The sequence below is a fragment of the Betaproteobacteria bacterium genome, from assembly GCA_009377585.1.
GTDB lineage: Bacteria > Pseudomonadota > Gammaproteobacteria > Burkholderiales > WYBJ01 > WYBJ01.
Map to the genome: position 1 here is coordinate 1 of WHTS01000022.1, position 57,671 is coordinate 57,671.

At 65.1% G+C, this 57,671-nt stretch carries 46 protein-coding genes and 2 pseudogenes (1 of these 48 running past the window's edge); 31 read left to right on the forward strand and 17 right to left on the reverse strand.

Going from position 1 to position 57,671, the window contains the following annotated elements; translation table 11 throughout:
* The 5 genes from GEV05_09715 to GEV05_09735 form a co-directional block, all read left to right on the forward strand.
* Nucleotides 1-912 (forward strand): response regulator (locus GEV05_09715; protein MPZ43663.1); only part of this gene is annotated, 912 nt, incomplete at its 5' end.
* A gap of 140 nt (nucleotides 913-1,052) precedes the next feature.
* Nucleotides 1,053-4,574 (forward strand): response regulator, encoded by a 3,522-nt coding sequence (locus GEV05_09720; GenBank protein ID MPZ43664.1) that lies wholly within the window; start codon nucleotides 1,053-1,055, stop codon nucleotides 4,572-4,574.
* Between the two features lie 23 nt (nucleotides 4,575-4,597).
* Complete coding sequence (locus GEV05_09725) at nucleotides 4,598-5,800, forward strand: EAL domain-containing protein (protein ID MPZ43665.1); 1,203 nt, start codon at nucleotides 4,598-4,600, stop codon at nucleotides 5,798-5,800.
* Complete coding sequence (locus tag GEV05_09730) at nucleotides 5,797-7,008, forward strand: response regulator (protein ID MPZ43666.1); 1,212 nt, start codon at nucleotides 5,797-5,799, stop codon at nucleotides 7,006-7,008. Before GEV05_09725 ends, GEV05_09730 begins: the two co-directional genes overlap by 4 nt.
* A 4-nt stretch (nucleotides 7,009-7,012) precedes the next feature.
* Complete coding sequence (locus GEV05_09735) at nucleotides 7,013-8,095, forward strand: response regulator (protein ID MPZ43667.1); 1,083 nt, start codon at nucleotides 7,013-7,015, stop codon at nucleotides 8,093-8,095.
* A gap of 311 nt (nucleotides 8,096-8,406) precedes the next feature.
* On the opposite strand, the gene GEV05_09740 is transcribed toward GEV05_09735, so the two are convergent.
* The gene (locus GEV05_09740) at nucleotides 8,407-8,772 is read right to left on the reverse strand and encodes a hypothetical protein (protein ID MPZ43668.1); all 366 of its coding nucleotides are present in this window, start codon (nucleotides 8,770-8,772) and stop codon (nucleotides 8,407-8,409) included.
* A gap of 360 nt (nucleotides 8,773-9,132) precedes the next feature.
* On the opposite strand from GEV05_09740, the gene GEV05_09745 reads away from it, so the two are divergent.
* The gene (locus GEV05_09745) at nucleotides 9,133-10,614 is read left to right on the forward strand and encodes an EAL domain-containing protein (protein MPZ43669.1); all 1,482 of its coding nucleotides are present in this window, start codon (nucleotides 9,133-9,135) and stop codon (nucleotides 10,612-10,614) included.
* Between the two features lie 554 nt (nucleotides 10,615-11,168).
* On the opposite strand, the gene GEV05_09750 is transcribed toward GEV05_09745, so the two are convergent.
* The 10 genes from GEV05_09750 to GEV05_09795 form a co-directional block, all read right to left on the reverse strand.
* Complete coding sequence (locus GEV05_09750; protein ID MPZ43670.1) at nucleotides 11,169-11,534, reverse strand: hypothetical protein; 366 nt, start codon at nucleotides 11,532-11,534, stop codon at nucleotides 11,169-11,171.
* Complete coding sequence (locus GEV05_09755; GenBank protein MPZ43671.1) at nucleotides 11,405-11,953, reverse strand: hypothetical protein; 549 nt, start codon at nucleotides 11,951-11,953, stop codon at nucleotides 11,405-11,407. Before GEV05_09755 ends, GEV05_09750 begins: the two co-directional genes overlap by 130 nt.
* Before the next feature lie 1,531 nt (nucleotides 11,954-13,484).
* Nucleotides 13,485-13,802, reverse strand: coding sequence for a hypothetical protein (locus GEV05_09760; protein ID MPZ43672.1), 318 nt, complete (start codon nucleotides 13,800-13,802; stop codon nucleotides 13,485-13,487).
* Nucleotides 13,802-14,143: a hypothetical protein gene (locus tag GEV05_09765; GenBank protein MPZ43673.1), complete on the reverse strand. Its 342-nt coding sequence runs from the start codon at nucleotides 14,141-14,143 to the stop codon at nucleotides 13,802-13,804. Before GEV05_09765 ends, GEV05_09760 begins: the two co-directional genes overlap by 1 nt.
* A gap of 1,002 nt (nucleotides 14,144-15,145) precedes the next feature.
* Nucleotides 15,146-15,733, reverse strand: coding sequence for a hypothetical protein (locus tag GEV05_09770; GenBank protein ID MPZ43674.1), 588 nt, complete (start codon nucleotides 15,731-15,733; stop codon nucleotides 15,146-15,148).
* An 18-nt stretch (nucleotides 15,734-15,751) separates the two neighbouring features.
* Entirely contained in the window at nucleotides 15,752-16,129 is a 378-nt protein-coding gene (locus tag GEV05_09775) for a hypothetical protein (protein MPZ43675.1), read from the reverse strand.
* 274 nt (nucleotides 16,130-16,403) lie between these two features.
* Nucleotides 16,404-18,125, reverse strand: a complete 1,722-nt coding sequence (locus GEV05_09780; GenBank protein MPZ43676.1) for a diguanylate cyclase — start codon at nucleotides 18,123-18,125, stop codon at nucleotides 16,404-16,406.
* Between the two features lie 1,190 nt (nucleotides 18,126-19,315).
* On the reverse strand, nucleotides 19,316-19,936 hold the full coding sequence (locus GEV05_09785) for a hypothetical protein (protein MPZ43677.1): 621 nt from the start codon (nucleotides 19,934-19,936) through the stop codon (nucleotides 19,316-19,318).
* Nucleotides 19,937-20,110: 174 nt separating this feature from the next.
* Nucleotides 20,111-20,923 (reverse strand): UDP-2,3-diacylglucosamine diphosphatase, encoded by an 813-nt coding sequence (locus GEV05_09790; GenBank protein ID MPZ43678.1) that lies wholly within the window; start codon nucleotides 20,921-20,923, stop codon nucleotides 20,111-20,113.
* Complete coding sequence (locus GEV05_09795) at nucleotides 20,923-22,194, reverse strand: glycosyltransferase (protein ID MPZ43679.1); 1,272 nt, start codon at nucleotides 22,192-22,194, stop codon at nucleotides 20,923-20,925. The genes GEV05_09790 and GEV05_09795 overlap by 1 nt, the downstream gene beginning before the upstream one ends.
* 141 nt (nucleotides 22,195-22,335) lie before the next feature.
* Between GEV05_09795 and GEV05_09800 the strand changes: the two genes are divergently transcribed.
* Entirely contained in the window at nucleotides 22,336-22,944 is a 609-nt protein-coding gene (locus GEV05_09800; GenBank protein MPZ43680.1) for a hypothetical protein, read from the forward strand.
* Here the strand turns inward: GEV05_09800 and GEV05_09805 are convergent.
* Entirely contained in the window at nucleotides 22,875-24,647 is a 1,773-nt protein-coding gene (locus GEV05_09805; protein MPZ43681.1) for an aminotransferase class III-fold pyridoxal phosphate-dependent enzyme, read from the reverse strand. The two genes, GEV05_09800 and GEV05_09805, sit on opposite strands and share 70 nt — an antisense overlap.
* Nucleotides 24,648-24,692: 45 nt before the next feature.
* On the opposite strand from GEV05_09805, the gene psd reads away from it, so the two are divergent.
* On the forward strand, nucleotides 24,693-25,559 hold the full coding sequence (psd, locus tag GEV05_09810) for a phosphatidylserine decarboxylase (GenBank protein ID MPZ43682.1): 867 nt from the start codon (nucleotides 24,693-24,695) through the stop codon (nucleotides 25,557-25,559).
* Between the two features lie 116 nt (nucleotides 25,560-25,675).
* Here psd and GEV05_09815 read toward each other — a convergent pair whose 3' ends face one another.
* Nucleotides 25,676-26,044 carry a hypothetical protein gene (locus GEV05_09815; protein ID MPZ43683.1) on the reverse strand — a complete coding sequence of 123 codons (369 nt, stop codon included), beginning with the start codon at nucleotides 26,042-26,044 and terminating at the stop codon, nucleotides 25,676-25,678.
* Between the two features lie 933 nt (nucleotides 26,045-26,977).
* Here GEV05_09815 and GEV05_09820 point away from each other — a divergent pair.
* Together GEV05_09820 and GEV05_09825 are read left to right on the forward strand one after the other, a co-directional pair.
* Entirely contained in the window at nucleotides 26,978-27,871 is an 894-nt protein-coding gene (locus GEV05_09820; GenBank protein MPZ43684.1) for a PEP-CTERM sorting domain-containing protein, read from the forward strand.
* A gap of 48 nt (nucleotides 27,872-27,919) precedes the next feature.
* Nucleotides 27,920-28,591 (forward strand): PEP-CTERM sorting domain-containing protein, encoded by a 672-nt coding sequence (locus GEV05_09825; protein ID MPZ43685.1) that lies wholly within the window; start codon nucleotides 27,920-27,922, stop codon nucleotides 28,589-28,591.
* On the opposite strand, the gene GEV05_09830 is transcribed toward GEV05_09825, so the two are convergent.
* Nucleotides 28,473-28,694 carry a hypothetical protein gene (locus tag GEV05_09830; GenBank protein ID MPZ43686.1) on the reverse strand — a complete coding sequence of 74 codons (222 nt, stop codon included), beginning with the start codon at nucleotides 28,692-28,694 and terminating at the stop codon, nucleotides 28,473-28,475. The two genes, GEV05_09825 and GEV05_09830, sit on opposite strands and share 119 nt — an antisense overlap.
* A gap of 613 nt (nucleotides 28,695-29,307) precedes the next feature.
* Here GEV05_09830 and GEV05_09835 point away from each other — a divergent pair.
* The 4 genes from GEV05_09835 (at nucleotide 29,308) to GEV05_09850 (ending at nucleotide 34,218) form a co-directional block, all read left to right on the forward strand.
* Nucleotides 29,308-29,505, forward strand: a complete 198-nt coding sequence (locus tag GEV05_09835) for a hypothetical protein (protein MPZ43687.1) — start codon at nucleotides 29,308-29,310, stop codon at nucleotides 29,503-29,505.
* 113 nt (nucleotides 29,506-29,618) lie between these two features.
* Nucleotides 29,619-29,813, forward strand: coding sequence for a DUF3606 domain-containing protein (locus GEV05_09840; GenBank protein MPZ43688.1), 195 nt, complete (start codon nucleotides 29,619-29,621; stop codon nucleotides 29,811-29,813).
* A 396-nt stretch (nucleotides 29,814-30,209) separates the two neighbouring features.
* Nucleotides 30,210-32,534, forward strand: a complete 2,325-nt coding sequence (locus tag GEV05_09845; GenBank protein ID MPZ43689.1) for a response regulator — start codon at nucleotides 30,210-30,212, stop codon at nucleotides 32,532-32,534.
* 343 nt (nucleotides 32,535-32,877) lie between these two features.
* Nucleotides 32,878-34,218, forward strand: coding sequence for a glycerophosphodiester phosphodiesterase (locus GEV05_09850; protein ID MPZ43690.1), 1,341 nt, complete (start codon nucleotides 32,878-32,880; stop codon nucleotides 34,216-34,218).
* Nucleotides 34,219-34,362: 144 nt separating this feature from the next.
* Here GEV05_09850 and GEV05_09855 read toward each other — a convergent pair.
* From GEV05_09855 to GEV05_09865, 3 genes and pseudogenes are all read right to left on the reverse strand, one after another.
* Nucleotides 34,363-34,497: pseudogene (locus GEV05_09855) on the reverse strand (magnesium transporter CorA).
* A 265-nt stretch (nucleotides 34,498-34,762) separates the two neighbouring features.
* A complete protein-coding gene (locus tag GEV05_09860; protein MPZ43691.1) occupies nucleotides 34,763-35,146 on the reverse strand; it encodes a hypothetical protein in 384 nt (127 codons plus the stop codon).
* Nucleotides 35,147-35,318: 172 nt separating this feature from the next.
* Entirely contained in the window at nucleotides 35,319-35,618 is a 300-nt protein-coding gene (locus GEV05_09865; GenBank protein MPZ43692.1) for a hypothetical protein, read from the reverse strand.
* A 400-nt stretch (nucleotides 35,619-36,018) separates the two neighbouring features.
* On the opposite strand from GEV05_09865, the gene GEV05_09870 reads away from it, so the two are divergent.
* The 17 genes and pseudogenes from GEV05_09870 to GEV05_09950 all read left to right on the forward strand — a co-directional run.
* On the forward strand, nucleotides 36,019-36,312 hold the full coding sequence (locus tag GEV05_09870; protein MPZ43693.1) for a hypothetical protein: 294 nt from the start codon (nucleotides 36,019-36,021) through the stop codon (nucleotides 36,310-36,312).
* A gap of 150 nt (nucleotides 36,313-36,462) precedes the next feature.
* Nucleotides 36,463-36,888 carry a type II secretion system protein GspG gene (gene gspG, locus GEV05_09875; GenBank protein ID MPZ43694.1) on the forward strand — a complete coding sequence of 142 codons (426 nt, stop codon included), beginning with the start codon at nucleotides 36,463-36,465 and terminating at the stop codon, nucleotides 36,886-36,888.
* Nucleotides 36,782-38,071 (forward strand): type II secretion system F family protein, encoded by a 1,290-nt coding sequence (locus GEV05_09880; protein ID MPZ43695.1) that lies wholly within the window; start codon nucleotides 36,782-36,784, stop codon nucleotides 38,069-38,071. Before gspG ends, GEV05_09880 begins: the two co-directional genes overlap by 107 nt.
* Nucleotides 38,068-39,765: a type II/IV secretion system protein gene (locus GEV05_09885; protein ID MPZ43696.1), complete on the forward strand. Its 1,698-nt coding sequence runs from the start codon at nucleotides 38,068-38,070 to the stop codon at nucleotides 39,763-39,765. Before GEV05_09880 ends, GEV05_09885 begins: the two co-directional genes overlap by 4 nt.
* Nucleotides 39,746-40,543 carry a hypothetical protein gene (locus GEV05_09890; protein MPZ43697.1) on the forward strand — a complete coding sequence of 266 codons (798 nt, stop codon included), beginning with the start codon at nucleotides 39,746-39,748 and terminating at the stop codon, nucleotides 40,541-40,543. Before GEV05_09885 ends, GEV05_09890 begins: the two co-directional genes overlap by 20 nt.
* The gene (locus tag GEV05_09895) at nucleotides 40,543-41,085 is read left to right on the forward strand and encodes a hypothetical protein (protein ID MPZ43698.1); all 543 of its coding nucleotides are present in this window, start codon (nucleotides 40,543-40,545) and stop codon (nucleotides 41,083-41,085) included. The genes GEV05_09890 and GEV05_09895 overlap by 1 nt, the downstream gene beginning before the upstream one ends.
* Complete coding sequence (locus tag GEV05_09900; protein ID MPZ43699.1) at nucleotides 41,082-41,630, forward strand: hypothetical protein; 549 nt, start codon at nucleotides 41,082-41,084, stop codon at nucleotides 41,628-41,630. Before GEV05_09895 ends, GEV05_09900 begins: the two co-directional genes overlap by 4 nt.
* Nucleotides 41,627-42,175, forward strand: a complete 549-nt coding sequence (locus GEV05_09905; GenBank protein ID MPZ43700.1) for a hypothetical protein — start codon at nucleotides 41,627-41,629, stop codon at nucleotides 42,173-42,175. The genes GEV05_09900 and GEV05_09905 overlap by 4 nt, the downstream gene beginning before the upstream one ends.
* Nucleotides 42,172-44,397 carry a hypothetical protein gene (locus tag GEV05_09910; GenBank protein MPZ43701.1) on the forward strand — a complete coding sequence of 742 codons (2,226 nt, stop codon included), beginning with the start codon at nucleotides 42,172-42,174 and terminating at the stop codon, nucleotides 44,395-44,397. Before GEV05_09905 ends, GEV05_09910 begins: the two co-directional genes overlap by 4 nt.
* Nucleotides 44,394-44,870 (forward strand): prepilin-type N-terminal cleavage/methylation domain-containing protein, encoded by a 477-nt coding sequence (locus GEV05_09915; GenBank protein MPZ43702.1) that lies wholly within the window; start codon nucleotides 44,394-44,396, stop codon nucleotides 44,868-44,870. Before GEV05_09910 ends, GEV05_09915 begins: the two co-directional genes overlap by 4 nt.
* 3 nt (nucleotides 44,871-44,873) lie before the next feature.
* Complete coding sequence (locus tag GEV05_09920; protein ID MPZ43703.1) at nucleotides 44,874-45,257, forward strand: prepilin-type N-terminal cleavage/methylation domain-containing protein; 384 nt, start codon at nucleotides 44,874-44,876, stop codon at nucleotides 45,255-45,257.
* Between the two features lie 35 nt (nucleotides 45,258-45,292).
* The gene (locus tag GEV05_09925) at nucleotides 45,293-46,075 is read left to right on the forward strand and encodes a hypothetical protein (GenBank protein ID MPZ43704.1); all 783 of its coding nucleotides are present in this window, start codon (nucleotides 45,293-45,295) and stop codon (nucleotides 46,073-46,075) included.
* Between the two features lie 17 nt (nucleotides 46,076-46,092).
* Nucleotides 46,093-46,563, forward strand: a pseudogene (locus GEV05_09930) (type II secretion system protein).
* Nucleotides 46,564-47,163: 600 nt separating this feature from the next.
* Complete coding sequence (locus GEV05_09935) at nucleotides 47,164-48,027, forward strand: PEP-CTERM sorting domain-containing protein (GenBank protein ID MPZ43705.1); 864 nt, start codon at nucleotides 47,164-47,166, stop codon at nucleotides 48,025-48,027.
* Between the two features lie 49 nt (nucleotides 48,028-48,076).
* Nucleotides 48,077-49,597, forward strand: a complete 1,521-nt coding sequence (locus GEV05_09940; GenBank protein MPZ43706.1) for a hypothetical protein — start codon at nucleotides 48,077-48,079, stop codon at nucleotides 49,595-49,597.
* Nucleotides 49,598-49,783: 186 nt separating this feature from the next.
* Nucleotides 49,784-51,379: a BamA/TamA family outer membrane protein gene (locus GEV05_09945; GenBank protein MPZ43707.1), complete on the forward strand. Its 1,596-nt coding sequence runs from the start codon at nucleotides 49,784-49,786 to the stop codon at nucleotides 51,377-51,379.
* On the forward strand, nucleotides 51,379-57,671 hold the 5' portion of the coding sequence (locus GEV05_09950) for a filamentous hemagglutinin N-terminal domain-containing protein (protein ID MPZ43708.1). The gene runs 3,988 nt beyond the window's last position; only the first 6,293 of its 10,281 coding nucleotides appear in the window; its start codon is at nucleotides 51,379-51,381; the stop codon falls past the right edge of the window. Before GEV05_09945 ends, GEV05_09950 begins: the two co-directional genes overlap by 1 nt.

Sequence of the window (57,671 nt, forward strand, 5' to 3'; positions counted from 1 at the left end):
CTGCGCCCCGACGTGATCACCATGGATGTCCACATGCCGAAGATCGACGGCGTGGAGGCTACGCGCCGCATCATGCAGACCGATCCGCGCCCGATCGTGATCGTGAGCGGCAGCAGCGCGTTCGGCGAAGTGAGCCAGGCCTTTGCGGCCCTGGAGGCGGGTGCGCTCGCGGCGTTGCCCCGCCCCGAGGGTTTGGGCCACGAAGGCCACGAGCGCAGCGCCCGCGAGCTGGTGCAGACGGTCAAGGCGATGGCGGAGGTGAAGCTCGTGCGACGCTGGCCGCGACGCGAGCCCGGCGCGGCCCCGGCACTCGCGCGCGAGCCGGGGGGCGGTCCGCCGGTGGTCGCGATCGGCGCCTCGACCGGCGGGCCGCCGGCGCTCCATGAGATTCTCGCCGCCCTCCCGGCGGGCTTCCCGGCGGCGGTGCTCATCGTGCAGCACATCGCGCCCGGCTTCGTGCAGGGCTTCGCCGAGTGGCTGGCGCAATCGTGCAGCCTGCGGGTCGGGGTCGCGCGCCACGGCGAGCCGATCGCAGGCGGCCGCGTCTATATCGCGCCGGACGGGCACCAGATGGCGGTCGCCGCGGGCGGCAAGATCGTGCTCACCCCGTGTCCGGGCAACGCGGCGCTGTGCCCGTCGGTGTCGCATCTGTTCGCGTCGGTTGCGCGCGTCTACGGCCATCGCGCCGTGGCCGGGCTGCTGAGCGGCATGGGGCGCGACGGCGCCGACGAACTGAGACTGATGAAGGACTGCGGCGCCGCGACGTTCGCGCAGGACAAGGAGAGCTCCACAGTGCACGGCATGCCCGGCGAGGCGATCCGGCTCGGCGCCGCTCGCTACGTTCTGCCCCCCGAGGGCATCGCGCCGGTGCTGGTCGCCTTGATGGGTTCCGGAGCGCGCGAGCAATCGTGAACGGTGCCTAGCATGCACGCAGCAGATCGCCGCCATGTTGGCCGCTGGGCGGACGCTACAATGATGCGTTCGACCGCTCGCATGGGGGCAGGATCGGCGGCGGCACGGATGAGCGCGCGCTCGCAGCGCTGGAGGACGCCATGAGAACGCGAAACGGATCGGTCGAGATCCTGGTGGCCGAAGACAGTGCGACGCAGGCACAGCAGCTGCAGACGCTGCTCGAGGAGCACGGATTCAAGGTCGTCGTCGCGCCCGACGGAGAGGCGGCACTGGCGCGCATACGCGAGCGTGCGCCCACGATCGTCCTCAGCGACGTGATGATGCCGACTCTCACCGGCTACGAGCTCTGCAAGGCGATCAAGTCCGACGAGCGCCTGAAGCACATCCCGGTCATTCTCGTCACCTCGCTCGCCGATTCGAGCGACGTGATCCGCGGCTTGGAGTGCGGCGCGGACAACTTCGTGCGCAAGCCCTACGACGAGAAGTACCTGTTGTCGCGCATCGCTCATCTGCTCATGAACCTCGATCTGCGCAGGAGCCAGCGCATGCAGATGGCGCTGGAGGTCGAGCTGGGCGGCAGGCGACACATCATCACGGCCGAGCGCCAACAGATCCTCGACCTCCTGATCTCGACCTACGAGCAGGCCGTGAGCGTAAACGCCGCACTCACGCAGCGCGAGGCAGAGCTCGATCGCTCGAACTGGGTCCTGCGCGGACTCAACCGCATTGCCGAGGGCCTGAACGGCGCCGTGAGCGAGGTTGATGTGGTAAGCGCGGCGCTCAAAGGCGCGCTCGAGCTCCCCGGCGTGGAAGCGGGCTGGATGATTCTGGCCGCCGGAGAGGGCGAGTTTCGCCTTGCGGGCGGACGTGGTCTGCCGCCGGCGCTGAGCGGGCCAGGCGCCTTCGACGGGGAATGCGCTTGCCGGCGCAAGCTGCTCGCGGGAGAGCTGGATGGTGCGGTCAACGTCATCGCGTGTGAACACCTGGCTGCGGCCACGCGCGACAGCGGTGGCCTGCGCTGCCACGCGAGCGTGCCGTTGTGGCTCGGCAAAGGCCGTTGTCTTGGTCTGATAAATCTCGCGGGGCTGGGTGAGAAGCCGTTCAGCATGGACGAACTGGCGGTACTCCACGGTGTCGGCAACCAGGTCGCGGTCGCGCTCGAGCGCGCGCGCCTGCACGAGCATCTGGAACAATTGGTGCAGGAGCGCACGGCGAAGCTCTCCGCCGAGATCGAGCAGCGAAAACGCATCGAGCAGGAGCAGGAACAGCTCGCCGGCATCATCGCGGCCACCCCCGCTCTGGTGGCGATCGCTGCCCCCGACGGCCGCATGCGCTACTGCAACCCGGCGGGGTTGCGCATGCTCGGTTATGCGCCCGACCAGGATCCCGGCGGCATGAGCATCGCCGCGTCGCATCCCGCGTGGGCGGCGAAGCGTCTCTCCGAAGAGGCTATCCCGTACGCCATCGAACGCGGGTCCTGGAGCGGGGAAAGCGCGCTGCTTACTTGTGACGGGCGCGAGATCCCGGTGCTGCAGGCGATCGTCGCGCGGTGGAAGGCCGACGGAACGCTGCGCTCGCTGTCGATTGTCGGCCACGACATCAGCCAGCAGAAGGAAGCGGAGACCGCACTGCGGCGGCTCAACGAAGAGCTGGAGCAGCGCGTCACGCAGCGCACCGCCGATCTGGAGCAGGCGCGCCGCGACGCCGAGCAGGCTGATCGGGCCAAGTCCGCGTTTCTTGCCACGATGAGCCACGAGATCCGCACGCCGATGAACGGCGTCGTCGGCATGGCCGAGATTCTGAACTACGAGCGCCTGACCGAGCGCCAGGCCGATATCGTGCGGACGATCCGCGATTCGGCCACTGCGCTGCTCCGCATCATCGACGACATCCTGGACTTCTCCAAGATCGAGGCCGGCCGCCTGGAAATCGAGCGCGTCAAGGTACCCCTGGTCGACCTGGTCGAGGGGATCTGCGCCTCGTTCCTGCCCATCGCCGCGCGCCATGACGCCGACTTCGCGCTTTTCATCTCGCCCAGCATCCCCGAGCGCGTGCTCTCGGACGAGGTGCGCCTGCGCCAGGTGCTCTACAACCTCCTGGGCAATGCCTTCAAGTTCTCGGGCGGCCGCCCGCAGGTGCGCGGTCGCGTGTCGCTGCGCGTGGAGGTCGTGACCCAGTCGCCGCTGCGAATCGACTTCCGCATCGCCGACAACGGCATCGGCATGTCGAGCGAGCTGGTGGCGATTCTGTTCACCCCGTTCACCCAGGGTGAGCTGTCGACCACGCGTCGTTTCGGCGGCACGGGGCTCGGGCTTGCAATCTGCAGGCGCCTGGTGAGCCTCATGCACGGCGACATCGCGGTGCAGAGCGCGCCCGACGCCGGATCGGCATTCACCGTGACGCTGCCATTCGATACCCCGGCCGAACAGCCGCTGCGGCCGAAACCCGATCTTTCCGGTCTGGAGTGTCTGCTTCTGGAAAGCCCGGAGCTCGACGCGCACGACCTCGCGGTTTACCTGGAAGACGCGGGCGCCCGCGCGCGCATCCTGACCGACGCCTCGGCCGTCATGCAGGCCACGGAGGAAATTGCCGCGCCCGTGGTCGTGATCCAGTATGTCGAACGCGGCAGCGAGCCCAGTGCCGCCGCGCGCCAGGGCTTGCCGATCGCTTCCAACGCGAGCCACGTGTTGCTCAGGCGCGGACAACGCCAGCGCTGCCGCGTCGAAGCGCTCGATGTGGTCACCCTGGATCGCGACGCGCTGCGCCGGGATGCCTTCCTGCGCGCCGTCGCCATTGCGGCCCGTCGTGCCCTGCCCGACGCCGAACAGCCTCCGGCCGACGAGCGCGCGGCCGACGGCATCGAGTCGGCACCGCCCAGCATTGCCGAAGCGCGCGCGCAAGGGCGGCTCATTCTGGTGGCGGAGGACGACCTGGTCAACCAGAAAGTGATCCTGCAGCAGCTCGCGCTGCTCGGTTATGCAGCCGAGACGGTCGGCACCGGCGTCGAGGCGCTGCGGTTGTGGCGCAAAGGCGGCTACGCCCTGCTGCTCACCGATCTGCATATGCCCGATATGGACGGCTTCACGCTGGCCGAGACTATACGGCGAGAGGAGCTCGGGCGCGTACGCCTGCCGATCATCGCGCTCACCGCCAACGCCTTGCGCGGTGAAGCAAATCGAGCGATGGCGCTCGGTATCGACGAGTATCTGACCAAGCCGGTCCTGCTGCGGGTGCTGCGCGCGGCCTTGCGCCGGCGGCTCGTCCCGCAAGCGGCGACTCGCCTCGGGCCCGATGCCAGCGCTCGCAGCGACGGCAGCGAGCCCGCGCCAGCGCTGGACGTCGCGGTATTGGAGGGTCTGGTGGGAGACGACAGGGACGTGGTACGGGGATTTCTCAGCGAGTATGTCGCAGGCGCGCGGGACCAGATGGACGGCCTGCGCGCGGCTGCCGCGGCCGGGGATGCGCCGCAGGCCGCCGCCATCGCGCACAAATTGAAGTCGTCCTCCCGCTCGGTCGGGGCGCTTGCGCTCGGGGACCTGTGCGCCGAGCTCGAAAGCGCGGGCAAGGCCGGGGACAAGGCGCAGGTCATGCAGATCCTGTCCCAGCTCGGAGCCATGTTTGCGCAGGTCGAGGACGCGATCGCCCGCGAGCTGCTCGATTGAATGGGCATGGAGAGAAGCAGGCGATGAAAATTCTCGTGGTCGACGACGAAACCTTCGCGCTCAAAGTCCTGGTGCGCCAGCTGCAGAACCTCGGCTATGTCGATGTCTTGGCGTGCGAACGTGCACAGCAGGCGCTCGACGTGCTCGAAGCCGAGGCCCAGGCGGTCGGGCTGGTCTTCTGCGATCTGCAGATGCCCGAGATGGACGGGGTCGAGTTCGTGCGCCACCTGGTCCGCCTGAGCTACACCGGGGGGCTGGTGCTGGTGAGCGGCGAGGAGGAGCGTATCCTGCAATCGGCCGAGAAGCTTGCGCATGCGCATCGGCTCGACGTGCTGGGCGCGCTGCACAAGCCGGTATCGCCCGAGCACCTGCAGCAGGTGCTGGAAAGCAATCTGCTGCGATCGCCCCTGGCGCCGCGAACGCCCGCCAAGCCCTACGAGCCGGCGGCGTTGCGCCGTGCGATCGAGACCGGCGAGCTGGTCAATTTCTACCAGCCCAAGGTGTCGCTTGCCAACGGCGCGGCGAGCGGCGTGGAAGTGCTCGTACGCTGGCAGCATCCGCAGGACGGGCTGGTGTATCCCGACCAGTTCATCGCGGTGGCGGAGGAAACCGGGCTGATCGACGCGCTGTCGCGCAACGTGCTGAGCGCCGCCTTGCACCAGGCGCGCGCGTGGCGCGACATCGGACTCGATCTGCATGTGGCCGTCAACGTCTCGATGGACAATCTGCGCCCGCTCGAATTTCCCGAGGCGATCGTGGAGGAAGCCGGCAAGGCCGGAATCGCGGTGTCGCAGCTGGTGCTCGAAGTCACCGAGAGCCGTCTGATGAGCGATGTGCGCACGACGTTGGACATCCTCACGCGCTTGCGGCTGAAGCGCGTCGGCCTGGCGATCGACGACTTCGGTACCGGGCACTCTTCGCTCACGCAGTTGCGCGACATGCCGTTCGCTGAGCTCAAAATCGATCGAGGATTCGTGCACGGCGCCTATTGCGACTCGTCGCGCCGGGCGATCGTCGAGGCGAGCCTCAACATGGCGCGAGAGCTGGGGATGAAAACCGTGGCCGAAGGCGTGGAGGATCGCGCCGATTGGGATTTTCTGCGCGCAGCGGGCTGCGGCATGGCGCAGGGCTATTTCATCGCCAAGCCGATGCGCGCGGCGGAGGTGCCGGGCTGGGTAGCGAGCTGGGAATCGCGCCGCGCGGAGCTGTTCGGAAGAAGCGCGTGAGCACCGAGCCGACTATCCTGGTCGTGACCGACGTGCTGGCGGACGCGGACATGATCCGCGAGCTGCTCGAGTGCGAGTTCGGCTCCGTGGTCGCGAGCACCGATCCCGAGCGCGCGGTGGAGGATTTCGAAACCCACCGGCCGGATGTGCTGGTGCTGGCGGGCAATACCCTGGAGAAGGCCGAACGGTTCTATCTCGGGCTATTCCGGCGCAGCAGCATCATTCACGTGCTTCCGCACAAGACCGTGATCCTGTGCAACAAGGACGAGCTCGCGCGCGTCTACGAGCTTTGCAAGAAGCACTACTTCGACGACTACGTGCTGTTCTGGCCGCTTGTCCAGGATACGCACCGTCTGGCGATGGCGGTGCATCATGCGATCTGGCAGTTGACGTCCGGACAGGGCGAGACGTATCCCGAGATCCTCGCCCATGCGAGCCGCCTCGCAGGGCTCGATCGATCGCTGGAACGCTACGCCGCCAGGGGCGGGCAGTCGATCGAGGCGGCTCAGCGCGCGCTGCAACAGGCGAGAAAGCAACTCGGCGGCGCCTCGTTCGCGCCGCATCAATCCGCCGCCGGGGAGTCGACGTCGGCCAGCTCGGCGGCGTCCGGCCCTGCTTCCGGGGGCGCCGCGCGGGCTGTGCAGCCCGAGGAGCTCGACCGGCAGTTCGCACAGCTCGCAGCCGCGCTTGTGCCGGTGCGCGACTGGGCCGGCGCGCTCACGCGCGAATTCCAGCCCCAGATCGAGGCCGCAGTGGCCCTGTGTGCGCTCGCCGAGGAGGTCCGTCCGCTGGTGCTGGTGGTCGACGACGACGAGCTGCAATTGAAGCTGCTGACGAAGGTTTTGAACGATGCCGGGCTCGCCGTCCAGACGGCGGCCTCGGGCGCACAGGCGCTCGCTGCGCTGGGGCAGCGCCAGCCGAATCTCATGCTCCTGGACATCAACCTGCCCGACATCGACGGCATCGAGCTGACGCGCCGCCTCAAAGCCGCCCCCGCCTGGGCGCGCATTCCCGTGATCATGATCACCGGCCAGAGCGAGCGAGACGTGGTCGTGGAGAGCATGCGCGCGGGCGCTTCCGACTTCCTGGTCAAACCGTTCGATCACGCCGTGGTGGTCGCGAAGGCGAGCCGCTTCCTGCATGTTGCGCAGCGTGCGCCGCTGGCGAGCTCCGCTACCGGCGGCAGGCATGCGGCAATGACCGGGTGACAGCATGGACGGCGGCGACGCGGCGGGCAACAGCGGTGGTGGATTCGACCGCATCCTGGTGGTCGAGGACGACCCTTTCAGCCGCGGCCTGCTCGTGCAGCTGCTGGCGAACCAGGGCCACCGGCGCGTGGAGGTCGCGGCGGACGGGCGCCAAGCGCTCGACAGGCTGCGCCACGGCGGCGTCGATCTGGTGCTGCTCGACATCGAGATGCCGCAGCTCGATGGCATCGAGGTGCTGCGCCGCCTCAAAGACGACCCCCGACTTTCCGCGATCCCCGTCATCGTGATTTCCGGCGTGGGGGAGGTCGCGAGCATCGTCCGGTGCATCGATCTCGGCGCCGAGGACTATCTGTCCAAGCCGTTCAACCCGGTGATCCTGCGCGCGCGAATCGGCGCAAGCCTGGAGAAGCATCGCCTGCGCAAGCTCGAAGCCGCGCGCCTCGCCCAGATCCTGCAGGAGCAGCAGAAGGCCGACCGGCTGCTGAACATGATCCTGCCGGCGGCGGCGGCGCGGGAGCTTAAGACGAGCGGGGTCGTGGCTCCGCGCCGTCACGAGCGGGTGGCTGTGCTGTTTTGCGACATCGTCGGATTCACCGCGTACTGCGACAGGCACCGGGCCGAGGACGTGGTCGCGCGACTGCAATTGCTGATCGAGTGCTTCGAGCGCATCACGGAGCGTCATCGGATGGAGAAGATCAAGACCATCGGCGATTCGTTCATGGCCACCGCCGGCATGTTGTGCTTCAACCCGGATCCGCTGCGCTCGGCCGTGCGCTGCGGCCTCGACATGATCGCGGCAACTGCCGAGGTCGTGAACGACTGGCAAGTACGGGTCGGGATCGACTACGGCCCCATCGTGAGCGGTGTTCTGGGACGGCAGAAGTATCAGTTCGACGTCTGGGGCAGCGTGGTCAACATCGCTGCGCGCATGACGGAGCTCGCCTCGCCCGGCACCGTCGCCTTGTCGCGCGACACATGGACCGCTCTGGGAGGCGACTTCGCCGGACGGCTGTTGGGTCCCCGTGACGTCAAGGGCATCGGTCCGATCGAAGTCGCCGAGTGCGATGGTTGCGTACCGCAGCAGTAGTGACAGTCTCATCCATGCAACATGGCGCAGGGTTATTTCGGCGGACCTATGTCCGCCGGAGATCGGATCGAATGGAGTGCACAGTGGAAACAACGCCGGCCGGAGCTTATCCGTGTCGGCCAACTCCTGAGTGATTCTTCCGAGGCACGGGAGCGCCAGGCGCGTGGGAATGGTTGTCATACTTATCGAGCGTTCCCTATTTCATGTCACGCTCGTCCCTCACCCCCAACCCCTCTCCCGGGGGGAGAGGGGAGCGTCGCGTCCGTATTGGATGGCCTTCCGTTCCGCGACGACGGTATCGAGTGCTTCGCTTAACACCTGCCAGTTCCTGCGCCGGTCCGCGACCGAGCCGGTGCCGGCGTCGTTTGTCGAGCTCGCCGCACCGAAGGCGCCGGTGCTAGCGTTCCCGCCGCGGCGTTGCCGAGGGTCAGCGTCGCGGCGATGGTCTCGCCGCCGTCCACATCACTCACGACGATGTCGTCCAGGGCCACGTTGGCCGCGCCTTCGGTCACATCGGACGTGCCGCGCGCAGCCCCGTTGGTGGCCGTGCCGCTGGTGCCGTCCCAGGCGCGCAGGCTGAGGCTCGGCGCCGCTGCTCCAGCCTCGCCGTTCAGTGCGTCGGGCACATAACGCAGGCTCGCGCTCGCATCGAGCAGCAGCGCGCTCGCCTGGCTCACCGCACCCACGCGTGCCAGATAGCCCCGCCGTCGGTCGAGTACTGCCCGGCGCCATTGCCTGTGGTCCCCGTCAACGCGATGCCGGAGACGGCGCCCGCGTCGGCGTCAGTGTAGCCAAGAGCTGTGAGGATAGAGGCCAGAGATTCTGCTCTGCCCACATGAGCGCGCGCCCAAAGGAATATTGCTTACGTGAGGTCCGCGTGCTGCTGGAATGGTTCAAGCGCACACAACGAGCTCTCCTCTGGCGAAGTCGACCTGTCGAACCAGGACTATACTGGACGACTTCGGTGCTCAAAGGGGCGGTGTTCGGCCGTTTGCCTGATCTGGATGCAGCCGCGCTGAGGCGAGGATAGAAGGTTGATGGCCTGCCATCCGACGAATGCGCACAACGAGGCCAAGATGAAGATCAATCCATCCATCGAGCGTTTCCGGGTCGCCTTTGGGGATCTTATGCATCGGGCGACGCATCTCGATTCCGAAGCTGCCCATGATCGTGAGGGGCATGGCGAGCCAGAGGGGGGAGCGCGAACCTTGCCAAGCGGAGGTGAAAACCGCTTGGCCGATCCGCACGGCCTCTTCGACCTCCTGGCGAACAGTCTCCCTCACTTGATCTTTTACATCGACGCGCGGGAAATCTGCTGCGCACACAATGTTGCGGTTCAACGCGTGCTGGGTCTGGCGCCTGCTCAAATCACCTCCCGTCCCCTACACGAGATCCTGGGCGCGGCCTCCTACGAATGCATCAAGAGCTGGGTGGAACGTGCGCTCGCAGGCGAGGAAGTGTTTCTTCGCCAAGTGCATCGCGACCCGAAGGGAAAGATTCTTGCTTTCGACGCCCGCTATGTCCCTCATCTTGGCGCCGACCGTCAGATACTTGGTTTTTGCGCGGTGTTGACGCCCTCGGCAAGTCTGGACAGTGTGAAGCCACCTGCAGTGGAAGGGCAGGATGATCGAAACGACAGCGGCGCTTCGATCAATTCCTCGGATACCGATCGGTTCCAAGTCGTCGCCCGCGAGTCCGTTTCCCTGGACATGGCGGCACGCAACGACGCGCTGTTGCGGTTTACGGCTGCATTGCAAAGCGATGCGTTCTGCCTGTTTCAGCAGGCTATCGTGCCGATCGAGCCGTCGGCCAGTGCGCCGCGCTGCTATGAGGTTCTCATTCGGTTGAGAAACGAGGAGCAGCGCTTGGTACACCCCGCGGCGTTTTTCCGAATCGCCCAAGAAGTGGGCTTCATGCGGCAGCTCGATCGTTGGGTAGTGGAGCGGGTGCTGCGCTGGTGCAGCAAACAGTGCGCCGACGGTAAGCTTCTGCCAGCGAGTTTCCATCTCAATCTCTCCAGCGATTCCATAGGCGACGAATCCTTTCTCGCCTTTCTCCGACTGATACTGGCAAAGCACGACCTGCCGGCGGATACGCTGTGCTTCGAGATCGGCGAGGCTGACCTGGTCGGGCATCGACTCGAAGTCATGTCGTGCGCGCACGCATTGCGAATGCTGGGCTGCCGCGTAGCTCTCGATCGTTTCAGAGGGGTTTCCGGGTCGTTTTCCGCTTTGCTGGATTTGCCGATCGATTGGGTGAAAATCGACGGCAGCATCGTCGGCGCGCTGTTGACCGATAGGCAATCCCAGATGAAGGCGAGGATTGTTTCGAAGCTTGCCCAGAGCGGCCGCGTACGCACGATCGCCGAGCATGTCGAGGACGCCGAAACGCTCGAAATGCTGCGTCGAATCGGCATCGACTACGTCCAGGGCTTTGGCATCGCGATGCCGGAGCCTCTCGAGGACCTCAAGATTCGAGCCGGCGAGAACGAAGAATGTTTGCGCCCGGCTTCCGGCTGAGCCTTAACAAACGGGGCGATCAGGGGCTATTCCACTCGAACAGTGTTGCAGGACTATTACGTCCCGTTACCCCATAAGGCGTCCCATGCATTACGACGAGTTCCGCAAGTAAAGGCTCTGTCGCAGCACCCCCGATGCTCGCACTTGCGCGGTAAACGAAACGTATAGCCGGCTGGCCTCGCGCGCCCATATCATCTCGGCGTGGAGTGGATGGGGATTTTGCGGCGCAGAAGTCGCTTCAGTCGAGCTACGACCAGGTCCGGTACACGACCAGCCACGAAAGACAGGCAGATAAGTGTCTCCGCCCTCCGCGCAATCTGTCGTGCGCGTTCGTGGTCGAGCGCGCTCATTTGTATGCTGTCCAGCTTGGCGATTGTCTCGCTGCCGTCACAAAGAACTTTGGACTTCATCACAAGATCGCCTAGTGGGAAACGCTCACGCCATTACAGTCGATCTCTGTGACGACCAGGCTACCGAATGGGCGCCAAATTCTCAGCGAATGCGCAAAGCGCGTTCAGCAATAGCGAGCGAACAGATGCCGGGAAAGGGGGCTACTACGAGCCGCTCAGGCGCATCTTCAGCTTCGCCACGACTTCCGAGTGTATTTGCGAGACCCGGGATTCGCTGACACCCAGGTCGCCGCCGATGGTGCGGAGGGTGCGATGCTCATCGTAGATCGACTCCATGACGTAGCGCTCCACCGCCTCCAACGTGTCGAACGCCGCCGAAAGTATCGCGTGACGCTGCCGTTGTTGCAGGGCACGCAACGGGTCGTGAAAATGTCCGCTCGTCAGATTTTCGTCTTCTCGCACGCACCCATAGTACGGTGGATCTTCGGGGTCCTCGAGCTCGTCATCCGCCGACCGTTTGCTACCAGCACCGGCTTCGACCATGCAGGCATGAAATCTATCCATGGCCATCCAAGCTCATTCGCGACTTCCTTGGCGCGCGGCGCCCTCCCGAGCCGATGCTCGAGTCGCTTGACTGCCGCACCGATTTCGCGAACAGACGAGCGTGCTTGGCGTGAAAGCGCGTCGTCCGAGCGGAGTGAATCGAGCATTGCACCTTCGATCCGTCTGGCCGCGTAACACTCGAAAGTCGATCCGGTTCGCTCTTCGAACCGGGTGAGGGCATCGTTCAGGCCGATCATGCCCGCCTGAATCAATTCATTCCGATGGACGTTCGCGGTCAGGCGGGCGCGGAGCCTACCGGCGATCTTTTTCACAAGCGGCAAATAGGTTGCAATCTCCGCACTGCGGTTGCATCGCTGCTTTGCATATTCCATAGGAGGCTTACTCTCCTCTGCGATCTCTCGCTGGGCACACGATCCTTCGATCATACGTCAGCGCACGACAACACTCTGAATCCAGATCTAGAGAGAAACGGATTGGGTTAAGGATCCGTGACTCGCGTCTGAAGGACCTCGATCCCGAGATCTTTCAGGCGCTTGCTCGCCATCGCGGTCTGGTCGCTGTGGGATGGGATGCGATGGCCGAGTGCGAGAGCCCGAAAATTAGCGGGTGAACTCGCCTGATACCTTCGCGATGTCGTTCGGCCTTGCCGTTTACAATTTCCTCGGTCTGTCGCCGTCGAGGAATTCATGCGACTCTTCGCCATTGCGCTCGCCGCAGCATCGTTCGCGCTTCTAGCCGCCGTGCGGCTGCAGTACGGTCCGGAATGGAAGGTCGATGCCGCCGTGGAAGCCGCGATAGCGCGTGGGGACCTGAGGCACGCACGGGAACTCGCCGTCACTGCCGAGCAGTGGGCCTGGATAGTCGACGCGCGGCGCAGAAGCTCAGACACACATGATTCGCGACCAGCATCGGGGCGCTTGATGATAGTGCGAGATCGAGCCGCGGATCTTCAAAATGCATGGGGCGACCTCTGACGAACAGCCGCCCGATCGCATCACCCGCCCATCCCTCGTAGCTGTTGTTCGAAAGCAGACAGCTCGGCTGGCTGATAGCGACTCATATACCGCCACTCGGCGAACGCTTTCAGCAATGAACAAGCGTCGGGACCGAGCGATAGCAGCTCCATCTCCGTCATTCGTCCCTCACGGGTAACTACCGCGATGCAAGCCTTCTTCATCGCTTGGGCTTCGTAGCTTCCCGGATCAGTCGCCGGGCGATCGAGGATAGTCCGATCGGATCCTCCTCCGGGTTGGCGGCGACTTCGGCCAGCAAGCGGGCAAGAAGGAGCCTGGGCACGACAGATCCCTCTACATTTCGTCCGTATCCGGATGCTCCCCCCGCACCGTGGCTTGAAGCCGCATCCAGCTCACGTAACCTGTGACGGGTGCGCCATTATTGATCGTTCCGTATTGGACGACAGCCCAATACGGACGCGACGCTCCCCTCTCCCCCCGGGAGAGGGGTTGGGGGTGAGGGACGAGCGTGACATGAAATAGGGAACGCTCGATAGCTCCCGCTCCAGCATGTTGGCGATGACTCGGATTCGGGTGGATCGCTTCATAGCAATGCAGCGCAATCGTACGATAGGCGCTCATAATGCTGGGAAGCGAATACAATGACATCCGGCATTCCCTTACGAGATAACCGAACGGCTCTAACACAACGTTTCTACGGCGTGCTTCCGCTCGGGCACGCTTGCTACGCGGCAAGGAGTTGGGTTTCTACGTGAGACGAGCGCTCGATCAACGGGGCGGTAAAGTGGTTCCCAGGATTCATAGCACAACCTCGCAGTTCAGGCGAGCCCAGTATCACCCTGATCGAGCCGACCCGAAATCGGAACAAGCCAACAATCTGCGTCCGGAATTTCCCTACAACTTCTCTCACATAAATCCGCCGCGTTTGCGTTTAGCCCCTTGGATCACGACAAGTCGCTCGTCGCGATACCCGCTCAGCACATCAGCCGCCGATTCGCCGTAGCTGTCGTTCGAAAGCAAACAGCTCGGCCAGTGAATAGCGGCCCGCATTGCGGCACTCCACGAACGTCCCCAAGAGTGCGCTCGCATCTGGTCCCAACGCCAAGAGCTCCATTTCAGTCATTCGCCCCGCACGAGCGATTACGGCGATACACGCCTTCTTCAGTGTCCGGGCCTCGCAAGAGGCGAGATCCTTCCCGACGCGCTCGAGGATGGGTTGCGTCACATCGGCATATGTTCGCGCGGATTTCTCTGCCTTGGCAGCGGCAGCCGCGAGAAATCGGTCAAGCGTGAGACGCATCAGGCTTGCACCTCGTCGGTGTCCTGGTGCTCTTCTCGTACCAGGGCTTGAAGCCGAACCCAGTGTACGTATCCCATCATCACCTCGAAGAGAGCATCCGGTCCATCGGGATATTTGCTCTCGACCTGGCCGCTGTAATAGACAGCCGCACGTTCCGCGAGGACTGTCACCTGATGGAAGGCGTACTCATCCACGCCGTTGAGCTTTTCCTTCAGGTACCGAAGGCGATCGAGAAGCGTGGCATTCGCGACGGGAAGCGGATTTCCCTTGAGTTCCCGCTCCAACATATCGGCGATTTCCCGGATTAGAGCTGACCGCTTCATGTCCGATGCGCCAGGCATGCGTCAGCTCGATTATTCCCCGTCAGCGGGAGAAATGATGTCGGGGATTTCCCTACACGCGCCCGTAAGGGGGCCAGTGAAGTGCCGATGTGCCGTTGGCATGCGCGCCTCGCTTAACTTCAAGGACGGCCTACTCAGATCGAGAGCAACGCAAGCGCCAACCATCCCGCGCCGAGCCACCAGCGTAGCCGTGGCGAAGCACAGCAAAGCATATAGCCGGCCCAATTACACCGTTGTTCACCTGCTGCCGCCCGTTCACGATCGCTGGCGAGGATCCTCGTTCCGGCGAAGCGTCACAACGGCGCACGCACGATAGCGCTAATGAAGGCCAACCTTTATCCAGGCGATCGCCAATGGATCGTAGACGTATCCTACCTGCTCGCCGGTGCGCCCCGAGGTCGTATCCGGACGACGTTTCCGCCTCGGAGGTAGGACTGAGCGAGAAGCTTTGCCCGCTCGAGCGTCTGCGTGCTCAATAGCGGCTTTCCATTGACCTCAACAACGAACATCGATTCCCCTGGCGCGCTTACTACAACCCTCAGCCCTCTAAATGGGGCGTCACCGAGGCACAGAGCAAAATCTCGGCCAAAGGTTATTAACTCTGCGTCCGTCGAATCGATTTAGCGCATAAGGGCCCGGCAGTTTTCTGTCGCAGGGCGGGCGATCCCCGAACGCTGTTCGTGCGCTTCGAGACGCGTTATGAGCGCACCGCGGGGACATTGCCAGCCTTATTCCCGGTAGTACACAATTCAGTACATTGACGGCGCCGGAAGTCGAAGAAAGCCAATGCCGGCAAGGAGATGGCGCAGGAATTCACGTCTCGTTTCCCGCTCCATCGATTTCGTTGCCCGACAGGTCCAATTGTGGCCGTCGCGAGATTCGGACGGATCATGAATTGCTCAACCGGCAACTTCTGACCGGCCGCGAAGGTGACAGGCGCTTTCTCGCAAACCGCGAAAAGATTACCTCTACCGAACCTCAGCGAAGCGCGGCGTCTCGTCGTCAGTTGATCTGCATGCGGGCGTTCTCCGCCACCCGCGCCCATTTGGCGAGCTCGCCGGCTACATGCTTCGCGAAGTCATCGCGCGTGTTGCCCACCGGCTCGGAGCCGTCCTTGAGGAGCTGCGCTGCCACATCCGGGAGTTTCACGACGGCCACTATCTCGCGCTGCAGCTGGTTGACGATCGCGACCGGCGTCCCGGCCGGCGCGAAAAAACCCTGCCACGAGTCGGACTCGAAGCCCGGAACCCCGGAATCCGCTACCGTCGGAAGCTCGGGGAGCGCGGACGAGCGCCTGGCGCCGGTTACCGCGACAGCGCGCAGCCGACCTTGTCTCGCGTGAGAAATTGCCGAGAGCATGCTTGCGAAGCTTGCCTGGACCTGGCCACCGATGAGTCCTTGTATGGCCGGACCGGCGCCCTTGTAAGGAACGAGCTCGACGCCCGCCATCATGTTGAACAAGGCGCCGGCAAAATGGGGCGATGTGCCGTTTCCGGGCGAGGCATAGTTGATAGCGCCCGGCCTTGCGCGTGCCAGCCCGATCAAGTCGCTCACCGTGCGGACCGGCACACCGGGATGCACGACGAGCAGGCCGGGGGAAGCGGATGCCTAGGTGATCGGGGTGAAGTCCCTGACCGGATCGTACGGCAGCTTGCGGCGCAGGCTGGGCGCGATGGCAAACGAGCTTCCCGCCAGCAACAGCGTGTAGCCGTCCCGCGGTGCCCTTGCTGCGATCTCCGTGCCGATGATGCTTCCGGCACCGGGGCGATTGTCGACGACGAATTGCTGCCCCATTCTTTCACTGAGTTTCTGCGTCAGCAGCCGGCCAACGATGTCTGCGCTGCCGCCGGCGGACAAGGGGATAATCAAACGAACGGGCCGCTCGGGATAGCTTTGCGCGGCTAGACTTGCCGTCTGACCCGTTAGGAGCAGAGGTAGCGCGGCAATCGCCGCTTTCTGCAATGGATGCGTTGCAGGTGGATTCATGGTTCCTCCCGATGACGTTCGCTGCCTGTAGCGGCGGGCGGGCTTGTGGTTCGGATCTTGCACGAACGGGCCTTTCCTTCGGTACAGACCGCGCAGGTTCTATCTACCCGGCGTGAAGCCAGTACCGGAATCCTCGACGTATGCGCATCGATCACCAGATCCGGAGTCATGCGTACCTTCATTGGGGTGAGCCGACCTGCTTGCGCAGCCTCAATGCCAGCGGTTTGACGGTCACGAGTGCGCAATGGAAATTGCATCGACGCGCCGCACATCCTCATGCATGGGGCTCCTGCACACTGCACGACCGGTGATAGCAGTTGCGGCCCGCCGCTTTGGCAGCGTACAGGGCCCGATCGGCGTGTTCGAGCAGCTGATCCAGGCCGTCGTCCTCCGACAGCAGGTAACCGCCGATGCTGACGCTCAGGCTTTCGAGGCGTTGTCCTGCGACATCGATCCCGTGGTTCCTCACCACCGTGCAGATGCGTTCGGCAATGGCATCGAGCTGAGTCGCATCGATAGGTGTCAGCAAGAGCAGAAACTCATCGCCTCCCCAACGGGCGGCATGGTCGTACGGGCGAATATGCAAGCGCATGAGCTGCGCAATGGCTCGCAGCGCAGCGTCTCCGGCGGCATGGCCGTGAGCGTCATTGATCTGCTTGAACAAGTCCACATCCAGCCAAAGTATGCCCAGGCCTTGCCTCTCGCGGCGGGCACGCACGAGCGCCAGTTCGAGCTGGTCGTTCATGCCGCGTCGATTGAGCGCCCCGGTCAACGCATCGATTTTGGTCATTTGATCTAGCGCGGCGGTGCGTTCGCGAACCTTCTCTTCCAACTCCAGGCGCGAGACGGAAACGTTGCGGGCCATGCGGGCGAAATGCTCCATGACCTCACGCATTTCACCGCTGACGGGCTGGGGCAATTGGACGGGAGCGGTATCGCCTGCGGCCACCCGGCCGATGGCAGCGTGCAGCGCTCCCAGAGGGTTGAGCACCAGGCGATTGAGCGCGATGGTCAGGCAAACCAGGGCAGCCAGCAGCGAAGCCAGAAAGGTCCCTGCAATGCCCGCGAAACGGCTCATGGGCAGCAACTCATTCATGTCGAGCAGGGTGATTTCGTACCAGCCGATTTCCGGTAGGGCGGTTACGCCGGCAAGGTGAGGCTTGCCCGCGAAGTGCACATGGAGCATCACCGCGGATTGCTGCGCGCCGCGCAGCTCGTCCATGGCATTGCGGATGCTGATTCGATCGCCCGGCGAATCCAGCAACATGAAGAACGTCTTCCGTTCCTCCAGCGGCTTGGTCAGGGAAGCGTAGTCGATCAATGCCTTGTTGCGGTGTAACTGGATGGCGCCACTGTTGTCGACGAGCAGGCTGCTCACCCCCGGGATGTTGCCGTCGTCGAAGCTGCCGATGAAGCGGTCCAGATTCAGGCCGGTGCCGGTGATGCCCAGTATGCGCTTGCCGCTCTCGTCGCGGATCTGCACGTTGATCCACACATTGGTCACGCCGAGCGCACGATCCGGTCCGACGTTGATCTGCAGTTCGTCGCTCTGGCGCAACAAGGTATAGAACCGTTGATCCTTTTGCACGGCAGGATCCAGGGTGTAGCGGAACTCGCGTCCGGCAAACTCATTCTTGGCATTGTTATAGAAATACTGCCCCGTCGCGGCCAAGGCCACGAAGTAGCTCCGATCCTGGAAATTCTGGCGGAAGGATTCCAACTCGCGCATTGCCCGGCGGTGCAGCGCCTGGTTACCGGGATCGGCCGCCCAATCACGGATGGCCGAGCTGCGAGCCAACTGTTTGGCGAGCGCCACTTCCCGCAGAATCGGCTGCAGGGCCTTGCTCTTGTGGTAACGCACCTGCTGGTCGGCGAAGCGCCCGCCCCATTCGGCGATGACCCTTTCGATCAGTGCGCGCGCAGCCACGCCTGCGGCCAGTGCCGAGACGATGAAGATCAGGCTGGTCAGCAACAAGATACGCAGCTTCAAATTCATTGCCGGTCCGCCGCCAAGATGAGTTCGGGTGAACGGAATTCCAGTTGGGGTACCCTCATCGGGAAGGGCAAGATCGAACTGCTCGACAACGAAGACGTCGATGCAGCGCGCGCTGCTATCGGCAGCACGTCGCTGTCAGACGTCATCTCCAGCAGGGCCCGGCACGGGCCTCGAAGGAGAAATGGGTTGCGCGTGCGAACCTTTGCGGCGAGACCCGTACCGGCCTGCTCATTGATTCGCAGTCCGTCAATTCTGTACGTCGCAGTGCAAGGCCGCAAGTGGCGCGGTTTGCCCAAACGATTCGGCAATTGGACGTGCTGAGCAGGACGGCACCGAAGGTGCGCATCGGATCTGGTGTCTGAGCAGCGTCCCGGGCTTGGTCGCACCGCGCCTGCACAAAGTCAGCCGCACTCTTGCTCGGGGCGCAGCAACCGCTCGACGCAGAGTTCCATGGAAGTCTGCAAGTCATTGAGAAGAGAGGACTTGGGCTTCTCTTCTCGTCCGGTGAGTTCCACTGCAAACCACCACCAGTCAAGATTTTTTAGTGGCAATTAGAAACCCACGTCCTACGGACGCGGCCATCGTCTAACTGGCTTTGCCTATTAGAGCGTCTGCTCATGCGGGTACCGAAGGCAACCGCGGGCATCGCATGCTCGGTTACGTCGAATTCGTGCGTCCAGTAACGCACTTCGTAGTACTGCTCGTGCGGACCCGGAAACGATCGCCAGGCAACTGCGCGTGCGCGCGACGATGGGCGCGAAACCTCTAACCGTAGGCGAAACCGATAGGCGTGTGCGGTTCTACCGTGAGAATCTCCACCCCCACCCCCGCGAATCGCTGGCGACGAATCGTACGGAGCGAATGCTTGCGAGCTTGGGTATCAATCCAACCTTGTGCCGCTCGCGTAGCCTGCGCCTCAGCAACGGCCGGAGTGTCGTAGTCGGGTGAAGCGATCACCCCTTGATACACGACTTCATGGGCGCCGCCTGAAGTTGTCGCGTACACGGCGTACCTGGCCTTATAGTGGCCGGCCGGGAGTTGGCTTGCTCGCGCAATTACCGCGTAACCCTTGTATTCCACGCTGATCCCTCCTGTATCACTACCAACGAACTAGGCTGCGAGTGGTCGGCGTCCAGTCAGCCCTCAATCGCTGATGTCAGGTATTCGACCTGAAGCTTGTTGCGGAGCTATTACGGCGCCCCTCCAGAGACGCCGAGCAATTGCCGCTTGAGATTTGCATCCGCCGGATTGTGGCCGAGCCAAATCTTGAGCAGCGCCCGATACAGCTCCGGTCCCGGGACCGGTGAGCCGATCTTCCGCCCGTTCACGCTCACCTGCGCGCCGCACCCCGGAATGTAGTCGAGCGCAAGGAGGTCTCCCTTGCGGGCCTCCTGAAGGGGCAGCATGACGGCTGCAAGAGCGTCCGCGGATGACTTGAGGCGCTCGTATTCCGGCTCGCTGCTGTTATCACGCAACCCCTCGTAGAGCGCATCGACCAGCGACTGCGCGGAGATGCCCCGCATCATGGTGAGCGCGATCCGTTTCGGTCCGTCCAAGGCGAGCGCAAGCTCGGAAGAGCGCTGCGGCGCGCGAAGATAGAGTCCGATGACGTAAACGTTGACGCCGTAGCGCTTCCTCAGACCAGCGCCGTTCAGCACCAGCTCGATGCCGTCTACCTTGGCAAACGGCTCCGTTTGGACGTCGCCGATCTGCATGGCTTCTGCCGATGCCATGATCATGCAGCCGAGCCACGCGCCGATCGCTGCGTACAGCGCTCTTCGCCGGCCGCGCCCGTTGTCCTGGCTTCTCATCCCGGCGCTCCTCGGAATGGTCCCGGCTGGCTGCGCGGGAATGATCCAGGCCGGCAGATCTTCCTTGCACAGATGTGAAGACAAGGTTCTCGGCCTGCCTCGGTGGCCGAGTGGGTGCACTCACAGCGGGCAAGCTGAATCCCAGTTCAATCAGTGTCGATTTCGAGCCTGTCGTTAGCGCCCGCCGCGCGACCGACGGTCGGCCAAGCGCCCTGGAATCGAATCCAGGTAAATCAGGTTCGCAGCGCGCTCGACGTCTTTCCAGTGAATAATCTCGAGGCGTCCGTCGAGGCGCTCGACGATGCCTGTGCAGCTGTCGACCCAATCTCCGCAGTTCACATACTCGACGCCATCGACCATGCGCTGCGCGGCGCTGTGCACGTGGCCGCAGATCACGCCATCGAATCCATGCTGTTTTGCATAGCGAACGACCGAGGCCTCGAACTCGAAAATGAAGTCCACGGCAGTCTTGACCTTGGACTTGGCGTAGCCGGAGAGCGACCAATAGCCCGGAATTCTCATCGTGCGGCGGGCGCTCGAGAGCAGAGCGTTGACGCTCAACAGGGCCTCGTAGCCGACGTCGCCCAGCCTGGCGACCCAGCGGTGATAGCGCGTCACCTGATCGAACTCGTCGCCGTGAACAACGAGATAGCGCCGACCGTTGGCGGTCCTGTGCACGGCCCGTATGGCGACTTCGATACCGCCGAACGAGGTGTCGACGTACTCGCGCAGGGCTTCGTCGTGATTGCCGGGAATCAGGATCACTTTCTCGCCGTGACGCGCCCGTTTCAGGATCTTCTGAACGACCGTATTCTGCGCCGGCGACCAGACAATGCCGCGGTTCATCGCCCAGAAGTCGATGATGTCGCCCACGAGATAGACGTACTCGGCGTCGTACCGGCGCAGGAAGCTCAACAGACGCTCGGCCTGGCAGGCGCGGGTGCCAAGGTGTACGTCGGAGATAAGGACCGAGCGCACCTTCTCGATCATGTCGCGACTCCGGATTCGCGCAGGCCACGCGCGGCGGGTCCCTCCGGTCGATATTCGCGCGCTGCGAAGAGAGCATCTTCCAAGGCATCGAACACCCGCTTCCAATCGGCGGACTGCGCGACCATCCGGGCAGCCTGCCGAAGCCGGCTGATCGATTCCCAGGAGTCAGCGAGCGTGGCCGCGTGGCGCACGAACGCGGCCGCATCGCCGAACGGGGACAGCAGGCCGCTCACGTCGTGCACGATGTGCTGGCGCGCCGCGGCGTAATCGAAAGCGACGACGGCCAATCCGCTCGCCATGGCCTCCAACGTCACGTTGCCGAAGGTTTCGGTGAGGCTGGGATAGAGGAAGATGTCCGCCGAGGCATAGTGAGTGGCGAGCGCTTCGCCGCGTCGCATTCCGGCGAAGTAGTGGCCGGGATATCGTTGCGCCAGCCGGCTACGCTCGGGTCCGTCGCCGACAACGACCAGCCGCGCCCGCGGGCAGCGCGCGCGCATCGCATCGAACGCAGCAAATAGCAGATCGAGGTTCTTTTCTGGCGCGAGCCGTCCGACGTGCAGTACAACCGGAGCATCGTCCGTCACGCCCCAAGCTTCGCGCAGGCTCGCGCTGCGCCGGCGCGGATCGAACAACGCCGTGTCTATGCCGCGGCCGACCACCGTGACGCGCTCGAACCCTCTCTGCGAAAGCGACTCCGCGAGCTCGCGCGTGGGCACCATCGTGAGTGCAGCCGCGTTGTGCAGATTGCGCAGGTAACGCGCGATCACGCCGTGCAGCCATCCGGCGCCGTAATGCTTGCTGTACGCATGAAAATTGGTGTGAAACTCGCTCGCGACCGGAACCCCGACCTGCCGTGCGGCACGTGTTGCCGACCAACCGAGCGGCCCCTCGGTGGCGACCTGCACCACGTCGGGTCGCAGCGTGCGCCAGCGCTTCTTGAGGAGCCGCGTTGCGGGCAAGCCCATGCGTAAGCTGCCGTAACCCGGAATAGGCACTCCGCGCACCAGAACCTCGGCATGCGGCGCGCGAGTGCTCCCACTTCTATCGGAACGCTGCGAAGGTCGAATGACTTCGACGCTGTGGCCGCGCGCGATCATGCCGTGCACCATCACTCCCAACGTGGCGGCGACGCCGTTGATCTCCGGGGGATAGGTTTCCGTGACGACCGCGATGCGCAGCCGCTCTTGCTGACGTGTCTTCTGTTTCTCTGCCTTGTCCACGAAGCGCGAGCATGCACGCAATGGAAGACAACCTGGTGACCCATTCATGACGCTCCGATGTCAGCGCGTCTGGCCCCTTTGCATCGCGGCCGATGCTCGCAACGGCAAGGTGCCTGCCGTCCCGGATTGTCATGAGATCTTCACCTGAACCACGTAATTGGTCGCCTTGACTTCTACGAGGGCTCGACTATGAAACCCTTCCTCGAGGCGCTCCACGCGCAACGACTGGACGACCATCGTTACTATCACCATAGCCGCATCAACCAGTCGCTGCACCTGGTGAGCGCCGTCAGCTTCCTGTGCGCATACGCTCTGCTCTTTACTCACCCTGCGGAGGCGGCCCTCGTCGGTTGGCTGGTGGCGATGCTGAGCCGGCAGGCCGGGCATTTCTTCTTCGAGCCGAAAACCTACGACGTCGTCAATCAGGCGACCCACGAGTACAAGGAGGCGATCAAGGTCGGCTACAACCTGCGTCGCAAGGTGGTGTTGATGACAATCTGGGCACTATCGCCGGTGCTGCTGGCGTTCGATCCGACGCTGCTCGGCAGCGTTGCTGCACCGCGGGGGACAGAGGACTATATTCGGCGCATCGGCGAGGTCTGGCTCGTGATCGGAGCAGGTGGGTTGCTGTTTCGGATGGGGCAACTCTGCTACCTGAAAGACCTCACGACCGGCCTGGTATGGGTTGCGAAGATCGTCACCGATCCATTCCACGACATCAAGCTCTACTATAAGTCACCGCTGTACTTGCTGCGCGGCGAGCTGATCGATCCCATGGCAGCGCCGAAGCGCGGCTGAACGGGCGTCTCCACCGGTACGGGATCGGCGGCGTGCGCATGACGAGTTACTCGGCGTGCGAGCACGCCGAGCATCTCCTTCAACACGCCGCGGCGAATGGATTCGTTGGTGATGTCCGGGCCGGACCACCACCAACCATCGCGCGCCATCGCCTGCGCCGCCGCAAGGAAGCGCTCGGCGACCGCGCGGAACTGCGCATCGCTGTAGTTCAAGCTGAAGATCAAACGTCCGGTCCCGATCCAGCTCAGCGCCAAGCCTTCGACCCGCAAGTAATATTGGAACATCCAGTTGTAGCGCGAGGGCGCGGTGTAGTACACAGTCCAGATCGAAGAGAGATTGGCAACCCGCACGGGAAGCCCAGCCGTACGCAGCGCCGCGTTGAGGGCATCGGCGCGCTTATCCCAGACCTCGTCGGCATGCGCGTAGCATTCGAGGATCCGAGGACTCTCGATGCGCCGCAGGAACTCCGCCATCGCTGCGATCACGTAGGGATGGGCGTTGAACGTGCCGCGAGCGAAGCAGATATCGGCGGGACGCTCGTCGCGATAGCGCTTCATGAGCGCGGCGCGGCCGCACAGCACGCCGACCGGGAGCCCACCGCCCAAGGTCTTGCCGTAGGTAACCATATCGGCACGCACGCCGAAATACTCCTGCGCACCCCCAAGCGCAATCCTGAATCCGACGAAGACCTCGTCGAAGATCAGGACGATGTTCCGGCGGCTGCAAACCGTCCGCAGCGCATGCAGCCACGCGCCGTAGGTCGTGCGCTCGAATCCTGCGCGGCGCGTGCTGTCCACGAGCGACGAATCCGATGGCGCGTTCTGATTGGGATGCAGGGCTTGCAGCGGATTGACCAGCACGCAGGCGATGTCTGTGCGCGTTTCGAGCACACGCAGAGAAGCCTCGTGCATGTCGCGCAGCGTGTAGGTTTCGTGCGCCGGCGCCGGATTTCCGATGCCAGGCTGCACGTCGCCCCACCAGCCATGGTAGGCGCCGCAGAAGCGAACCAGGTACTTGCGCCCGGTATGGTAGCGCGCAAGCCGTACGGCCTGCATGACTGCTTCCGTGCCGGACATGTGAAACGACACCTCGTCGAGCCCCGAGATGGCGCGCAGACGGAAGACCACATAGGGGATGGCGGGAGAATACGCGCCGAGCACAGGCCCCAGGTCTCGAGCCTGCTCGACGCCGCGCTCGATGCACGCCTTGTAGAAGTCGTAGCCGAACACGTTCATGCCGTACGATCCGGTCAGATCGTAGAAGACGTTGCCGTCGAGATCGGTGAGCGTGACCCCCGACGAGGCCTCGACGAACGCGCCTGCGCCGAGGTGGCGGCGCGTGTAGCTGCTGAACTGGAACGGAACGCGGTAGGCCGCGGTGAATTGCATGTCGGAGATTGCGTTCTGCACTTCTTGCGTGAGCCGCATGGTGCGGGCGAAACGCTGCGCGTACAGGATACTCAGCCGGTCAAACGCCGCGCGCCGGGTTGCGTCAACGTCTTCGGGCGCGCCGTCTGCGCTGAAGAAGTTGCGCTCATCGTACGCGTAGTGCGGCACCACGCGAGCAAGGAGCCGCGCGATGCGAGCGTGGCCGGCAAGCGAAGGATGTTTTGCCCGCGAAAGCAGCCAGCGCCGGCGTATGGCGACAGCGAGAACCGAGACGCCCAGAAAAGCCGCGGCCAAGGCAGCGAAAGTACTCGTCATTGCGCCTCCCATGGCGAGACCCTACTCGCCGCACGTTAAACGTCCATGACGATACGCTCGCTCCTTCGACAGCTGGCTGCACAGGAGGACCTCAATTTTCTGCTCACGAACCGGATTCCGCGTCTGCTCGCTACCCGCTTCGTGGGCAGGGTGAGCAGGATCGAGCATCCGTTGGTTCGCATCCCGTCATTGTGGCTCTGGCGGCTATTCACGGACCTCGACCTGAGCGAGGCCAAGGCAACGCGCTTCCCAAGCATGCATGCGTGCTTCACGCGCGAGCTCAAGGCCGGCGCGCGACCCATCGATCCGCGTCCGGATATCATTGTCAGTCCCTGCGACGCGATCATCGGCAGTTTTGGCCAGGTCGAGGGCGAGACTCTCGTACAGGCAAAGGGATTCACCTATACGCTGAGCGATCTGTTCGGCGATGCGCAGCCGGCCGCCCCCTACCGGAACGGCGTCTACGTGACGCTTCGCCTCACCGCCGGTATGTATCACCGCTTTCACGCGCCTTCCCTGTGCCGCGTCAAGCGCGTGACCTACATCAGCGGAGACACCTGGAACGTGAATCCGATTGCGCTCGAGCGCATCGAGAAGCTCTTTTGCAAGAACGAGCGCGCGGCGATCGAGGCCGTGATGGAGCCAAGCGCACAGCCCCTCGCCCTGGTGGCCGTGGCAGCCATCCTCGTGGGCAGCATACGGCTGCATTTTCTCGATTTGTTGCTGTACCTCGGGTATCGCGGACCTCGGCATATCGACTGCGACCAGGTGCTCGACAAGGGCGCGGAGATGGGATGGTTCGAGCACGGCTCCACCATCATCGTATTCGGCGCTCAGGGCGTTCGGCCATGCGAGAGCCTGCGCGAGGGGAACCGCGTGCGGATGGGGGAGCCGTTGCTGCGGCTGTGCTAGGGGGATTTGGCAGGTGCCCATGATACACAGTGCACTCCGATGTTTTCGACCGTTAGCGCATCCGTGTCTGGTTTCTCCTCGCTTGCACCGCGGCCGCCTGCATGCAACCGATAACCTCAATGCTCCTCGGGCAGCACATGCTGCGGCACTTCAGGTGCGCGCGTCTTCCTGACTTGCGTTGCTCCTTCTAGCCCGATCGGAAGCACACCCTGCAGGTGTTGAAGCCGCTGCAACGCCGACCCAAACACGTCGACGGCCTCTTGAATCAATGACGGCGACTGGCGCTGTGCGGAGCGATCGATTGCACCGTCCAGTACGCACACGCGGTGCGAAATGTCCGGCATTCCCCGTATCGGCAATCGCTTGACCTCGGCGGAAAGCAGGCATTGCTCGGAATCGTAGTATTCGAGCGTCTCGACATACGCCGTGAGCAAAAAGGAAACCACGTGCTCCGTGTCCGCGGTACTGATCGCTTCGATGATCATCAAACTCTTTCCCTCCGTTCGCGTGACAACGAGTCCTCATTTGTGCGACGGAAAAGCGAGAAGTTCGAATGGCACGCAAAAATTCCAGAGGCAATGGCGACGGCGCAGAGCCGAACTGCCAGGCAGACAGGAACGGCATGTTGTCGCCGCAATGGCGCTCCGGCCGTGGCGTGGTCCTCCCGTTTCAGCGTACCGTCACAAATGGAGGATATAACGCACGCACGAGACGCAGGTTGGACGGGAGGATCTTCATGGCTAACGTCTACCGAATCGTAAAACGGAGCGAGAGATGGCACGTTATGCTGCCCGGCTCCGAGGTTCCAATAGTCACGGCCGACGACTGCTCCATGCTTGTCCGATGGCTTTGTGGGATTGGGCAGAATTACGAAGTCCACGCGCATGATCATGCCGGGGCGGGTTCGCGCATCGACAGGTGCGCGGATTACACAGAGCAGCAGCGCACGCTTTCCAGCGCATCGGCGCCATCTGACGTTGTTTGACACGTAACGTAATGCTTGAAAATGTGAGAAAAGCGTGCCGTGGCGACGTGCTGTTTCCTGGATCGTAGTAGCCGCTAGCGTCGCTGCTCTGGTGGTGACCGTAGCAGTGATCTGATGCGGTTCGGAAGAATGGCTTTGTCTCATGGCCAAGCGCGCGCTTTGTGTGCTCGCACGCATGGTTGGGCAGCATGGCCATAGCATCGGCCGAAGCCGTGCAGGTTGGCGAGCAGGTTGCGCTCGCCGCGGACGAGCCGAAAAGGATCGTTCTCACCCTACCCATGCCAGTGGTCTGCCGCGTGATGTCGTCCGAATAGGCGGACCGAACGGCGCTATCCATTCGGACTATCTATATGGCCAGCCGCGACTCTTCGTGGTCACAGTGCGCTCTTAACATGGCTGCGGGAATTTCCCCAGACAACCCGCTGAGAGAACCATGCCCTTCACCTCTTTCAAACGCGTGGCTACCACGGCCGCGGTCGTGGCCTCGGCGCTCGCGCCGCTAGCCTCCCATGCTGCCGGCTTGGACCTGTCGCGCTACTCACTTACCAGCAGCTTCGCCTTGCCCTCCACGGCTTCCGAGTCGTCGGCCATCACCTGGAACTGGAATACCGGCACGCTGTTCGTCGTTGGCGATGAGGGCGAGTACATCACCGAAGTCACGCGCAGCGGCACGCTGGTGGGCAGCATGCGCCTTTCCGGCTTCGCCGACACCGAGGCGCTGACCTACATCGGCAACGGTGAGTTCGTCATCGGCGAAGAGCGCATCCAGGATGTCTACAAGCTGAGCTACCAGGCGGGCACCACCGTCTCGCGCAACTCGCTGCAGAGCGTGTCGCTGGGAGCCACTGTCGGCAACATCGGGCTCGAAGGCATCTCCTTGGACCGACGCAACGGCCAGTTCGTCACCGTCAAGGAGTCGAGCCCGCAAGCCGTGCAGATCGGGACCATTGATTTCGCCGGCGGCACCCACACGATGACCAACCTGTTCACGCCCAACCTCGGTGTGTCGGATCTGTCGGACGTGCAGTTGCTCGGCGGTTTCGCAGGCGCCAGCTTCGCCGACAACATGCTGATCTACAGCCAGGAATCGCAACGCCTGCTGGAGGTTTCGCGCACCGGAGAACTCATCAGCTCCTTCAGCTTCACCACCGTCAGCGGCATTGCCGAAGGTGTGACGATCGCCAGCGACGGCACGATCTTCATCACCGACGAATCTCCGTTCGTCTACGCGCTCACGGCCACGCCCGTACCCGAGCCCGAGACTTACGCGATGATGCTGGCCGGCCTGGCCGCCATCGCCGGCGTGACCCGACGCCGCCGTGCCTGATCCATCTTCGTTTCGCCCACACCAACTTCTCTGCAAGGGAGCTCAACCATGAAGAAGCAACTCGCCGCCATCGGCCTGGCGCTCGCCGCCAGCAGTTCGTTCGCCGCTACCAGCGGCGTCGTGATCACGGAATGGATGTACCAGGGTGCAGGCAGCACCAACCGTGAATTCGTCGAATTCACGAACCTCGGCCCGACGGCCATTGATTTCACCGGCTGGAGCTATGACGACGATTCGCGCGCGGCCGGCACCTTCCCGCTATCCGCGTTCGGCGTCGTCGCATCGGGCGAGTCAGTGGTCATCACCGAGATGAACCCCAATACCTTCCGCGTAAACTGGGGTCTGGGTGCCACTGTCAAGGTCTGGGGACCGTTCACCAACAACCTCGGCAACGGCGACGAGATCAACATCTTCGACGCCGGCGGGAGTCTGGTGGACCGCCTCACCTACGGCAGCAACCCGCGCACCCGTGGCATCAGCGGACGCGCCCTCAGCGCGGACGCACTCGGAGCCAATGATGTATCGCAGTGGGTCTTCTCCTCGGTGGGCGACGTCGAAGGATCGTGGATGTCGAGTGTCGGCGACATCGGCAGCCCCGGCTTCACCTCTTTCGCCACGCCGGTACCCGAGCCCGAGACTTACGCGATGATGCTGGCCGGCCTGGCTGGAGTGGGTGCATTCGTCCGCCGTCGTCGCGGCCAGGGAAGGAGACCTGGCTGAAATCGACCGAGTAGGCTTCGTCGACCGGATGCGCCGTGAGGAACGGCGCACGGCGCTCGATGTAGGCGAGCTGGGTCGCACAGTGGGCGAGCAGCTCACACATGGTTGATGCCCGGCGCTGCGCAGCTCTTATAGGCCAGGACTGCGCCGGGCGCTAAGTTTACGGCGGCCGAGTGCCGAATGACTCGTGTCGTCGCTGGCCGCGTCGATCAGGATGTGTCTGCCGATGGCGGAACACGTTCACGCTGGCCGAGTCCATGCTCCGTATCGGCGTCAAGCACTCGCGCGCGTCGGCGCGGTACTACTTCTCCGGCGATCCGCAAAACACCCAGATCGAACTGACATGCGGCGCGGGTCCAACCGCTCGTGAAGGGCGTCCGGTGGACGCTGGATCAGATCGCACCGACTGCTTGACCCTCTCGCAGCGACTTTCTCCGTAAGAGCTGCAACAGTCCGGCGCGTGACGCGAGCACGTAACAAGCAATGTGCTGAGTTTTTCTCACGCTCGTACGTTCATGCGCGCGACCGGGAGCGTTCTTACTTAACACCACTTGCCGTTATGGCTCCGGGCGTTAGAAGTCGTTTCTAATGGGACTTTCGCTGTTGCGTCCCATGAATTGCTGCCGCCGGAGGTCATTTCGGCACAACTCCGGATGCGCCAAGTACGTTAGACTTCGTTTCCGCAACGCCCACGTCAACCAACGGAGGTAGCGCCGTTGACCGCCAAGGCCCCTGACGACGAACGTAACTGGCTCGAATTGGGCGCTGCCCTGGAACGAGAGAACTTCTACGCACGCACGGATTCGGCCCCGCAGGGCGAGCGGTCAGAGCAGAGAACGTCGCCCCAGTTCGACGAAGGCCATACACGGCTCAACCGCATCAAACGGATGGCGAGATTTCGCAATCGCAAATAGGCATCGGGCCCGCGGAGCAGTGCGGGTACGCAGACGTTCGAGATTTCTGCGACGAACCTCGGACTCAGGACACTAGCAACCTCGCGCGATAACCCCTGACCAGAGAGGACAAGATGGATCATCGAAGCATTCATGGACCGGAAAAGCGCGATCTCATCGATCTGCAACACGAGCAAGACGTGCGCTACTGGTCCGAAAGGTTGCGGGCGTCGCCCGCAGAACTGCGCGAAGCGGTTCACATCATAGGCGCCACGCCGGACAGGGTTCGTGACTTCATCAGCCGTGAGCGAGTGCTTCAAGGCCGATGACGTCCGCGGCCCACGCGAAGTAACGTTGCGCCGGAAGACTCTTCGAATCGCTTTGCGGTAATCAGGCGTCGAGCCGATGCGCTGAAGCCGGCCCTGAATTCTGGTCCAGGCATTTGCCTGGGCAGTTCCGACTGTCCGCTCCGGGCGGGTAGCAATGCATCCGTCATGTGCTCGTTGCAATCCGAGCAGGTTCACTCTCGAAGCCTGCTGAGATGCAACTGCTGATCGAGAGCGCGGGCTGCCATGCGATTGCCTCGCGTGCTGAGGGCGGCTCGTAACTCGCGATAGCCACAACATGAGCACCCGCGGTGCGCGAGCGACCGCGAAAGCCAGGCATGCGAGTGCTTGCGCTCTCTGCGCAAGCTTCCGCGCTCGCCCTCGAGTTCATTCATCTGTATGCCGTCGAGCGCGGGAATCGTATCCGCGCCGCAACTTCATCCTTCGGCTGATCCGAACGGACTACGACCGATTGTTTCTCCGGGCAACCGCTTCAGAACTTGCGTTGGCGGCCGATGTTTGCATACCGCAATGCAGTGCCGGCGCGCTCGGTTTTACGCTGTCAGCATGAGCACGTCAGAGAACGAAACATTTGGCAGGATGGGTATCGACATGCCGCGGATGAATGAGTCACGTACGACGGCCGCACGAGAATCGCAGGGAAGCAAGGCGCCTGCGCTGTCCGACAGCAATGCCGGCGCCGCCCTCGACCGCTCGACCAGGTGCGCGTCTGACGTCGTCGGCGAAGAAGGGCAATTCGTCGAGTTCTTCAACCGGCCGTACACACGGGAGCTGTTTAACCGCCGAAACGTTCTGGCTCTGCTTGCGAGCGAGTTCTATGGTAGCCGGGAGCCTATCGTCGCAGATTTCAGCTGCAGCATCGACGACGCGGCACAGGCCGTGCTGAATGTCGGTGCGAACCGCGTGATCGCTCATGTCCAGGTAACCCGCGAAGGCCGCTACGCCGGTGTCGTCAACGGCTACGACCTGCTCAACGTCATAACCTTGCGCGACAAGGAGAACGCGCTGCGCCTGCGCAGCAGGATCGAGGCAGCCGAGGCGGCGAACACGGCCAAGTCCCAGTTTCTCGCGAACATGAGCCACGAGATCCGCACGCCGATGAACGGGGTGCTGGGAATGACCGAGCTGCTGTTCGATTCGGGTTTGAACGACGTGCAGCACCGCTACGCCGACGCGATTCAAAAGTCGGCCGAGGCGCTGCTGGATGTCATCAACGATATCCTGGATTTCTCCAAGATCGAGGCCGGCCGTATGGAGCTCGATCCGGTCGAAACCGACGTGAGAATCTTGAGCGAGGAGGCATTGCAGATCCTGGCTGCGCGGGCCCATAAGAAGGGCCTGGAGCTCAGTTGTCGGATTGGATCCGATGTGCCCCAGCGCGTGCTGGCAGACCCGGCGCGGGTGCGCCAGATACTGCTCAACCTCGTCGGCAACGCGATCAAGTTCACCGAGCGCGGCGAGGTGACTCTCGCCATCGACCGCGCCCCCGGGCCGGTGGGCAAGCTCGAACGGCCCGGGTGCCATCTTCGCTTCAGCATCAGCGATACGGGTATCGGGATCAGTGCCGAAGCGCAGGCGCGGCTGTTTCAACCCTTCACCCAGGCCGATGCATCGACGACAAGGCGCTACGGTGGGACCGGCCTTGGACTCGCAGTCAGCAAACAGCTGGCCGAGCTGATGGGTGGCTCTATTGGCGTCCAGAGTGAACCAGGTTGTGGCTCAACTTTCTGGTTCAGCATTCAGGCACAGGTCCTCGCGGGAAGCGCACTTACATTGCGGCGCCCGGATCTGAACGGAGTCCGAATTCTGGTCGTCGAGGACAATGCGACCAATCGCGCGATTCTCCGGCACCAGGTCACGTCGCTGGGTGCGTGCTGCGACCTGGCAGAAGATGGCATGGCCGGCCTGAAAGCGCTGCGCGCCGAGCATATGCGCGGCGCACCGTATGATCTCGCCCTGGTCGACATGAAGATGCCCGGTATGGATGGCCTCGAGCTCATCCGTGCAGTGCGCCGGGAACCTTCGTTGGCAGTCACTCGGCTGGTGCTGCTCACTTCGCTGTCGGGCCCCGGCGAAGCAGCGGCGAGCCGTGCCGCGGGCGCCGATTGCTACCTCACCAAGCCGGTCCGCCGCGAAGATCTGTTCAACGCCCTGGCCGATCTCACGGGCAAGAGGGCGGCATCCACCGCCTCGGCGCCGACCCAGGACGGCAGCCATCCATTCGACGCTCTCGGCGCGCACGTCCTGCTGGCGGAAGACAACGCAGTCAACCAGGAAGTGGCCCGCGCGATGCTGGAGAGCGCGGGATGTCGCGTCACGATTGCGCAAAATGGGCGCGAGGCGGTGGAGCAGCGCGTTCGACACAGGTTCGCGCTGGTGCTCATGGATTGCCAGATGCCCGAGCTGGACGGCTTCGAGGCCGTGCGCAGGATTCGCGCGCAGGAAGCGGGCAAGCGCGAGGAACGTACCCCGATCGTCGCGCTCACTGCGAACGCCATCGAGGGCGATCGGGAGCGCTGTATCGCCGCAGGCATGGACGACTATCTCGCAAAGCCTTTCAAGCGAGACGACCTCGTGGCGATGCTGAGGCGCTGGGTCGTTCTCTCACCGGCGGAACGCGGTGCATCAGGGTCGGGGGAAGGGGTCGCTTCGGCCCGGCGCGAAAGACACATTGACCGTATTCGATCCGATAGCGTTTCGTAGTGTTCTTCCTCCCGGAACGGGGATGGAATCAGCCTTGCCACGAAAGCTGATGCGCCTCTTCGCGTCCGAGACTGGATGCCGCTGCGGCGTGCATCCAAGCCGCGCCGGGCTGGCATCGGCGCAGGATCTTCCTGCAGAGCTACGCGATGGCCCGCGGATCATCGACACGGCTACTGCCGAGCCGACAACGTCCGTCCCTCCGCCAGCACCGCCGTTGGAACTAGGCCGAATCGCTCACCCCGTCACGCAGCCTTCACCATCGCGTCATGATGACGTAGCGCCGGCTTCGTAAGTTCCCTCGGCGTGCGCGTCCTTGCGCCGTGTCGCTACTTCGGAGGGAGTCATGCAAAACGTCCTGCGCTCGGCCGCGATCGCGACCGCGCTTGCTGTGTTGTCCGAAATCTCACCTGTGGCCAGCGCCGATGACGATCGCGATCGAGGCCGCGATCACCATCACGATCGTGACCGCGCCCGCAATCACAACGCCATCGAGCTCGGGGCGCGCCCGTTCTATCTGGTCGACGGGATGGAGGAAGGGCGGCTGAAGGACAGGCTACTGCAGTGCAAGAACGGTCCTTTCCGCGCTACCGATTTCTCGATCGGGCACCGCGGCGCTCCGTTGCAGTTTCCCGAGCACACCAAGGAGTCGTACCAGGCGGCCGCGCGGATGGGCGCGGGCATCGTCGAGTGCGACGTGACCTTCACCCGGGACGGCGAACTGGTCTGCCGCCATGCTCAGAACGACTTGCACACGACCACCAACATCCTGCTGACGCCGCTCGCCTCGACCTGCATCAAGCCGTTTACGCCGGCAACGCTCGATCCCGGCGGTAAAGTGATTACCCCTGCCAGTGCGGAATGCCGGGTCTCCGAGCTCACCCTGAATGAATTCAAGAGCCTGCGCGGGAAGATGGATGCATTCGATCCGGCCGCGCGCACGGTCGAGGAATATGTGGGCGGCACGGCATCCTGGCGCACCGATCTCTACACCGGGCGCGGCACCCTGATGACGCTTCGCGAGAGCCTCCAGCTGAACGAGAGATTTGGCGTGAAGCACACCCCGGAGTTGAAGGCCGGGGACACTGTCTCCGTCGCCAATGTATTCGGCGGTCAGGACAAATACGCCCAGAAGCTCGCCGACGAGATGCAGGCCGCAGGTGTCAGACCTCGTGATACGTGGCCCCAGTCGTTCAACGTGAACGACGTGCTGTACTGGATCAATCACACGCCGTACGGCAGGCAAGCCGTCTTTCTGGTCGACTACGATGCGGCCAAAGACAACATCCTTCTCTTCGATACCAACGGCAAGCAGATCGAGAAGCGGGAAGATCAGCTGAAGTTCTTCGCCCAGCTTCGCAAGACGAAGGTGCAGATCATCGCCCCGCCGATCCCGGCCCTGCTGGCGGTCAACGGCAGCCGCGTCGTCCCTTCACAGCTTGCGAAGGATCTCGAGGCGATGGGCTTCGACCTCATCACCTGGAGCTTCGAGCGCGCCGACCTGCGCCAAGGCGCTTCCAAGGCCGGCTTCTACTACGACTTCGATCCCACGGGCGCCGCGCTCAAGACGGACAGCGACATGTACAAGGCGCTGGACGTGCTGGCACGCGAGGTCAGGGTACTCGGAATATTCTCCGACTGGCCGGCGACCGTCACATACTACGCCAACTGCATGGGGTTGAAGTAGCAATGTCGACACGGGGGCGGGCGCCGCGTGCGCTCGGCCCCCCGGTCCGCAGATGGCAACGACGTGCCAATTGGTCGAGACTGCGAACTTGCGGCCGTAGCGTCCAACGAGCACTTGCTCCACCAGGCATGGATCGATTCGTGATGCGATCTGCCAAGGGAGTCCCTGCGTCATCATGGAGAATTCCGACATGCCGCCGATGCCGGCAATGATGCTTATCGGGACGAAGACGACCGACACGGTGGTCAATTTCGACACGCGCCTGTTCTGATTGATGTTGGATGAATCCGATCGCGCATGACGAACTGTCATCCGGGCGACACATACGCGCGCGTAGACTAACAGTCAGTCGAGCGCGGCAAGAGGCCGAAGGGTTTGCACGATCTTAGACAAATGAACGAGGAGCGGCTTGCGCACCACGCGGCGACATGGCAGCCGGGTACTTGGCACCGTGCGATAGCCAATGAAGAATTGAGAAGAAGGCACGCGCGCCCGCGGTTCGCCGTGCCGTGGGCCGCAATCGCAGCTTGCGCCGTCGGCCTGATCATCGCTGTGGCGGCGATTTAACCCTTTGCTTCTGGGCGCTTGTCTCGGCGACACCACGTGACCTGATCCGCAATTCAGTGCCGTGTGCGAACTGGCGCACTCCGATCAAGTGTTCGAGGCGCTGCAGCGTCGCTACAAAAATATCGCCGACTTCTTCGACGAATGATCGCGATTGGCCATGTGAGCATTCATTGATCGCACCGGCAAGTAGGCCCGCACGTTGAGAAATGTCTGCCACTCCCGCTATCGGCAATCGCTTGACCCCGGCGGGCAACAAACATTCTGGGGTATCGGAATGCTCGAGAGTCTCCACATACGCCGCGAGCAAGAAATAAACAACGTGCTCGGTTTCTGCCGTTCGGATCGCTTCGGTTATCTTCAATATTCGCCCCTTTCGAGTCTAGCGTCTGTCGGTCCTCATTGGTGCGGCGCCGACGTGATAAGTTCGAATGTCGCCTGCATTCTTAAAGTCATTTCTGGGAATGCCGGAGTCGGAACAACAGAGCCCCCGACGGCGCACGCCATCGCTCGACCATTTTTTGCGGATGCTGCGTCTATGCGTTCGGTAGCCGTTCTACTGGAACCATGCGGGACCGCATCACGAAGTGAATGGATTCATCCCAGTCTTCGTCTTCCGCGTCGGGGTCATCGTCGTAGTCCAGATCGCCGTCCGGCTCATCGAACTCCAAGGCCTCGAATCGGCTCTGTTCTCGCATCAGCTCATCATCGGTGAGGCGGGCATGGCCCGGAAAACCGTCGACCAGCATAACGCGAAGCAGCGCGAGGTCGGACTGCTTCGCACAGGCGTCCAGCATTGCATCGACTAGCGTACGAATCGTATCGGAGCGCTCCATCGTCGTTCCCCCCTTTCACGGTGGTGCGGCAATGATTGCGCAGAAGCGTTACATGAATCCGTATGCGCTGCGATCGGAGTTGCGCGTGCCCCCTGTGACAATGGGCGATCGCTCAGCGTGTTCGAGCGCGAAGGGCAGGCGGCACAGCGAAGCGGCCAAATGTGGCGTCGCTGTCGTCCGCACAGAGTGTGTGCATCGGAAACGGCATTTCGCACGTTGCGCGTGTACGCACGGACACTGGGGACGCGCGTCCCGGGTATCTGCCGTTGCGGCGATCCGTATGAAGAGTCGATTCGGCCGCCGATTTTGACGTGCCACGAAAGAGCGTCACGCAACTGACATGGTTGGCCCGCATAGTGCCGTCTGAAGCGCAGCACAAAACGAATCAGGAGGCAGAACCATGAATCATAGACGGCTATGTTCCGCAGCGCTTGCTGCATTGGGCTTGATTTATGCGGGCGCTCTTCGCGCGCAGGCCGATTCGACAGCGTACCCAGCGAAACCCGTCCGAATGATCATTCCACTGCAGACGTCCACCGCACGCGCACTCGCGATGCCTGCGCTGATCAAGCGCCTTGATGCTCGAGGACTGCAGGCACACGGCTCGACATCGTCGAATTTCGATCGGTACTTGAAGCAAGAGATGATCAGATGGGCCGGTGTCGTGAAGTCGGTCGATATCCGTGGTGACTGACGTCCGAGTCGCTCCTGATACGAGGCGGCTGGATATCGATGCGATGAAATTGGCTGCGCAGCAGGAGATGATCACCGAGTAATTGTTCTGTCATCAAGAGCATCTAAAGTCGCTCGCAAGACCTAGGCCGTTCCCTCGGATTCTCATGCCATGTTTCGATCCGCCAAGCGCGCCGCCGTGCGCGGTTTCACCCTGCTCGAGCTGCTGGTGGTCATGGTGATCATCGGCCTCCTCGCAGGGTTCGTGGCGCCGAGGTATTTCGGCCAGATCGGCAAGTCGGAGGTGAAGGTCGCGCGCGCCCAGGTCGATGCCCTGGAAAAGGCTCTGGACCAGTATCGCCTGGATACCGGCCGCTATCCTTCCACCGAGCAGGGTCTGAGCGCGCTGGTCGAGCGCCCCGGAGACGAATCGAAATGGGCGGGTCCGTACCTGCGAAAGCGCGTGCCCCTCGATCCCTGGGGCAAGCCTTATGTCTACCGCTTCCCCGGCGAGCGAAGTGAGTTCGATCTGGTCTCACTCGGGCGCGATGGGCAACCCGGCGGGTCGGGCGCGGACGAGGATATCGTCAACTGGTGAGCAGCCAATCGTGCACTTCGAGGTGAGAATGCTTGCGCCCGAGGGCGTCGTGGCGCTCCAGCTGGAAGCGATCGACCGCGATGCGGCCGCACGGCAGGCGAACGCGCGCGGGCTGCCGGTACTGTCCGTCATGCCGCGCCGGTCGCTTGCTCTTCGCGCCGAGCGATTCTCGCTCGTTCTGTTCACGCAGGAGCTGCTCGCGCTGCTGCGCGCCGGCCTGGGCCTGATCGGGTCGATCCGCGCGCTGGCCGAGCGGCGCGCGGGCATCGGAAGCGTCACCTTGCGCGGCGTTCTGGAGCAATTGAGCGACGGCAAGCCGCTGTCCATGGCGCTGTCGCGGTTTCCGCGGGCGTTTCCGCTCGTTTACGTCGAATCGGTCCGCGCGTCCGAGAGAACCGGCGCGCTGGCCGAGGCGTTGTCGCGGTTCGTGCAATACCAGGGACAGGTCGAGCAGATCCGGCAGAAGCTCGTCTCGGCGCTGATCTACCCCGCGTTGCTGCTGATTGTCGGAGCGGCGGTGTCGCTCTTTCTGATCGGCTACGTCGTGCCGCGCTTTGGCGGTGTATACCTGGAGCTCAACAAGGAGCTGCCGTGGGCATCGCGCCTGTTGTTCGAGCTCGGCGGCTTCATCGATCGGCATGTGCTGGAGGGAGCGTTGCTCTGCGCGGCGCTGGTTGCCGGAATCACATGGGCCCTTCGCGCCGGTGAGTTGCAGACCCGCCTGGCTCGCCTGCTGCCCCGCGTTCCGTTCGTGGGCGAGCGGCTCGTGATCTACCGGTTGACGCGCCTGTACCGGACCGTCGCCATGCTGCTGCACGGTGGTGTCCCGCTGGTGTCTGCGCTGCGCATGGCCTCCGGCCTGCTGGATTCGGCGTCGCGCCAGCAGTTGGAGCAAGCCACCGCCGAGGTCCGTGACGGCGGCTCGCTGTCGGCCGCACTGGAACGGCACGCGCTCACCACGCCGATCGCCGGTCGCATGCTCCAGGTCGGCGAGCGCAGCGGCGACCTGGCGGGGCTCATGGAACAGGCGGCGGCCTTTCACGAAGAAGAGCTCGGGCGCTGGGTCGAGCGCGCCACCCGCATGCTCGAGCCCTGTCTGATGCTCTTGATTGGCACACTGATCGGCGGGATCGTGGTGCTGATGTACATGCCCATCTTCGATCTCGCGGGAACGCTGCAATGAACGATCGCCTCGATTCCCGCGCAGCGAACGAGACGGCACTGGCCCCCGACGTACTCGAGCGCGCGCGACTGGTGGCGGCAGAGCGCGGTGGCCGGGTGATGGAGGCACTGGAGGAGTGCACGGCGCTTCCGCCCGACCGGTTCGTCGCCGAGTTGGCGCGCCAGTTCGGGATGCGCGCACTCACCATGCCGGCCATGCAGGCCATGACGCCGAGATTCGATCTGATTCCGTTCCCCGAATCGCTGCGGCGCGAATGCGTGCTTCTCGACGGGCAGGACCAGGGTCTTACCCTTGCGACCAGCGATCCGTTCGATCTTGCGCTGCGCGCCTGGGCCGAGGAGCGGGTGCCCGCAGCGTTCGCCATCGCCATCGCGCACCGCGACGATCTCGACGCGTTCCTGCACCGCTACGAGGACGGCATGCGGGCGATGGATTCGCTCGCCGGCCTGACCGAAACGGCCGGGCCGGCGAAGTCGGTCGAGGATCTTTCGATCCGCAGCATCAGCGACGACGCGAACCCGGTGGTGAAACTGGTCAACTCGACGCTCTACGACGCGCTCAAGCTGGGCGCGAGCGATGTCCACCTGGAAACGAGCGCCGAGGCGCTCAACATCAAGTACCGGCTCGACGGGGTGTTGTCGATCGCCGGCCGATCGCCCGGCGGCACGTTCGCCGAGCAGGTCATCTCGCGCGTCAAGGTGATGGCCGAGCTCGATATCGCCGAGCGGCGCGTGCCGCAGGACGGGCGCTTCAAGATCGCGGCGCGCGGACGCGAGATCGACGTGCGCGTCTCGATCATGCCGAGCATTCACGGCGAGGATGCGGTGCTGCGCATCCTCGACAAGCAGGCCCTGGCCGACCAGGTGCTCGGCTTGCGGCTGGAGGCGCTCGGATTCGCCCCGGCGGTGCTCGCCGCCATCCGCGAGCTTGCCGTCCAGCCCTACGGCATGCTGCTCGTGACCGGACCGACCGGCAGCGGCAAGACGACCACGCTCTATGCGGCCCTGAGCGAGATCAACCGCGGCATCGACAAGATCGTCACGATCGAGGACCCGGTCGAATACCAGCTTCCCGGGGTATTGCAGATCCCGGTGAACGAGAAGAAGGGGCTCACGTTCGCACGCGGCCTGCGCTCGATCCTGCGCCACGACCCCGACAAGATCATGGTGGGCGAGATCCGCGATCCCGAAACAGCGCAGATCGCGGTCCAGGCGGCGCTGACTGGGCACCTGGTGTTCACCACCGTGCACGCGAACAACGTGTTCGACGTGATCGGCCGCTTCACGCACATGGCGGTCGAGCCGCAGAGCTTCATGTCGGCGTTGAACGGCATCGTCGCGCAACGCCTGATGCGCGTGAACTGTCCGCATTGCTCGATACCGGTCGAGTCGAGCTGCGCCGAGCTGCAACGCTACGGTCTGGAGCCCGCACGGCAGGCGAGCCTCGCTCTGCGGGCAGGCAGCGGCTGCGGCCAGTGCCGCGGCAGCGGGTATCGGGGCCGGCGCGCCATCGCCGAAGTGCTGCTCGTCGACGACGAGCTGCGCGAGCTGATCGCGGCGCGCGAGCCGCCGCGCCGGATCAAGTCCGTGGCGCAGGCGCGGGGCTTTCGCTCGCTGCGCACGGCGGCACTCGATCTGGTGATCAACGGCGAGAGCACCTTCGAGGAGCTGAATCGTGTCACCCTGGCCGCGTGACCGGATTCTCGCATGGCTCTGTCCGCGCGCCGTCGTCATCGCGCGGCAGCGCTTCGGCCTGGGCAATGCCCGGATCGTGGCGCACAGGGAACGGGCGCTGCCGCGGGCGCAGCCCGCCCGCGACGGATTGGCGTGCGTGGCCGCGCTGGAGGCCGAGCTCGAGGAAAGCGGCTGGAGCGGCGCCGCGCTTTCGGTGTGCATCTCGGATCATTTCGTGCGCTACGCCGTGCTCGCATGGCGGCCGGGTCTGCGCGCGCGCGCCGATTGGGAGGCCTACGCGGCCCACGAGCTCGAAGCGCGCTACCAATGGAAGCGTCACAACGAGATTCGCATCGCACACGCGCCCAACGGCGCCGCTCGGCTGGCCGCGGCGGTCGACGAGGAGCTGCCGCAACTGTTGCTCGATATGGCGGAAAGAAGGCGCCTGCGCATGGCCGCCCTGGAGCCGAATGCATGCCGCGTCGCGAACCGCTATCGGCGCAAGCTCGGACGTCGCGGGCACCTGCTCGTCGCCGAGCCCGGGCGGGTGACCTGGCTCAGTGTGGCGGACGATCGCTGGAGCGGCGCCATCAGTGTGCGCAACGACGATTGCAATGGCCTTGGCGCGTTGGTCATGCACGCCCGCCTGCACGGCGGCTACGATCCCGAGGTCGACACGGTATGGGCTTGGGGGACGCTGGATGACGCTGCGATCGCACTTGCCCGGCTTGCGGGCGTCTCGCGGCTGGAGCCCCCGAGCGCCACGCCGCCCTCGTGCAGCGCGCTGGGCCTCATCTGATGCCGTCCGCATTGCAGATCGACTTCGCGGGTGCACCGCGCGGCGGGAGCCAGGGCGGCGCGATCCTTCTCGTCGCCGGCCTCGCGGTCGCGGCGGGTATCCTCGGCAGCTACCTGCACCTGCGGCAGGAAACCGATGCCGTTCAGGCGCGCATCGAAGCCCTGTCCCGGAGCATGCGCGCAAACGGCGCTGAAACCCTGGAGCGCGATCCCCGCAAACTGCGCGTGCTGCGGGCGCGCATCGAAGCGTCGAACCGCATTCTGAGCGCCCTCGACCAGCCGTGGATCCGTCTGTTCGACGAGCTCGAGTCGGCCACCGTCGACGGCGTCACCTTGCTCGCGATGGAGCCGGACGGCTCGAAGGCGCTCGTGCGCCTGGTCGGCGAAGCGCGTGACCGGGACACGCTGTCGCGCTATCTCGAGCGCCTGGGAAGGCTCGCCTCCTTGCGCGAGGTGCGGCTGAACCAGCACGAGCTGCGCGACGCCCAGGGCGGCAGCAGCTTGCGCTTCGTCGTTTCCGCGCGCTGGGTCCGCCCGGCATGAACGGGCTGGTAGAGGCGCTCAGCCGGTTCGTCGACGACATCGGCAAGCCCGGCGTCATCGGCCTCGGTTTGCTCGTGTTCGCGTCGAGCCTGGCCGCCGGCATGGTGCTCCCCGCATACGAGGCGCTGCAGGCGGCGCGCGCGCAGCACGAGCGCATCGCGCAGCGAATGGACGCGACGTCGAGCCGTCGCGACGGGCGCAAGGCCGACATCCAAACGGAGCTCGCGACATTCATGCGCCATTTCCCGCCGGCCGACGAGGCGCGGCAGGATATCCTGCGGTTGCAGGCCTTCGCCGCCAATCACGGCATCCAGCTGCGCAGCGGCGAATACCGCCTGGCGCCGGAGCGCGGCATCGAGCTGGTCCGCCACCAGATCGCCTTTCCGGTCACCGGCCCGTATCAAAGCATCCGCGCGTTCATTGCCGAAGCGCTCGCAGAGCTGCCTTCGGCCGCGCTCGAGTCGGTGTCGTTCAAGCGCGATTCGGTCGTCGCGCGCGAGATCGAAGCCCGTCTTCAGTTCGCGCTCTACACCGCGGGCACATGAAGATCGCACCCAGGACCCGTCGCTGGGCGCTGTTCGCTGCCCTGCCGCTGGCGGCAGCGGCTGCGCTGCGCGCCAACAACGACGATGAAGCCGCCTCGCGGGAACGCAGTGCGGATGCGCGTCCACGCGACGCGGTGAGCGCCGCAACCGCCGCCACGCGCGAACGCGAGGCCCTGCCCCACGTCGATATGGAGCGGCTTCAGGCGCTCCCGCGGCGTCACGTATCGGAGCAGCCGTTCGTGGATCCATTCTTCGCCGGGCCGGCAGCCGCGCCGGACAGCGCGCAGACGGCAGAGACAGCAGCGCCCCCGCCGCCGCCTCCGCCGCCCGAGGCTCCTGCGCTTCCCTTCCGGTTCATCGGACGCCAGGACGCCGACGGCGTGCCGCTCATCTTTCTGGAACAACAGGAACAGATCCATATCGTGCGTATCGGCGAGACCGTCGCGGACGCCTGGCGCCTGGACAAGGCCGACGACCAGGCGCTCGTCTTCACCTACGTCCCGCTCGGACAGCAGCGAAAGCTCGCGACGGGGAGCTCGGGTTGAGGCGCCTCGGCGCCTTGCTGGTTGCGGCTGCGCTGGCTGGCTGCGCGACGACATCGGAGCTCGATCAGGCGCGGCAGCTGACAGACGCGGGCCGTCTCGAAGAGGCGCTTGCCCGTTTCGAAAAGCTCACCGTCGAGCATCCCGGAAATGCGCAGTATCGCGCCGCGTTCGCGAGCCAGCGCGAGCTGGTGGTCAATCGCTGGCTTGCCGAGGCCGAAACGCTGCGTGCGAGCGGCGCCTACACGCAGGCGCAGGCGAAGTATCAGCGCGTGCTCGATCTGCTTCCGGGCAATGCGCGCGCGACGGCCGGCCTTTCTCAGATCGAGGCCGAACGCAACGCCGACGCCCTGGTGGAACGCGCGCAGGCGGAACTGAAGCGCGGCGATACGGCTGCTGCCGAGGCTCGGCTGCGCGAGGCGCTGGCGCAGGCGCCTCAGCACCGGGCGGCCCGGACGCTGGCGCATCGATTGGAGGAGCGCCGCGCCATCGAGGCCGGGCCGAAGCAACCCCGTCTGGGCGAGCAGTTCTCGAAGACCATAAGCCTGCAGTTTCGCGACGCGAACCTGCGCCAGGTGTTCGAAATCATCTCGCGGGCGCACGGCATCAATTTCGTGTTCGACAAGGACGTGCGCCCGGATATGCGCGTCACGATATTCGTTCGGGACACCGCGATCGAGGACATCGTCAAGCTCGTGCTGGCGACCAATCAGCTCGAGCGCAAGGTTCTCAACGAGAACTCGATACTGATCTATCCCAATACGCCGGCCAAGGCGCGGGAGTACCAGGATCTGGTGACGCGCAGCTTCTATCTCGGCAATGCGGACGCCAAGCAGACGCTCAACCTGGTGCGCGCGCTGGTGAAGACACGCGACGTGTACATCGACGAGAAGCTGAACCTGCTGGTGATGCGCGACACGCCCGCGGCCGTGCACTACGCGGAGAAGCTCATCCTCAACCAGGATCTGGCCGAGCCGGAGGTCATGCTCGAAGTGGAAGTGCTCGAGGTGAGCCGGACGCGGCTGCAGGAGCTCGGCGTGCGCTTCCCGGACCGGATCAATTTCGGCCCGCTCGGGATCGACGGCGGGGCGCCGCCCTCGGAGTTCGAGCTCTCCAGCTCGGCGCTGCGCGCGACGGTGGCGAATCCGGCGCTCATCCTCAACATGAAGCTGCAGGACGGAAGCACCAACGTGCTCGCGAATCCGCGCATCCGCGTGCGCAATCGGGAGAAGGCGCGCATCCATATCGGCGAGAAAGTGCCGGTGGTCACGACCACCAGCACGGCGAATGTCGGCGTGTCGGCGTCGGTGAACTACCTCGAGGTCGGATTGAAGCTCGACGTCGAGCCGAACGTCTACCTGGACGACGAGATCGCGATCAAGGTCGAGCTCGAGGTGAGCAACATCATCGAGACGCTGGATCTTTTCAACACCCGGGCATACCGACTGGGCTCGCGCAACGCCACCACCACGCTGCGCCTGCGCGACGGCGAGACGCAGGTCCTGGCGGGCCTGATCCAGGACGAAGACCGGCGCACCGCCAACAAGGTTCCGGTTCTCGGCGACATTCCGATTCTCGGGCGACTGTTCTCGAGCAACAACGATACCACGACCAAGAACGAGATCGTGCTGCTCATCACGCCACACGTCATCCGCAACATCCTGCGCCCCGAATCGCGCTTCGCCGAGATCGCCTCGGGAACGGACGCGGCCATCGGCGCCGAGCCGCTGAAGCTCCGGACCTCGGCCCCCTCGCAAATGAGCATCTCGTCCGGGCAGTCCGGCGCCGGGCCTGCGCGCCCCGCGCCGCAGGCGGGTGGAAAGACTTCGCCCGTGCGAACGGCGGCTCCGGTCGATCTGGTGCTGTCGGCGCCGGCGCAAGCGGCGATCGGATCCGAGTTCAGCGTGCAGGTGGGATTGTCGAGCGCGACCGGCGTCGCGCGCCGGACGAGCTTCGAGCTCGCCTACGAACCGGCTCTGCTGCAACCCGTGGGCGACCCGCAGGTCGCCAAGCCGGGGCAGACCGGGGCCGGCCGAATTCCCGTGACGATCGACCTGGTGGCCGATTCCGGGATTCCGACCCGTGAAGTGCGCTTCCGGGTGATCGCCAAGGAGCCAGGCGAGGCGCGACTTTCGGTGGAGGGCGCTGCGGTGCTCGGCAACGACGACCAGCCCATCCCGGGCAACGTCCCCCCGGCGCACACGCTCCGGATCGTGCCGAAATGAATGCCAAACGCACAGGGTTCACGCTGATCGAGCTGATCGCGACGGTCGCGATTGTCGCCATCCTGGCGGCCGCTGCCGCGCCGATGCTCGAAGTTTCGGCGCGGCGGGCCAAGGAATCGGAGCTGCGTTCGGCGCTGCGTAGCATCCGCGGCGCCATCGACGCGTACAAGACCGCGGTCGACGAAGGTCACGTCACCCGCAAGGCGGACGAATCGGGCTACCCGCCGACCCTGGCGGTCCTGGCCGAAGGCGTAGCCGACGCCAAGGACCCGCAAAAGCGGCGCATCTATTTCCTGCGCCGCATTCCGCGCGATCCGTTCTCCCCCGATCCTTCCCTGGCCGTGGCCCAGACCTGGGGGTTGCGCAGCTACGCTAGCCCTCCCGAGGCTCCGATCGCCGGCGACGACGTGTTCGACGTCCATTCGTTGTCGGCGGGGACCGGCCTGAACGGCATACCGTATCGCGAGTGGTGACCGATGGGCAACGCCCGCACCTCGGGATTCACGCTGATTGAGCTAATCGTGGTGCTCGCGATCATCGGCTTGCTGCTGAGCATCGCGGCGCCCCGGTTCTCGAGCGGAGTCGACCGGTCCCGGGAGGCGGTGCTGCGCCAGAACCTGAAAGCGATTCGCAGCGCGCTCGACCAGTACCACGCCGATACCGGCAAGTACGCCGACGACCTGCAGGCGCTGGTGAGCGCGCGCTACCTGCGGGAGGTGCCGCTGGATCCAATCGTCGATTCACGCACCGAGTGGACGATCGTCTCGCCTCCGGCGGATTCGCAGAGCACCGGCGTGTACGACGTGCGCAGCAGCGCCCAGGACAAGGCAAGTGACGGCAGTGCATATGCCGATTGGTAGCGAGCTCGGCTCCGAACGAACATGAAGAACGTACCGTGATGAACATTGCTGCGATGAGCGAGCAATACGGCCTGGATGTCGCGCGGCGCGATTGCCTGTTTCTCGCGATCGAGCGATCGATCCGGGTGCGTGTCGAAACCGATTTCTTCTCCTGGGCACAGGGAAGCCTGCAGGCGGCTATCCCTCACGACGTGCTGCTGTGCGCATGCTTCGACCCCCAGGGCCGCCTGCTCGATTCGCACGTCTGCTCGCCCATTCCGATGCTGGACGGCTCGGCCTCGGCGCTGGTCCGGACCGAGGACGGACTCCTGCATCTCCTGCTGAGCCTGTGGGACGGCAACGGGAGAAGTCCGCTGCTGATCGATGCGACTGCCCCGACAGGAGCGCCGAATCCCGCCCTGGCTGCCTCGCTGCAGGCGCTCGCGTTCTCGAAGCTGCTGGCGCATGGATCCTGGGCGCCCTGCGGGTCGGTCGATACGTTCTTCGTCTTCGCGGGAATACGCTGCGCGCTCGACGCCAAGGTGTCCGACGTGGTGGAAATCGTCGTTCCGCATCTGCGCGCGGCCTTCGTGCGGCTGCAGCCGCGGAAAATGAAGCCACGCACGCCCAATCGCGCGCGCGCGCTGACGAATCGGGAGCGCGAGATTCTTCTGCAGTTGCAGCATGGCCGCAGCAACGCCGAGATCGGTGGTGCGCTCGCGATCAGCCCGTTGACGGTGAAGAACCACGTGCAGAAGATTCTGCGCAAGCTGGGCGTGCGCAATCGAACCCAGGCCGTCGCGCTCGACATGAGCCAGCGGTGGCATCGTCCGGACTGACCGGCTCACCCGATGGGATGCGCCGGATCGCCGGCGTCACCTACCTCTGGGTGCTGTTGATGATCGCGGTTCTGGGTGCCGGCGCGGCCGCAGCCGCCCAGGTGTGGGTCACCCACGCACAACGCGAGCGCGAAGCCGAGCTGCTGTTCGTCGGCGAAGAGATTCGGCGGGCGATCGGCGCCTACTTCGAAGCCACGCCCGGCGGCGCACGGCAGTATCCGCGCAGCCTCGAGGATCTGCTGCGCGACCGGCGCTATCCGGTCGTGCGCCGATATCTGCGGCGCGTCTACCGCGACCCGATGACCGGAGCGCCCGACTGGGTCATTGTGCGAGCGCCCGACGGCGGCATCGCGGGCGTGCACAGCCGATCGCGCGAGGCAACCTTCAAGAGGAAGGGCTTCAGGCCCGAGCATGCGGCATTCGAGAATGCCGCCACGCATGCCGACTGGAAGTTCATCTACGCGGCGGGCAGCGCCGGAACACCGGGCGGTGCGCCGGCCGCGAAAGTCGAGCAGCCCGCGCCCGAACTGCAGCCGACCGCGAACGTCGCGTCCGGTGCGGCAGTGAATCCGGCTCCTGCGGCGCTGCCCAAGCCCGCCCCGGCCAAGCCTCCGCCCGATCCGGAGGAGGAGCGCAAGCGCCGCGAGCGCGAGTGCCGCACGCTTGCGCGTGGCGATGCAGTGAGCTGCGCCGCGCTGCGGCGCGAGCGGGTGGAAGTCGCTTCGCGCTGCGAAGCCTCGGCAGCGGAGCGCCAGGCTCTGTGCCTGGATACGGGGACGATAGGCCTACCCGCCCTGGTCACTCGCTAAGAGCCTTTGCTTCCCATCGACCGCTCTGCGTCGGGTCATAGTCCGCTCGGACCATGCCGGCCGCATGCGACTCCTCCATGCCGGAGACATACACGCGCCCCCATCGGGCGCGGACGTGCGTCCAACGGACTATCGACGCTGGAAACGGTGCGCGTTCCAATGTCATAGCGAGGCGTTACCTTGCCGGCATCTGATGCATATCACATCAGATCCGTCGCCGCTGGCCTGCGGGCCTGGTGAACTCTCGGTACCCATACGAAAAAATCAAGGAGTGTTGCTATGAAGAGATACTTTCGTCGACCGCTGCCGACCCTGGTAGGCGCCGCCCTCGCCGCCGGGCTCGCAGTGCCTGCTGGTGCAGTTGTCAGCAGGACTGGTGAGACCGCGACTGGGAATCAAACAGAGCTCACGCTCTGGGTGTTCAACGTCGAGGCACAGAAATCCTACACCCGTGACCTGGGCATAGCGCTGGACAACTTCCGGACGACGTCCACGCAGATTCCTCTGGCCGGGCCCCACGCGTTCAATCCGAGCGCTCCGGTAGCCCTCGGTGCCGCGAGCGGCGCAGGGGTCAATCAAATCGGATATTCCCTGAACTTCGGTGCAGATTCGCTGCTCACCTCTTTCTTCACCCCGACTGAGCTTGCGAGTGCGACCTACCAGGTGATCGCGGCCAAGGCCACGGCGCAATACGCGGCGCTCTCCACCAACAATAACGGCGCGGCCGCGGTCGAGGCAACCATCAACAGCCAGCTGAACCAGTTCCGGAACATCGACAACGCGATCTCCGGGGTGAACCTCCTAGGCACGCATCCCGGCAACCTCAACGGCTCGGGCGCAACCGCGGATCCGGACAACATCGCCTATGTCGGCAAGTCGCTGGACAACAACTTCGCGGCCAACGCGCCCTTCACCACGGACGCGCAGGTCGACACGCCGCTGAGCTTCTTTCAGCTGACCCGCAACGGCACGCTCGCGTTCAACCCGGTCAATGTCACCGAATTCGGCGGCGATTGGCTGCTGACCTCGGATGGAATGCTTTCCTACACCGTGCCAGTCCCCGAGCCCGAAACCTATGCCCTGATGGTCGCGGGCATCGCCCTGGTTGCAGCGGCGGTGCGGCGCCAGCGCAAGGCGCAATGATCCTTCAGTCGGTACACGCTGCGTTTACGCAAACCAAGGAGAAGACGCGATGAAAGCAAAGAAGACTGCTCTTACCTGCGCCTGCACGCTGGCGGCCTTGTCGGGGCAGGCACTCGCCGTGGCGCCCGGCAACTGCGACCCCGCGGTCGGCGGACCGTTCGCCATCGACATTTACCTGTCCGGCGCATCGGCCCCGCAGAACATCCTCGGTCAGATCATGACCGAGATCCTGAACCCCGGGTTCACGACCGTGTACGACACGGCTACCGGCGGGTCCGATTACCGCGCCTACTGCGGGACGCTCAATGGGACTACCGGAGCGCTCAACGGCAAGAAGGTCCGCTTCCTGAATCGCGCCCGGGGGGGATCGGTGTGGGGCGTCAATCCCGTAGCTCGCGATCGCCCGATCGCGAACATGATCTTCGCTGCGGCAAGTTGCGTGGCGGCCGGCGGACCGGGGCGTCAATTCGACTGCGCCGAGGTCGGCGACGATCTCAACGCTGCTAACCCGAACAACCGCCAACCGGATTTCGGTGTGTCCGACGTCGAGCCGGCGATGTTCAAGGAACCGCTCAACGTCGAGTTCGGACAAGATGCGCTGAGCGCTGCCGAGATCGCGAAGTTTGCCGGTACGCAGCGTGCGACCAACCAGGTCATCTTCGGTATCGGCTTGAGCCAGAGCCTTGTGAACGCGGGCCTCACTAACATATCTCGGGCGCAGGTCGCAGCCGTGCTGACGGGCAACTACGGTGACTGGAACCAGGTCAACCCGGCGATTCCGGCCGGAACCAACGTGACGGTGTGCCGGCGCGTGCAAGGGTCAGGCACGCAGGCCACCTTCAACAGCTACTTCAACGACTTCCCCTGCTCGGTCGGCAACGTCGCTCAGGACGGCAACACGGCGCCGCTGCGCATGTCGGACAGCTTCGGCTTCAACGCCCCCGGCAGCGGCGACGGCGGCACGCCGGCCACCGCGATCCTGATCGATCCGACGCAAGGTCCCACCTACGTTGAGAATCCTTCTTCGGGCAACGTACGCACGTGCGTGAACAACGCCAACGCCGGAATCGACTGGGCGTTCCGGGGCGACGACTTGAAGTTCTACCGTGTGCAGTTCAGCCTGCCGGCGGCCACGCTGGGCGGCAAGCACGCCGCGCTCGCCAATCTATCGCTGGATAGCTACAACTCGACCAACTACGGCACGAACTGGAGTTTCATCAACCTGGACGGTCTGAGCCCGGTGTCCAACATCGCGGGCGGCGACTATACGGGGTTGCGCAACGTGATCACCGGTGCCTACGACTTCGTCGTCGAGCAATCGATCCAATGGAAGAACGACAAGGTCTTTCCAAGCGGTGATTACCTTGCCTTCATCAACCTGTTCGTGACGAAGTCGCGCCAGGAACCGATCCTGCGCGCCATCCCGAACGTCAGCGTCCGTGCGGCGGTCGTGGCCCTTCCGGGCGTAGCCGGCAATACGCCGACAATACCTGCCAACCCGGCAGCGAACCAGACGTCGCAATGGACCCGTAGCGGCAACAGCTGCAGGCCGGCGTCGCTCCTGTTCTAAGGCGCGCCATCGCTGTTGGTGTCGCTGCCGCGGCATGCTGCGGCCAAGCGAGGAAGCACTGCATCGGGTGCCCACCAGGGCGCCCGATGCAGCATCGTGCATATCGAAGCATTGGGGTTCGTGGTCCGTCCGGCTCATACGGCCGTCAAGAGCGCGCAATGCCAACATCACAAGCTCGGCCACTCCATGATCATGAGGCGTTCGGCCACGCGCAGGGTGCTCCTGCTGTGCTTCACTCTCTACACGGCGTACGCCGGCGTGCAAGGTCCGGCTGCCGGCGTCGAGACCGAGGAAGCACCCCGCTTCGATATCCTGGAATACCGCGTCGAAGGCAACACGGTGCTGACGACTCTGGAGGTCGAGCGTGCGGTCTATGGGTATCTGGGACCGGAGCGAACGATCAAGGATGTCGAGGCCGCCCGCAGTGCCCTCGAGCAGTCGTATCACAAGGCGAGCTACTTGACGGTTTTCGTGGACATTCCGGAGCAGACCGTTGCCCAGGGCATCATCCGCCTGCGCGTCACCGAAGGCCGCGTGGAGCGAAGCCGGGTGACCGGCTCGCGTTACTACAGCCTGGGTGAGATCCGCCGTCGCACCCCATCGCTGGCCGAAGGCAGCGTGCCGCACTTTTCTACCGTGCAGCAGGAGCTCGCCCAGCTCAACAAGAGTCCCGATCGGCGCGTGACGCCAGTCCTCAAGCCCGGCCGTACGCCGGGACGGGTCGAGGTGGACCTGAAGGTCGACGACAAGCTTCCTCTGCACGGGGGCGTCGAGCTGAACGACCGCTACAGCGGCGAGACTTCGCGCCTGCGGCTCGGCGCGAGCCTGCGCTACGACAACCTCTGGCAGCGCGAGCACAGCATCGCCGTGCAGGCGCAGACGTCGCCGCAGGACACCGACGAGGTACGCGTGCTGTCGGGCACGTACCTGTTTCCGGCCTGGGGCGATACCCTGATCGCCGCCTACGCGGTGCGCTCGCGCAGCAACGCCGCGGCCGTCGGCGCGCTCAACGTCATCGGCAGCGGCACCATTTACGGCATCCGCTCGATCATCCCGTTGCGCAGCTTCGACGGCTGGTACCACAGCGTCACGCTCGGGCTCGACTACAAGGACTTCTCCGAGACCGTTAGCCTGATCGGCGCCGACAGCTTCGACACGCCGATCAGCTACGCGCCGCTGATCGCGCAGTACAACGCGACCGCAATTGCGCCCGGCTCGCTCACGCAGCTCGATGCCAGCGCCACCGCCGGCGTGCGCGGCCTGCTCGGAAACAACGACGCCGAGTTCGAGAACAAGCGCTTCAAGGCGAGCGCGAGCTACCTGGCGCTGAAGGCCGGTGCAGGCTGGACGCGCAATGTCGCGGGGCCGTTCGACGTGCACGCGCGCTTCGAGGCGCAAGGGGCGAGCGGCCCGCTCGTGAGCAACGAGCAGTTCGGCATCGGCGGCGCAGAGAGCGTGCGCGGCTATCGCGAGCTGGAAGCGCTGGGCGACGATGGCGCGCGCATGACTGTGGAAGTCCGGCGGGCGTTCGGCGAGCGCAAGCCCGGCGGGATTGCCGAGACCTACGTGGCCGGATTCGTCGATGCGGGCTGGGCCCGGATCGAGGATCCGCTGCCGGGACAACGCAGCCGCTTCACGCTTGCCTCGGCCGGCATCGGCCTGCGTCTGAAGGACACGCGCGGACTGGCCCTGGCGCTCGATCTTGCGCAAGCGCTGCGTGCCGGACCGTCGACCCGCGACGGCGACTCACGCATTCACTTCCGCCTGTCGTACGAGTTCTGATGCGCGCCGAGCGAGACCGAATGACAATCGATGCCGCGCGGCCCGCCGAGCCCGTCTGGAAGCGACTTCGCATGAGTGCTGCCGTGCTTGCGGCATGCGCCGCGCTCGGCGCGCGCAGCTCGGATGCCGCCCAGCCCGCGGGCCTCGTCCCGCAGCCCGGCAAGGCGTGGAGCAACGCCGCCATCGATGCCGCGCGCACCAACGCCGCCAGGCTGACGATCCAGCAATCGCAGCCGAAGGCGATCCTGCACTGGAACCGGTTCAACGTCGCACCGGGGCAGGCCGTCGTGTTCGAGCAGCAGGCGGCCACGTGGGCCGCGCTCAATCGCATCCACGACGCCGATCCGAGCCGCATCCAGGGCAGCATCAGCGCACGCGGGCAGGTGTATCTCATCAACCAGAACGGGATCGTGTTCGCCAACGGCGCGCAGGTCGACGTCGGCGGCCTGGTCGCCTCCACGCTCGACATCACGGACGACCTGTTCGAGCAGGGGCTGCTCAGCAATCTCCTGCCAGCGCAGAATCCCGCATTCGGCCCGTTCGCCAACGGCGCGCCGAGCGGGACGGTGGTAGTGGAAAACGGCGCCGAGATTCGCACCGCGCGCGAGGGCCGCGTCATCCTGCTGGGGAGCGACGTCAGCAACAACGGCATCATCTCCACCCCCGACGGGCAGGCGATCCTGGCGGCAGGCAGCAAGGCGTACCTGGCGGCGAGCAACGACCCGGCATTGCGCGGCCTGCTGATCGAGGTGGACAACGGCGGCCGGGTCGAAAATCTGCCGCTCAGCAAGATCGTCGCCGAGCGCGGCAATGTCACGCTGGCCGGGCTCGCGGTCAACCAGTCGGGGCGGGTGTCGGCGACCACCAGCGTCAATCAGAACGGGTCGATACGCCTGCTGGCCCGCGATACGGTCGTCGACAAGGATCTGGGCGGCGGTGTGCACGTGCCGCTGGGCAGCCGCGGCGGAGAGCTTCGCTTCGGCAAGGCGAGCGTCACCGAGGTGCGGCCGGAGCTGAGCGACCCTCAGACCATCAAGGACGACCAGGCCTTCAACCGCTCCAGCATCGAAGGCATCGGCCGCACGGTGCGCCTGGAAGCCGATGCCGTGGTGGCGGCGCCAGCGGGGAACGTCACGCTGACGGCGCAGGCCGGCCTCGAGTTCCAGCCCCCGGGGGCTGCTGCGAACGCGCAGGCACGCATCTACCTCGAGCAGGGCAGCCGGATCGATGTCGCCGGAACGGCCGACGTCGTCCTGCCGATGGAGCGCAACGTCGTCGAAGTCGAGCTGCGCGGCAACGAGCTGCGCGATGCACCGCTGCAGCGCGACGGTCCCCTGCGCGGCAAGACGGTGCAGGTGGACGTGCGCAAAGGCACGGGACTCGCGGACGCGTCCGGCAGCGTCGCGCAGATCGGCCGCACCGTCGAGGAGCGCACCACGACCGGAGGCGACGTGAGCCTGCAATCCGAGGGCGACATCGTCGTGCGGCAGGGCGCGTCGATCGACGCCTCCGGAGGGAGCGTCCGCTACCTCGACGGCTTCGTTCGAACCAGCAAGCTGCTGGCGACCTCGGGCCGGGTCGTCGACATCGGCGACGCGCGTCCGGACGAGATCTACCGGGGCGTCGTGGACACCGTGACGATCGACCACGTCAAATGGGGCGTAAGCGAGACGTTCTCGGCCCGGTACGGTTTCGAGCGCGGCTACGTCGAGGGAATGAGCGCCGGAACCATCGCCCTGCTGGGCCATGCCGTCGTGCTCGATGGCGAGCTGGTTGCGCGGACTCGCGCAGGCGAACGGCAGCGCGCTGCCGGAACGCTTCCGGTCGGCGGCGGCCTGATCCTCGGCGACGCCAGCGCGGCGGCCGCGTCGGTGCGTTCGTTCAAGCTTCCCGACGTCCACTTCGTCGAGGCGGCGACGGCGCTTCCGTCCGGCTTTCGCTTCGCAACCGGGGAGGCGCCGGGATCGCCGCTCGACCCATTGCCGGAGCCCAACCGCGCCGCGGTGCAGGTACCGGTCGCGATGCTGCGAAACGGCGGCTTCGGCCGCGTCACCGTCCTCAGCAACGGCCGCATCCAGCTCGGCGAGGGCGTGCGGCTCGATCTCGCCCCGGGCAGTCAGCGCGCGCCGGACGGCAGCGTGCGCCAAAGCGCGCTTGCGCTCACCGGCCGCGAGATCGAGGTCCTGGGATCGATCAACATACCGAGTGGGGCCGTAAGCCTCACCACCGTGCAGCCGTTGGGGTCGTTTCTTCCCGCCGCTGCCTATGCCATCCGGCTGGGCGAGGAAGGCACGATCTGCGCCGCGGGCGGCTGGATCAACGATCTGCCCACGGCGGGCGGCAGCGCGGGCAGCGGTCCGGCCCTGATCGCGGGCGGCTCGGTCTCGCTCGTATCCGCCGCCGACGTCGTCCTGGCCGCGGGTAGCGTCATCGATGTGTCGGGCGGCGCGTGGCTCGATGCGAGCGGCGCGCTGCAGGCAGGCGCCGGGGGCAGCATTCGCCTGAAGAGCGGCCGCGTCAACCTGGGTGACTTCGATCCACAGCAATCCACGCTCGTGCTCGGCGGCGAGCTGCGAGGTCACGGCCTGCAGCGCGGAGGCGCGCTCACGCTCGATACGTCGCGCGTGCACATCGGACCCGACGCCCCGGAAGGTACGCTGAGTCTCGCGGCAGCGTTCTTCCAGCGCGGCGGGTTCAGCGCCTATGCCGTCAACGGGCAGGACGGGCTCACCGTGGCGGCCGAAACAACGATCGGTCCGCACGCAGAAAACCGCGTGCTCGATCCGGCCTACGTCACGGCTCCGTCCGCGACCGACATCGCGCGCTTCTCGTCGCTCGCGCTGCTGCCCGAAGCGCTGCGCACGCCCACCGCGCTGACGCTCACCGCCGCCGGCACCGTCTTCGGCGATCTTCTGATCGACCGCAGCGCCGAGCTGCGGGTCGAAGCGGCTTCGCAGATCACGCTGTCGGCGGGCAATCAGCTCACCATGCTGGGCAGTCTGGCCGCACCGGCCGGACGCATCACGCTTTCGACCGCCGATCCGGTCGATCCGACGCGGGGCGGTCCGCGCGACTACGGTGCCGCGCAATCGATCTGGCTGGGTGCCAAAAGCCGTATCGACGCGCGCGGCGTGGCGCGCGTCGTGACCGGTCTCGACGGCCTGCGCCGGGGCGAAGTCCTGGACGGCGGCAATGTGACCATCGATGCGCGCACGGGTTACGTCGTGCAGCAGCCGGGCTCGCACGTCGACGTCTCGGCGGTCGCGGCCGAGCTGGACATCGTGCCGCGTGCCTACGCGACGCCGGTCGCGACGATCGTTGCAGGAAGCGCGGGCGCGATCGACATCCGTGCCCAGGAGGGTGTGCTGCTGGGCGGGAGCCTGCGTGCAGCGCGGGCCGCGCCGTGGTCCGAAGGCGGAACGCTGTCGGTCACGCTGCACCCGGCGGTCGCCGGCAATCCCAGCTACCCCACGCTCCCGCGGCGGGTGATCGTGAGCAACGCTGCGATCGCCGCTTTCCCAGCGCTCGCCCCGGGCGAGGTCATCGATCCGAACGCACGAACCCGCCCGGGCGAGGCGCAGCTCAATCATCGCGCCTTGCTCGATGCCGCCACGCTCAACGGCGGCGGTTTCGACAGCATCACGCTGCGCAGCCCGGACAGCATCGAGCTCGAGGGCGACGTCACCCTTGCGGCGCGCCGCAGCATCTCGCTTGCTGCGCTGAGCGTCGCGGCGGCAGGCGAGAGCCGGGCGGCGTTCGATGCCGCCTATGTTTCCCTGTCCAATACGACCGGCTTCGCGGCACCCGCGCCCGTGGCAGGCGAGGGGAGCCTGGTCGTCAGCGCCGGGCTGATCGATTTCGAAGGCAACGTGACGCTGAGCGGATTCGAGCGGGCGCAATTCGTGGCGGACGGCGACATCCGCTTCAAGGGCAGCTACTTCCCCGGCGGCGCGAGCGTGCTCTCGGGACAGTTGCGCACGGCCGGTGCGCTGGCCTTCGATGCCGCCCAGCTCTATCCCACGACGATGAGCCGCTTCGTGGTCGAAGCGGTGGGCGAGGGCGCACGCATCGACGTCACGGGGCGCGACGCGGGCGCCTCGGCCCTCTCGGCCGGCGGCGATCTCACGTTGCGGGCGCCGGCGATACGCCAGGGCGGCGTCATCCGTGCGCCCGCCGGATCGGTCACGCTGGACGCGGCGCAGACGCTGACGCTCGCGCCCGGCAGCCTTACGTCCGTGGCGGCGAGCGGCCTCGTCATGCCGTTCGGGCGCACCGAGCTTTCCGGACGCGCCTACGTGTACGCGCTGGACGAGTCGACCAACGTCCTGATCGAAGCCGTGCCGCAGAAGCGCGTCGAGCTGAGGGGCGCGGAGGTGCGGATCGAATCCGGCGCGCTGGTCGATCTCTCCGGCGGGGGCGATCTGCGCGCGTACGAGTTCGTGCCGGGCCCCGGTGGGTCGCGCGACCTGCTCGACGCGGCCAACGCGCCCGGCACGTTCGCGATCCTGCCCGCTGCGGCGGCTGCCTTCGCACCCTACGACCATCAGATCCAGGCCGCGGGCGCCGCGTCGGCGCTGGCCGTGGGCGATGCCGTCGCGCTGGCCGGGGCGGACGGGGTTGCGGCGGGCGTCTACATCCTGCTGCCCACGCGCTACGCGCTGCTGCCCGGCGCGTACCTGGTGAGCGCGGTAAACGGGACGCGCGATTTCCCCGCCGGCAAGGCGACGCGGCGCAGCGACGGCGCGCAGATCGTCGCGGGCTATCGCACCTGGACCGCGCGCGATGGGAGCCAGGTCCGCGACGGGCGCAGTACGGGCTTCCTGGTGCAGCCGGGCGCGACGGCGCGCAGCCGGTCGGAGTATCTGGAGACGGCGCTCGGCTCGGCATTCGCAGCCGACTCCGGCCGGCAGACCTTGGCCGACGCCGGCGCGGCGGCGATTCGCGCCACCGAAGTGCTCGACCTGCAGGGCAGCTTCCGCGCCAACCACGCTCCCGGCAGTGCGGGCGCCACGCTCGACATCGCCGCACCGAAGCTCGCGGTCGCGACCGCCGATGCCGCAGGCATCCGCGACGATTTCGTTCGGCTCGATCCGCTCGCGCTCTCGCGCCTCGACGTGGCGAGCATGGTGCTGGGCGCAACACGCTCGGCCGATGACGATCGGACGCGCCTGTCGGTGGTGAGCAGCGACATCGTGGTGGCCAACGACGCGGGCAATGCGCTGCGCGCGCCGGAGATCATCCTGGCCGCCAACCGGAATGTGACCATCCGAGACGGCTCGCTGATCATCGGCGAGGGTGTGTACGCCTCGCCGGCGCGCACGCTCGTCGTAGGTGGCGATGGCGTGAGCGGCGACGGCGCCCTGGTGCGCGTCGCCTCCGGTCCCGAAGTCGGCATCGTGCGGGAGAATGCCGCCCGCACCGAGGGCACGCTGAAAGTGGAGACCGGGGCTCGCCTGCAGGCGCAGGGTGCGGTGGCACTCGATGCCACGCGCGACCACGTCATGCGCGGCGCGCTCGAGCTTGCCGCGGGTGCGGCGCTGGCGCTCGGCGCCGGGCGCATCAGCCTGGGCGACACCGGCGCGGTGGTTTCGGGTCTCGCCCTGAGCCGCGAGCAGGTGGATGCGCTCGGCGCGCTTTCCTCGCTCACGCTGCGCAGCTACTCGACGCTCGACACCTACGGCGCGCTCAGCCTCGGTTCGCCTGCGCTCGGGCATCTTTCCGTCGACAGCGGCGGGCTCAACAACTACCGCGGCGCCGATGGTTCGGCGCAGGTGCGGCTCAGCGCCGCGCAGGTCACGTTCACCAATACCCGGGGCAGCCCACACGCCGGCGCGCCCGCGCTGGGCGACGGCGCGCTGCCCGTATTCGGCAACGGCAATCTCGACGTGCACGCCGACCGGATCGTCCTGGGCGAAGGCAACGGGGCACCCGGCTCGCCCGCGGCCGTGCAGCTCGAGGGCTTCGCGCAGGTGAGGCTCGACGCGCGCGACGCCGTGATCGCCGAGGGCGCAGGCAGTCTACACGTGCACGGCGATCTGTCGGTCCAGACCGGCCGCCTGGAGGCCGCCACGGCGGCGCGCTATGCGCTGGGCGCTTCCGGGCAGCTCGATGTCCTGCCGGGCCGCGCGGGAATCGCCGCGACCGAGGCCGATTCGCTCGGCGGCAGCCTCGCGCTCACGGGGCGCTCCGCGTCGATCGGCAGCGCCATCTCGGCGCCGGCCGGCCGCATTGCGATCGCAGCCGTCGGCCCGACCGCAGACGACGGCGTGACGCTGCATGCCGGCGCACGCGT

What these genes read in the sequence shown, in the direction of transcription:
- GEV05_09720 (MPZ43664.1), top strand. Translation starts at nt 1,053, where the DNA reads ATGAGAACGCGAAACGGATCGGTCGAGATCCTGGTGGCCGAAGACAGT.
- GEV05_09725 (MPZ43665.1), top strand. Translation starts at nt 4,598, where the DNA reads ATGAAAATTCTCGTGGTCGACGACGAAACCTTCGCGCTCAAAGTCCTG.
- GEV05_09735 (MPZ43667.1), top strand. Translation starts at nt 7,013, where the DNA reads ATGGACGGCGGCGACGCGGCGGGCAACAGCGGTGGTGGATTCGACCGC.
- GEV05_09745 (MPZ43669.1), top strand. Translation starts at nt 9,133, where the DNA reads ATGGCCTGCCATCCGACGAATGCGCACAACGAGGCCAAGATGAAGATC.
- GEV05_09750 (MPZ43670.1), bottom strand. Translation starts at nt 11,534, where the DNA reads ATGGCCATGGATAGATTTCATGCCTGCATGGTCGAAGCCGGTGCTGGT.
- GEV05_09755 (MPZ43671.1), bottom strand. Translation starts at nt 11,953, where the DNA reads ATGATCGAAGGATCGTGTGCCCAGCGAGAGATCGCAGAGGAGAGTAAG.
- GEV05_09760 (MPZ43672.1), bottom strand. Translation starts at nt 13,802, where the DNA reads ATGCGTCTCACGCTTGACCGATTTCTCGCGGCTGCCGCTGCCAAGGCA.
- GEV05_09765 (MPZ43673.1), bottom strand. Translation starts at nt 14,143, where the DNA reads ATGCCTGGCGCATCGGACATGAAGCGGTCAGCTCTAATCCGGGAAATC.
- GEV05_09775 (MPZ43675.1), bottom strand. Translation starts at nt 16,129, where the DNA reads ATGAATCCACCTGCAACGCATCCATTGCAGAAAGCGGCGATTGCCGCG.
- GEV05_09780 (MPZ43676.1), bottom strand. Translation starts at nt 18,125, where the DNA reads ATGAATTTGAAGCTGCGTATCTTGTTGCTGACCAGCCTGATCTTCATC.
- GEV05_09785 (MPZ43677.1), bottom strand. Translation starts at nt 19,936, where the DNA reads ATGAGAAGCCAGGACAACGGGCGCGGCCGGCGAAGAGCGCTGTACGCA.
- GEV05_09795 (MPZ43679.1), bottom strand. Translation starts at nt 22,194, where the DNA reads ATGAATGGGTCACCAGGTTGTCTTCCATTGCGTGCATGCTCGCGCTTC.
- GEV05_09800 (MPZ43680.1), top strand. Translation starts at nt 22,336, where the DNA reads ATGAAACCCTTCCTCGAGGCGCTCCACGCGCAACGACTGGACGACCAT.
- GEV05_09805 (MPZ43681.1), bottom strand. Translation starts at nt 24,647, where the DNA reads ATGACGAGTACTTTCGCTGCCTTGGCCGCGGCTTTTCTGGGCGTCTCG.
- psd (MPZ43682.1), top strand. Translation starts at nt 24,693, where the DNA reads ATGACGATACGCTCGCTCCTTCGACAGCTGGCTGCACAGGAGGACCTC.
- GEV05_09815 (MPZ43683.1), bottom strand. Translation starts at nt 26,044, where the DNA reads ATGATCATCGAAGCGATCAGTACCGCGGACACGGAGCACGTGGTTTCC.
- GEV05_09820 (MPZ43684.1), top strand. Translation starts at nt 26,978, where the DNA reads ATGCCCTTCACCTCTTTCAAACGCGTGGCTACCACGGCCGCGGTCGTG.
- GEV05_09825 (MPZ43685.1), top strand. Translation starts at nt 27,920, where the DNA reads ATGAAGAAGCAACTCGCCGCCATCGGCCTGGCGCTCGCCGCCAGCAGT.
- GEV05_09830 (MPZ43686.1), bottom strand. Translation starts at nt 28,694, where the DNA reads ATGTGTGAGCTGCTCGCCCACTGTGCGACCCAGCTCGCCTACATCGAG.
- GEV05_09840 (MPZ43688.1), top strand. Translation starts at nt 29,619, where the DNA reads ATGGATCATCGAAGCATTCATGGACCGGAAAAGCGCGATCTCATCGAT.
- GEV05_09845 (MPZ43689.1), top strand. Translation starts at nt 30,210, where the DNA reads ATGCCGTCGAGCGCGGGAATCGTATCCGCGCCGCAACTTCATCCTTCG.
- GEV05_09850 (MPZ43690.1), top strand. Translation starts at nt 32,878, where the DNA reads ATGCAAAACGTCCTGCGCTCGGCCGCGATCGCGACCGCGCTTGCTGTG.
- GEV05_09865 (MPZ43692.1), bottom strand. Translation starts at nt 35,618, where the DNA reads ATGGAGCGCTCCGATACGATTCGTACGCTAGTCGATGCAATGCTGGAC.
- GEV05_09870 (MPZ43693.1), top strand. Translation starts at nt 36,019, where the DNA reads ATGAATCATAGACGGCTATGTTCCGCAGCGCTTGCTGCATTGGGCTTG.
- gspG (MPZ43694.1), top strand. Translation starts at nt 36,463, where the DNA reads ATGTTTCGATCCGCCAAGCGCGCCGCCGTGCGCGGTTTCACCCTGCTC.
- GEV05_09880 (MPZ43695.1), top strand. Translation starts at nt 36,782, where the DNA reads ATGTCTACCGCTTCCCCGGCGAGCGAAGTGAGTTCGATCTGGTCTCAC.
- GEV05_09885 (MPZ43696.1), top strand. Translation starts at nt 38,068, where the DNA reads ATGAACGATCGCCTCGATTCCCGCGCAGCGAACGAGACGGCACTGGCC.
- GEV05_09895 (MPZ43698.1), top strand. Translation starts at nt 40,543, where the DNA reads ATGCCGTCCGCATTGCAGATCGACTTCGCGGGTGCACCGCGCGGCGGG.
- GEV05_09900 (MPZ43699.1), top strand. Translation starts at nt 41,082, where the DNA reads ATGAACGGGCTGGTAGAGGCGCTCAGCCGGTTCGTCGACGACATCGGC.
- GEV05_09905 (MPZ43700.1), top strand. Translation starts at nt 41,627, where the DNA reads ATGAAGATCGCACCCAGGACCCGTCGCTGGGCGCTGTTCGCTGCCCTG.
- GEV05_09915 (MPZ43702.1), top strand. Translation starts at nt 44,394, where the DNA reads ATGAATGCCAAACGCACAGGGTTCACGCTGATCGAGCTGATCGCGACG.
- GEV05_09920 (MPZ43703.1), top strand. Translation starts at nt 44,874, where the DNA reads ATGGGCAACGCCCGCACCTCGGGATTCACGCTGATTGAGCTAATCGTG.
- GEV05_09935 (MPZ43705.1), top strand. Translation starts at nt 47,164, where the DNA reads ATGAAGAGATACTTTCGTCGACCGCTGCCGACCCTGGTAGGCGCCGCC.
- GEV05_09940 (MPZ43706.1), top strand. Translation starts at nt 48,077, where the DNA reads ATGAAAGCAAAGAAGACTGCTCTTACCTGCGCCTGCACGCTGGCGGCC.
- GEV05_09945 (MPZ43707.1), top strand. Translation starts at nt 49,784, where the DNA reads ATGATCATGAGGCGTTCGGCCACGCGCAGGGTGCTCCTGCTGTGCTTC.